44 protein-coding genes are annotated in these 57,671 nt (G+C 41.7%); 29 read left to right on the forward strand and 15 right to left on the reverse strand.

Going from position 1 to position 57,671, the window contains the following annotated elements; translation table 11 throughout:
* Positions 1-668: 668 nt before the first annotated feature.
* Entirely contained in the window at positions 669-1,208 is a 540-nt protein-coding gene (locus tag V7K60_RS12800) for a DUF3172 domain-containing protein (RefSeq protein ID WP_334926011.1), read from the forward strand.
* Between the two features lie 94 nt (positions 1,209-1,302).
* Here the strand turns inward: V7K60_RS12800 and V7K60_RS12805 are convergent, their stop codons facing one another.
* The gene (locus tag V7K60_RS12805) at positions 1,303-2,067 is read right to left on the reverse strand and encodes a DeoR/GlpR family DNA-binding transcription regulator (RefSeq protein ID WP_334926013.1); all 765 of its coding nucleotides are present in this window, start codon (positions 2,065-2,067) and stop codon (positions 1,303-1,305) included.
* A 296-nt stretch (positions 2,068-2,363) separates the two neighbouring features.
* On the opposite strand from V7K60_RS12805, the gene V7K60_RS12810 reads away from it, so the two are divergent.
* Positions 2,364-4,283: a transketolase C-terminal domain-containing protein gene (locus tag V7K60_RS12810; protein ID WP_334926015.1), complete on the forward strand. Its 1,920-nt coding sequence runs from the start codon at positions 2,364-2,366 to the stop codon at positions 4,281-4,283.
* Positions 4,284-4,392: 109 nt separating this feature from the next.
* On the opposite strand, the gene V7K60_RS12815 is transcribed toward V7K60_RS12810, so the two are convergent.
* The 6 genes from V7K60_RS12815 to V7K60_RS12840 all read right to left on the reverse strand — a co-directional run bounded on the left by V7K60_RS12815 (position 4,393) and on the right by V7K60_RS12840 (position 11,708).
* Complete coding sequence (locus V7K60_RS12815; RefSeq protein WP_334926017.1) at positions 4,393-5,223, reverse strand: AMIN domain-containing protein; 831 nt, start codon at positions 5,221-5,223, stop codon at positions 4,393-4,395.
* 106 nt (positions 5,224-5,329) lie between these two features.
* The gene (locus V7K60_RS12820) at positions 5,330-5,812 is read right to left on the reverse strand and encodes a hypothetical protein (RefSeq protein ID WP_334926018.1); all 483 of its coding nucleotides are present in this window, start codon (positions 5,810-5,812) and stop codon (positions 5,330-5,332) included.
* Positions 5,813-5,816: 4 nt separating this feature from the next.
* Positions 5,817-8,006 carry a cation:proton antiporter gene (locus V7K60_RS12825; RefSeq protein ID WP_334926019.1) on the reverse strand — a complete coding sequence of 730 codons (2,190 nt, stop codon included), beginning with the start codon at positions 8,004-8,006 and terminating at the stop codon, positions 5,817-5,819.
* Between the two features lie 439 nt (positions 8,007-8,445).
* A complete protein-coding gene (locus V7K60_RS12830; RefSeq protein WP_334926020.1) occupies positions 8,446-9,732 on the reverse strand; it encodes a cation:proton antiporter in 1,287 nt (428 codons plus the stop codon).
* Positions 9,733-10,341: 609 nt separating this feature from the next.
* Entirely contained in the window at positions 10,342-10,776 is a 435-nt protein-coding gene (locus V7K60_RS12835; protein WP_334926021.1) for a hypothetical protein, read from the reverse strand.
* Positions 10,777-10,961: 185 nt separating this feature from the next.
* The gene (locus V7K60_RS12840) at positions 10,962-11,708 is read right to left on the reverse strand and encodes a GDSL-type esterase/lipase family protein (RefSeq protein WP_334926022.1); all 747 of its coding nucleotides are present in this window, start codon (positions 11,706-11,708) and stop codon (positions 10,962-10,964) included.
* Positions 11,709-12,309: 601 nt separating this feature from the next.
* Between V7K60_RS12840 and V7K60_RS12845 the strand changes: the two genes are divergently transcribed.
* A complete protein-coding gene (locus V7K60_RS12845; protein ID WP_334926023.1) occupies positions 12,310-13,512 on the forward strand; it encodes an AAA family ATPase in 1,203 nt (400 codons plus the stop codon).
* Between the two features lie 9 nt (positions 13,513-13,521).
* On the opposite strand, the gene V7K60_RS12850 is transcribed toward V7K60_RS12845, so the two are convergent.
* Positions 13,522-14,394 (reverse strand): response regulator transcription factor, encoded by an 873-nt coding sequence (locus V7K60_RS12850; protein ID WP_334926025.1) that lies wholly within the window; start codon positions 14,392-14,394, stop codon positions 13,522-13,524.
* Positions 14,395-14,532: 138 nt separating this feature from the next.
* A complete protein-coding gene (locus V7K60_RS12855) occupies positions 14,533-16,512 on the reverse strand; it encodes a scytonemin biosynthesis sensor histidine kinase (protein ID WP_334926026.1) in 1,980 nt (659 codons plus the stop codon).
* A 1,663-nt stretch (positions 16,513-18,175) separates the two neighbouring features.
* On the opposite strand from V7K60_RS12855, the gene scyA reads away from it, so the two are divergent.
* From scyA to trpC, 12 genes are all read left to right on the forward strand, one after another.
* The gene (gene scyA, locus V7K60_RS12860; RefSeq protein WP_334926028.1) at positions 18,176-20,056 is read left to right on the forward strand and encodes a scytonemin biosynthesis protein ScyA; all 1,881 of its coding nucleotides are present in this window, start codon (positions 18,176-18,178) and stop codon (positions 20,054-20,056) included.
* A gap of 303 nt (positions 20,057-20,359) precedes the next feature.
* Entirely contained in the window at positions 20,360-21,421 is a 1,062-nt protein-coding gene (scyB, locus tag V7K60_RS12865) for a tryptophan dehydrogenase ScyB (RefSeq protein ID WP_334926030.1), read from the forward strand.
* 25 nt (positions 21,422-21,446) lie between these two features.
* A complete protein-coding gene (gene scyC / locus V7K60_RS12870) occupies positions 21,447-22,418 on the forward strand; it encodes a scytonemin biosynthesis cyclase/decarboxylase ScyC (RefSeq protein WP_334926032.1) in 972 nt (323 codons plus the stop codon).
* A 92-nt stretch (positions 22,419-22,510) separates the two neighbouring features.
* Positions 22,511-23,791, forward strand: coding sequence for a ScyD/ScyE family protein (locus V7K60_RS12875; RefSeq protein ID WP_334926034.1), 1,281 nt, complete (start codon positions 22,511-22,513; stop codon positions 23,789-23,791).
* A 340-nt stretch (positions 23,792-24,131) separates the two neighbouring features.
* Entirely contained in the window at positions 24,132-25,508 is a 1,377-nt protein-coding gene (locus V7K60_RS12880; RefSeq protein ID WP_334926036.1) for a ScyD/ScyE family protein, read from the forward strand.
* Positions 25,509-25,682: 174 nt separating this feature from the next.
* Entirely contained in the window at positions 25,683-26,879 is a 1,197-nt protein-coding gene (gene scyF, locus V7K60_RS12885; protein ID WP_334926037.1) for a scytonemin biosynthesis PEP-CTERM protein ScyF, read from the forward strand.
* Positions 26,880-27,490: 611 nt separating this feature from the next.
* Positions 27,491-28,780 carry a glycosyltransferase family 4 protein gene (locus V7K60_RS12890; RefSeq protein ID WP_334926039.1) on the forward strand — a complete coding sequence of 430 codons (1,290 nt, stop codon included), beginning with the start codon at positions 27,491-27,493 and terminating at the stop codon, positions 28,778-28,780.
* Positions 28,781-28,794: 14 nt separating this feature from the next.
* A complete protein-coding gene (gene tyrA, locus V7K60_RS12895; protein WP_334926041.1) occupies positions 28,795-29,886 on the forward strand; it encodes a bifunctional chorismate mutase/prephenate dehydrogenase in 1,092 nt (363 codons plus the stop codon).
* An 8-nt stretch (positions 29,887-29,894) separates the two neighbouring features.
* On the forward strand, positions 29,895-30,539 hold the full coding sequence (locus V7K60_RS12900; RefSeq protein ID WP_334926043.1) for a DsbA family oxidoreductase: 645 nt from the start codon (positions 29,895-29,897) through the stop codon (positions 30,537-30,539).
* Complete coding sequence (locus V7K60_RS12905; protein ID WP_334926044.1) at positions 30,536-31,732, forward strand: 3-dehydroquinate synthase; 1,197 nt, start codon at positions 30,536-30,538, stop codon at positions 31,730-31,732. The genes V7K60_RS12900 and V7K60_RS12905 overlap by 4 nt, the downstream gene beginning before the upstream one ends.
* Positions 31,733-32,111: 379 nt before the next feature.
* On the forward strand, positions 32,112-34,316 hold the full coding sequence (locus V7K60_RS12910; protein ID WP_334926046.1) for an anthranilate synthase: 2,205 nt from the start codon (positions 32,112-32,114) through the stop codon (positions 34,314-34,316).
* Positions 34,317-34,517: 201 nt separating this feature from the next.
* Complete coding sequence (gene trpC / locus V7K60_RS12915; RefSeq protein WP_334926048.1) at positions 34,518-35,345, forward strand: indole-3-glycerol phosphate synthase TrpC; 828 nt, start codon at positions 34,518-34,520, stop codon at positions 35,343-35,345.
* A 46-nt stretch (positions 35,346-35,391) separates the two neighbouring features.
* On the opposite strand, the gene V7K60_RS12920 is transcribed toward trpC, so the two are convergent.
* Positions 35,392-35,595, reverse strand: coding sequence for a hypothetical protein (locus tag V7K60_RS12920; RefSeq protein WP_334926050.1), 204 nt, complete (start codon positions 35,593-35,595; stop codon positions 35,392-35,394).
* A 102-nt stretch (positions 35,596-35,697) separates the two neighbouring features.
* On the opposite strand from V7K60_RS12920, the gene trpA reads away from it, so the two are divergent.
* The 6 genes from trpA to aroF all read left to right on the forward strand — a co-directional run bounded on the left by trpA (position 35,698) and on the right by aroF (position 41,741).
* Positions 35,698-36,531, forward strand: coding sequence for a tryptophan synthase subunit alpha (gene trpA / locus V7K60_RS12925; RefSeq protein ID WP_334926052.1), 834 nt, complete (start codon positions 35,698-35,700; stop codon positions 36,529-36,531).
* 129 nt (positions 36,532-36,660) lie between these two features.
* Entirely contained in the window at positions 36,661-37,887 is a 1,227-nt protein-coding gene (locus V7K60_RS12930; protein ID WP_334926054.1) for a tyrosinase family protein, read from the forward strand.
* Between the two features lie 73 nt (positions 37,888-37,960).
* The gene (trpB, locus tag V7K60_RS12935) at positions 37,961-39,190 is read left to right on the forward strand and encodes a tryptophan synthase subunit beta (protein ID WP_334926055.1); all 1,230 of its coding nucleotides are present in this window, start codon (positions 37,961-37,963) and stop codon (positions 39,188-39,190) included.
* 30 nt (positions 39,191-39,220) lie between these two features.
* Entirely contained in the window at positions 39,221-39,397 is a 177-nt protein-coding gene (locus tag V7K60_RS12940) for a hypothetical protein (protein WP_334926057.1), read from the forward strand.
* Positions 39,394-40,491 carry an anthranilate phosphoribosyltransferase gene (gene trpD, locus V7K60_RS12945; RefSeq protein ID WP_334926059.1) on the forward strand — a complete coding sequence of 366 codons (1,098 nt, stop codon included), beginning with the start codon at positions 39,394-39,396 and terminating at the stop codon, positions 40,489-40,491. Before V7K60_RS12940 ends, trpD begins: the two co-directional genes overlap by 4 nt.
* Before the next feature lie 149 nt (positions 40,492-40,640).
* Entirely contained in the window at positions 40,641-41,741 is a 1,101-nt protein-coding gene (gene aroF / locus V7K60_RS12950; RefSeq protein ID WP_334926060.1) for a 3-deoxy-7-phosphoheptulonate synthase, read from the forward strand.
* Between the two features lie 223 nt (positions 41,742-41,964).
* Here aroF and V7K60_RS12955 read toward each other — a convergent pair whose 3' ends face one another.
* Positions 41,965-42,777, reverse strand: a complete 813-nt coding sequence (locus tag V7K60_RS12955; protein WP_334926062.1) for an SDR family NAD(P)-dependent oxidoreductase — start codon at positions 42,775-42,777, stop codon at positions 41,965-41,967.
* Between the two features lie 208 nt (positions 42,778-42,985).
* On the opposite strand from V7K60_RS12955, the gene V7K60_RS12960 reads away from it, so the two are divergent.
* Positions 42,986-43,954, forward strand: coding sequence for a threo-3-hydroxy-L-aspartate ammonia-lyase (locus V7K60_RS12960; RefSeq protein ID WP_334926063.1), 969 nt, complete (start codon positions 42,986-42,988; stop codon positions 43,952-43,954).
* An 87-nt stretch (positions 43,955-44,041) separates the two neighbouring features.
* Here V7K60_RS12960 and V7K60_RS12965 read toward each other — a convergent pair whose 3' ends face one another.
* Complete coding sequence (locus tag V7K60_RS12965; RefSeq protein WP_334926065.1) at positions 44,042-44,731, reverse strand: hypothetical protein; 690 nt, start codon at positions 44,729-44,731, stop codon at positions 44,042-44,044.
* 528 nt (positions 44,732-45,259) lie between these two features.
* On the opposite strand from V7K60_RS12965, the gene V7K60_RS12970 reads away from it, so the two are divergent.
* The 5 genes from V7K60_RS12970 (at position 45,260) to V7K60_RS12990 (ending at position 50,841) form a co-directional block, all read left to right on the forward strand.
* Entirely contained in the window at positions 45,260-45,382 is a 123-nt protein-coding gene (locus V7K60_RS12970; RefSeq protein ID WP_334926067.1) for a hypothetical protein, read from the forward strand.
* A 93-nt stretch (positions 45,383-45,475) separates the two neighbouring features.
* A complete protein-coding gene (locus tag V7K60_RS12975) occupies positions 45,476-46,792 on the forward strand; it encodes an amino acid permease (RefSeq protein WP_334926068.1) in 1,317 nt (438 codons plus the stop codon).
* Between the two features lie 68 nt (positions 46,793-46,860).
* Positions 46,861-47,406, forward strand: a complete 546-nt coding sequence (locus V7K60_RS12980) for an RNA 2'-phosphotransferase (protein WP_334926069.1) — start codon at positions 46,861-46,863, stop codon at positions 47,404-47,406.
* Positions 47,407-47,723: 317 nt separating this feature from the next.
* A complete protein-coding gene (locus tag V7K60_RS12985) occupies positions 47,724-48,941 on the forward strand; it encodes a lipid-A-disaccharide synthase-related protein (RefSeq protein WP_334926070.1) in 1,218 nt (405 codons plus the stop codon).
* A 163-nt stretch (positions 48,942-49,104) separates the two neighbouring features.
* On the forward strand, positions 49,105-50,841 hold the full coding sequence (locus V7K60_RS12990) for an ABC transporter ATP-binding protein (protein ID WP_334926071.1): 1,737 nt from the start codon (positions 49,105-49,107) through the stop codon (positions 50,839-50,841).
* A 59-nt stretch (positions 50,842-50,900) separates the two neighbouring features.
* Here the strand turns inward: V7K60_RS12990 and V7K60_RS12995 are convergent, their stop codons facing one another.
* Positions 50,901-52,109, reverse strand: a complete 1,209-nt coding sequence (locus V7K60_RS12995) for a NupC/NupG family nucleoside CNT transporter (protein WP_334926072.1) — start codon at positions 52,107-52,109, stop codon at positions 50,901-50,903.
* Positions 52,110-52,344: 235 nt separating this feature from the next.
* On the opposite strand from V7K60_RS12995, the gene V7K60_RS13000 reads away from it, so the two are divergent.
* A complete protein-coding gene (locus tag V7K60_RS13000; protein WP_334926074.1) occupies positions 52,345-52,986 on the forward strand; it encodes a hypothetical protein in 642 nt (213 codons plus the stop codon).
* Between the two features lie 196 nt (positions 52,987-53,182).
* Here V7K60_RS13000 and V7K60_RS13005 read toward each other — a convergent pair whose 3' ends face one another.
* The gene (locus tag V7K60_RS13005; RefSeq protein ID WP_334926076.1) at positions 53,183-54,514 is read right to left on the reverse strand and encodes a serpin family protein; all 1,332 of its coding nucleotides are present in this window, start codon (positions 54,512-54,514) and stop codon (positions 53,183-53,185) included.
* Positions 54,515-54,913: 399 nt separating this feature from the next.
* Positions 54,914-56,509 (reverse strand): S8 family serine peptidase, encoded by a 1,596-nt coding sequence (locus V7K60_RS13010; protein ID WP_334926077.1) that lies wholly within the window; start codon positions 56,507-56,509, stop codon positions 54,914-54,916.
* 208 nt (positions 56,510-56,717) lie between these two features.
* Between V7K60_RS13010 and rpe the strand changes: the two genes are divergently transcribed.
* Positions 56,718-57,425, forward strand: coding sequence for a ribulose-phosphate 3-epimerase (gene rpe, locus V7K60_RS13015; RefSeq protein WP_334926079.1), 708 nt, complete (start codon positions 56,718-56,720; stop codon positions 57,423-57,425).
* Positions 57,426-57,671: the final 246 nt, after the last annotated feature.

The following is a 57,671-nucleotide window of genomic DNA, read 5'->3' on the forward strand; positions in this document are numbered from 1 at the left end:
ATTGATTTTTTTGTACAAGCACTACTGGCTGACTCTAATAATAATTATCTGTCTCGCCCATCACTGCTTCCTAAATATTAGACCTGAATCCTTACATGAAACCAACTATTTTACTGATATTTCAGTACTTAAATGTTCGTCTCTTCGTCACACTTACTTACAATTTTCTTGCTAACCATCTTGACAAATCCTGTTTTAAATGAAATGAATCAGCCCTGCTTTTTAAGGGGGGCTAGGGGGGATCAGTTAGTGCCTAAAATCACAGCCAACCACTTTTAAAACAACCTCTAAGCTCGACTTTATCCAAAATTAAGAACTCGCTTTCTTTATCCGGCAAAAACCCTAGCTTTTTGGCAAATACTTTTTCCACGTCACAGATTATAGATAAAGTTAATAAAGTAAAACTACTGTCCTACAAAGGTTTTAGCTTAAGCGATCGCGTTGTGAAAAAAATGGATAAAGTCGAGCTAAGGTAGGCAAACTTTTGCCAGAGTGTACTATATTAAAATTTTGTCCCGATATCTAGGTAAGCTCCTATTTTTCTCATTTAACAAGAAGATCGCAGAGAAAGTCATAGGCAATTACAGTCAAGAGTAGGCATACTGAAAGAGGGAGAAAAAACTTTAGACCACTCCCTCCCAAATCGGCGTGAAGGTGATTAAGCAACAATGAGACGTAAATCTACTGGTAGATCGGCTACTACTTCTAAACCCTCTATTTTCCAATCCCCTCTATTTAACTTCACCACCATCGCAATTATGGGAGGGGTGTTGATTTTGGGAATTGGGATTGGCATCGCTTTTAGTTCTACAACCACATTGGCTCCATCAAATGTAGCTTCCCGTGAATTTATAGACACTAAAGCACCGAACCCGGAAATTTGTGTGCAGTACGGAGCCAGCGCGATGGTGATGGACGCTAGACTGTTCGTTACTCTCAACCCCTTCAATGTCTATGTTGCCCAGCCTAGTATGCGTCCCGGATGCGTAATCCGACAAAATAACTGGGCGCTTTTAGAGAACCGCAAGTTGGTGACATCCGATCAGGTTAGAGATTGCAAAAATCGCCTGAACACCTTTGGTTTCACAGGTAACTTGGACAGTGACAAACCTGATATTAGATGTATATATCAGAATGAAGCTGCTCAAAACTTCTTCACTGCTCAACCGGGAGCAGTTGGAACACCTCAAGAAACGGATAGATTTTAAATTTGGGCATGAGGTATTGGGCAGAGGGGAAAACTCTTCTCCCTGCTCCCTTGCTTCTTCCCAGTCCCCAGCGATCGCATTTGCCTTCATCAGATCATTCGTACTCATCACGTATAATGGTCAAACCTAAAGCTTTGTAGGCACTCAATATATTATTAGATACTGTCGGTGCAGTTACTAAGTAAGTCAGGGCACGAATGGACTCCACTAGATAAGGAGCAGCCGTGTCTAATTTTTCTGCTGTCGCTAATCCTACTACTTCAGCCGATCCAGCAATCATAGCTCGTTTGACATGGGCTTCATCTAAGTTAGGTACACTAATCCCAACCTCTGGATGCAAACTGCAAACTCCCAACATGCACAAATCTGCACGAATCATCCGTAATGTCTCAATCGTGACAGTACCCACGTTCACTAAGGCTTTTTTGTAGAGTTGTCCACCTAACATCACAACCTCTATATGGGGATGTTCTGCTAAAGCAATGGCGATTGGCGGACTATTTGTGATCACTGTTGCGTGCAAATCTAGGGGCAAATGACGGGTTACTTGGAGAGTTGTTGTACCTCCGTCTAAAATCACCACCTGTCCTGTACAAACTAATTTTGCTGCTGTCCGAGCGATCGCTTCCTTTTCTTTCGGCGCTTGCTTTTGGCGATCGGCATAACTGGCGGTGGCTGGAGATTTAAGGAGCGCTCCCCCATGAACACGTTGCAATAGTCCGGTTTCTGCCAGTTCTCGCAAATCCCGCCGAATCGTATCCTCAGAAACTTTGAGAACAGCACTAAGTTCTGTCGAAAGTACCTTTTTATCACGACGCAGAATTTCTAAGATAAATTGTCGTCGTTCAGCAGTTAGCATAATTAATTTTCCTGAAAATGCGTTTTTGAACTTGAAATTGCACGTTTGTGAGTTTATACTTATTGATAAGCAAGTCTTTGTACGGTAATCCGTAACTTCAATTGAATTCAAGTACATTCATGCACAATTGAATGTATTGATTTTGGCATTTAATCAAATCACATGGTTCCACAAGGGTTCTGAGTGGTTGACTTGAGCTTGGATAATTGTTGCCCAATGAGGGTTTCAACAATTTTTTTTGTAGTGCGATCGCGCGTTCCGTCTGTGCAAATTGTTTTTTATTCAATCAAGAAACCATGACTATTATGAACACCCAATTTCCAATTGATCTCGGTGCTTACAAACCTTTAGCGCTCAATCCCGCAAATTCCAGCCTCACCGCTGAACAACGAGATACTCTCAAAGCGAATATTCAACTTTGCCGAGATGCGATCGTCTTTTTTACAGCGACTGGCTCTGCTAGCGGAGTCGGCGGTCATACTGGCGGGCCATACGATACAGTCCCAGAGGTGATGATCCTTGATGCCTTTTTCCGGGGAGCATCGGAGCAATTTGTACCGATTTTCTTTGATGAGGCAGGACATCGAGTTGCCACTCAATATCTGATGGCAACATTGCATGGTGATTTACCTGCCGAGCAACTTTTACGTTATCGCCAAGCACATTCCAATTTACCGGGACACCCGGAACTAAAACTAACTCCTGGTGTAAAATTTAGTTCTGGGCGCTTGGGTCATATTTGGCCTTACATCAATGGTGTGGCAATGGCGAATCCAGGCAAGGCTGTTTTCTGTCTCGGTTCTGATGGTTCGCAGCAAGAAGGCAATGATGCCGAAGCTGCTCGCTTGGCTGTTGCTCAACATCTCAACGTCAAGCTGCTCATTGATGACAATGATGTAACGATCGCCGGACATCCTTCTAAATATTTACCTGGTTTTAGTGTCGCCAAAACCTTAGAAGGGCACGGGTTGAAAGTACTTCAGGGAGACGGGGAAGACTTAGACGATTTATACCGTCGCCTGAGCGAAGCTGTGAATACTCCTGGAGCGATCGCTCTGATTAATAAACGCCCGATGTGTCCTGGTATTGAAGGTTTAGAAGGTTCCATTCATGGCCATGATGTAATTCCTGTAGATTTAGCAGTTAAGTATCTAGAATCTCGCGGACAAACTGCGGCTGTCGAATACCTTAAAAGTATTGAGAAACCCAAACAAACATATAAGTTTTTGGGTTCTGGTGACAAATGGGGCGCTAACCGTAGTGTGTTTGGTGAAGCCGTGGTGGGTGTCCTTAGTCGCATGAGTGAAGTGGAGCGTAAAGAAAAAGTCAAGGTTATTGATAGCGACCTAGAAGGCTCCTGCGGTTTGAAGATAATTCATGAAACATACCCAGAAATATTTATTTCCTCCGGCATTATGGAACGGAGCAACTTCTCTGCTATGGCCGGATTCGGGATGGACGAGGGCAAGCAAGGTATTTTTGCGACCTTCAGCGCCTTCTTAGAAATGTGTATCTCAGAAATCACGATGGCACGGCTGAACTATTCCAATGTTCTGTGTCATTTTTCCCATGCGGGTATAGATGACATGGCAGATAACAGCTGCCACTTTGGTATAAATAATATGTTTGCCGACAATGGCTTGGATGATGGCTACCCAACACAGTTGTACTTCCCGGCAGATAATAATCAAATGACAGCTTGTGTAGAAGCTGTGTTCTTTGAGCCGGGACTGCGGTTTATTTTCTCCACCCGTTCCAAAGTGCCCAATATTCAGGACAGCAATGGCAATGACTTCTTTGGAAGTGGCTACAAATTTGTTCCTGGTAAAGATGAGGTTATACGAGAAGGGACGCAAGGCTACATTATCAGTTTTGGCGATGCTCTCTACCGTGCCGTTGATGCTGTAGAGCGTCTTAAGCAAGAAGGGTTAGACGTTGGTTTGATTAGCAAAACAACTTTAAACACTATTGATGAAGAAATAATTACCAAAGTTGGTAACGCTCCTTTTGTACTTGTAGTAGAACCTTTCAACCGTCGGACAGGCTTAGGTAGTCGTTTCGGCTCTTGGCTACTAGAGCGGGGGTTGACTCCCAAATATGCCCATCTTGGAACTTATAAAGAAGGTTGCGGCGGTTTGTGGGAACAGTACCCATATCAAGGTATCGATCCAGTCGGCATCATCAACAAGGTAAAGGAGTTAGTTGGAAAAAAATAATTCATTGTATTAGGGCATAGCGCATAGCAAATGGGGCATTGGTTCGATTTCCCATGCCCCATACTTCGACACTGCTCAGTACAAGTGCCCCATGCCCAATTCCCTATTTTTATTTAGTTTTGGGTAAAGGTTGACCAAACTCAATGATTTGGGGTTCGGGAGCATTGGGGATTGTTGGAACTGGAAATTCTGATATTCCCAAAGGAGGAATGTTATTTAAATTATCGGGTTGATTTGGGAAAGAAGGAGGGGGAAGAACTAAAGCAGGTTGTTGAGAGGATGTATTTTGATTTAAAGGAGGTACGGTGACAAAAGGCTGCTCTGAGTTAGTAGTAGTTGAGGGCAGTTGATTGGATGGAGGCGGAGCTGTGAGTAAGGGCGATTGTGGATTAGTAGTTACAGGTGGGTTACTAGGCGGCTTTTGGAGTGTTTGAGGTTGTTTCTTGGCTGAAGGTGCGGACTTTCCTGGTTTTACGGCAGTAGTTTTTTTACCAGAAATAACCGGACGTAATACCCAGCGAGTGGAGTTTTTTCGGGAAACGGGTTGCAGTTGTACCTTTTTGGGATTAAAAACAGTCCCTGCTGCTAAATCTAAGACAATACGTGTATCGTTTGCGTTTAGCTGAGAAATGCGAATGCTTTTGATTGCTCCAGAATAATTTTGTAGTGTGGTAACTTTGCCCAACTTAGTATTCGGTAAATCTACAACTAGACGAGAAGGTTGTGCCAGGTAGAAATAACGAGGGGTTGTGCCTGCTGAGAGGGTGATTTCGAGTTGCTGTGTCTTAGGGGAAAAACGCCAATTATTTAGCTTTGCCCCTGGTGTTGCAGCAGTAGTACAAGTTTCGAGGGCGATCGCTGCCCAAAAGCCTAATATACTGATACTAAATAGCTGCTTGCCCCATTGATAAAATGGCTTAGTCTTTAGTCCTTGATCCATTCTGTTTATTTGCTCCATAAAACCCATACAATGCGCTCACATTGCTGTTTACTTCGCGCTGACAATCCCGTAGATGCGATTAATCGCGTCTCTACCCACTCCCCATTCAATTAGCTTTTTGGGGCACAGCCGTAAATTTCAGAGTTTGTGGAATACCATTTACGGTTAATTGACCTGTCATATTACCTTTATCCACAAATTGCATTTGAATTGTGACTGAGTTCAGAGGATCATTTTGGGGGCGAGGAATATTACAAAGGATTGATCTACCAACTTTCCCAGATAAATTTAACTGTTGATTTCTGAAGATGCCTGCCAGAGAGTGCTTTTCGTCAGTGTCGGCGTTAGCGTTTGCCGGTAATACAGAGGCATTTAAGTAAATACCTGACTGCTCAATATTTAACGTCAGGGTATCCGATTTTTCACAGTTCGGCAAATTCTCAGCTAGGGTTAGACGATAGCGACCGTTAACTGGACGAGGAGCCTTGAGTTTGTTTTCTCCGTAAACACTGACAGTTTTAAACAACAGTAGCACTGAAATTATTGCTACTCCGTAAAAAGCTAAAGATTTAAAGTTGAAATGATTCATGTTTTCAACTCCTCAATGTTGGTTCTTGACTACTAACATCAGGAAGCATGGAAGCCAGATGAGCGCTGACTTGACTGTAACGGCGGGTGATCAGCAGGGAGGAGGAACATTGAATGGCTAGTTGATCTGTATATCTTCCCAAAGTTTGACGCTCAATACCCCAAGTGCGGCTAGTGCCTGCAATTGTCAGGTCTACATTTTTTGAGGCTTCGACTACAGCTTGGATTGGATTTGGAGCTTGGACAATTTTGATTTCGATGCGATCGCGTACACTACTCGGTAATTGCTCCATCATCGTATTTAACTCGTAACTTAATTCATCCTTGAGTTGATTTTCAGGTACAACCTGCAAAACCTGTAACAGACAAGTTTCACGGTTAATTAGCAGTCTCAGAGCTAGTGTTAGCGCTAAATCATCATGAATATTTGCTGAATAAGGCACCAACAGGCTTTCTAATTGCTCGCCTCCTCTGTCCACAAACACGGCAACATCGACTGGCGCAGTAGTGAGCATTTGACCAACTCTTCCACCTAAGCGGTTGCTACTAAAAGCTGGGCGATGCCATCCCACAAGAATTAAATCAGCTTGTTTGAGGGCGGCAATCTGTGCGGTTTCCCGTGCCACATTACTAGATATGCGAACGATCGGACGCACGTGAGCGCGTATTTCTACTGGTTCGAGAGTATTAATCAATTCTTCTAGCTGCTGCCGACGCTGGGCAATTAATCGGTCTGCTTCAACTGGCGTACTTTCAAAGGCATAATCTTCTTCAAATTCAATCAAGCTCAGAGGGTTAACAACAGCGGGATGTCGGGAGTTGAGAGCGATGCTTGCTGCCAACTGTAACAAGCCTTTTTGGGTACTCGGATTCGCTACTGGCACTAAAATTCGGTAGGGACGAATGTAAGTTTCGGCATCAGTAGCGCTGGTAGCTGTTTCTGCTTCTAACTCCGGTTCCACCACATCTAACCTGATCAGCTTTTTCGGATATGTCCATTCCAGTAGTGGTGAGGTCATGAAGGTAGTTACCAATGCCATAATTACCAGCATGGTAAATATTAAGGGGGAAATTACCTTTAACTCTAGACCAATGTTTAGTACTATCAGTTCGGTTAAACCGCGAGTATTCATTAACCAACCGAGTGCCGAGGCTTCCCGTTTACTAATGCCACTAACACGGGCCGCTACATAAGTACCAACATATTTGCCTGCGATCGCCACTGCTAAAACCAACGCACACAAAAGCCACAATTCAGGACGGTTGAGCAAGCCTATCTGCGTTTTTAAGCCACTGTAAGCAAAAAATATTGGCAGCAAGAAAATTAGGACAAAATCTTCCGTTTTCACTGCCAATTCCCGTACTAAATCTTCATTTTTGGGCATGGCTGCTCCCAGCAAAAATGCTCCAAAAATTAAGTGAATCCCAATTAGTTCGGTGATTAGTGCCGACGCAACCACGGCCATATAAATCCCAGCTAGCAGTAATTGGCTGAGTCGTCCCGCCCGCAGGTAATGTTTGGCAAGGCGTTGCAGGAACCAACGACCTGCTGTCAATATCAAGCCGATGTAGACGATACTGGCGATAATTGTGGGTATGGCACCAGCAAAGTCGCCAGTCCGAGCAACTGCGATCGCTACTGCCAAGAGACACCAAGCTGTGACATCATCCACTGCTGCACAAGTTAACGCCAAAGTTCCTAAACGCGTTCCTTGTAAATTGTTTTCAGTAATGATTCGCGCCAACACTGGAAAGGCAGTAATCGACATCGCCGCCCCCAAAAATAAGGCGAAGGCGGTAAAGGATACACTTGCATCGGAAACTAGGGGATAAAGTAGCACTGCTAGCAATGTTCCTAGAGAAAATGGCACCAAAATGCTGACATGAGAAGTTAAAACTGCTACTTCTAATTGGCCGCCGAGATATTTGGGATTTAGTTCTAGCCCAATCAGAAACATGAAAAATATTAGTCCCACCTGAGACAAAACATTCAGAAAAGGAAAAGTTTCTGGTGGAAACAAGGTAACTGCTAGATGGGGAGCAACTAAACCAAATAAAGATGGGCCAAGCATAATTCCGGCGACAATCTCACCAATTACCAGTGGTTGCTTAATGGAACGGAATGCTAGCCCTACTAGCCGTGAAAGCCCAATAACAATCAGCACCTCAACCAGAACGAGAATAACTATGTGCATGGTTTCCTCAAAATTAACTATCTGGTTTCCCTAAGATAATTCTTTAAAAGAGTGGGAAATGTCAAGCTTGTTAAATATAACTAAGAGTAATTTCTGCTTCGTTGTTATATGAATTATTGTTAAGATGCAGTTACAGCCGTGAAACATCAATTCTGATGATTTTAGGAGCTACATCTCGAATAACTTCCGAATTAACAATAGCAAGAAAACTAATTAATCGGTAGTTAGTTTGTAGTAATGCTTAAACACTACTACAAACAAATTGGCGGTTATATGGCAATTCTATTTGATTTGCTTTCCACTAAGTGGCTTAGAATCCCGACTTTTTCAAGAAGTCAGGGATATTTTTATTCATAAATTATTTAGGATTACTATAACCAGAGTTAAAGCAGAGAATTTTATCCAATTACTAAGTAATTAGTTTTATATTTAAATTTACTTAATTAGAATATTTATCATAGCTTGTACCGTGCAATAAAAAGGCGATTAGTGGTGATGCCATTAGGGTAGTAATGACTGCCATAATAACCATGATAGTGAATAAAGTTGGGGTAATTATACCTTGTTCCAGACCAATATTGAGGATGATTAACTCCATCAAACCACGAGCATTCATCAAAGCGCCGATAGTTGCAGATTCGCGCCAATTTTCCCCGGCTAATTTTGCAGCTAACATACAAGCAACACCTTTACCAAGAATTGCGATCGCAATAATTAACAGCGTCACTCCCCACAAAGTAGGTGTGTTTACCAAGCCAATTTGAGTGTTTAGTCCAGAAAAGACAAAAAATATTGGTAACAAAAAAGAAGTAGTTAAAAATTCTGTATATTGGCGAATTTGTTGGGCGAATTCTCCCCGTGGTGTCACTGCTCCCAACACAAAAGCACCGAATATTGCATAGATGCCTGTAACATCGGTAAACCATGCACAAAACATCAAAATTATCAACATTAAAGTCAGGGTTTGTCTGTTCACACCTTCGCGTTTTGTCATGTGTGTGAACGCCTTCAGTAGAGGTTGACTGAGAAAAATCGCAAATAACACATAGCAAATGCCACCACCAATTGCTAATATGGCAATGCTTAGAGAATTTTTCACACTAGCAAGCACAATCGCCAACAAACACCAAGCAACTCCGTCATCTACTGATGCTGCACCTAAAGCCAAAGTACCGAAGCGAGTTTGTGCAAGACCGCGTTCGTAAAGAATCCGAGCTAACATCGGGAAAGCCGTAATTGTCATCGACGCACCCAAATACAAAGCAGCTGACCAAGGCATAACTTTTGGTTGAAAGAAATCACCATTGTGATAAAACCAAAAAGATGCGATCGCTCCTAAAATAAAGGGAGTGATAATCCCAGCCGCAGATAGCAAACTTGCACTTTTAATATGATGTTTTAAGAGTTTGGTATTAAACTCTAAACCAATCAAAAACATATAAATTGCCAACCCAATCTGGCTGATAGCATATAAAATCGACATTGATGGATTGGGTATCTTGAGTCCGACAGCAGTGATGATAGGAAGCTTAGGAAATAGCCATTGCTGAAAATCTGGTGCAATCAATCCTAAAAGTGATGGCCCTAGCATTACACCTGCGATCATTTCGCAAACAACATCGGTTTGACCAAGATAGCGGCGTCCTATAATCGTGACAATGCGACAAGTGGTTAAAATAACTGTAAGTTGTAGAAATAGCCGAATAACCAGATCAAAATTTGACATTGCACTTCCTTAATTTGCGTCTCTGCATTGAAGAATTTTCCTAGACTTTAGAGTTTTTCCTGTTTTACTCATATACAGTGTATTTAGGTAAATGAAGTACACAGGTAGGGGCACAACATGTTCTACAACAGGCAATGTGTTGCTTTGGTTTCCAAAGTTGTAGCAGTTGCCATGTTATTCTTAGGAACGCATACAACTGTACGTCAATACAAGATATTGCATCCAAACTAAAACTGCCATATATGATTTTTTATGATTTGTTAATTTGCAATTTATAACCTTTTTCATCTATTTGAAGTACAAATCGGCTGTAGTGACGCACAAATATGCATCCATAAATGTCAACTTAATCTAAAAGTTAGGTTTAGCAAGAGTTCTAGGGTTGCCCTCATCCCCTAACCCCTTCTCCCAACATGGGAGAAGGGGAACTGGAGAATTTGCTCCCCTCTCCCAATTGGGAGAGGGGCTGGGGGTGAGGGCAAAACTCATGCAATCAGGAAGGATATTTCAGCTTAAGTTGACACGTATCATATGCGTCCCTACCCTACGGTTTAATTACCTGAAAATTAATATAATTTTTAATTAAATTAGTTTCGATAATTTGAGATTTTACAACCACTCAGCGCCTCGAAAACGCCAACGAAGGAAGAGAATTCGCATCAGGCTTTGGGAACTAATAAAAACTGCTATCCACACGATACTATAGTGCAATAAAAAAGTTCCTGCTGACAGTTCTTCCTTAGGCAAAGGTATTGGTAAAAAGCCAAATAGTTTGACTCCACAAAATATAAATATTAATTCCCATATACCAGCTAAGAGTTGATAAGCTGCGGGCCAATCTCTATCCCAACGAGATTTTTGTAGATAGTCATAAAGCACATCCCAACCTAAACCAAAGATGGCGACATAACCAAGTATCCAAAAATAAACCGAGTTAGCACCAGGGCCAATCCAACCCATTGCAAATGGCAAAGATACGAGTACACCAACAGTTGCCAGTAATAATAATCGAGTTTGCCAGCGACCAAATAAAGTTGGTGTCATAGGAGTGCTGAGTGCTGAGTTAGGAGTTAGGAGTTAGGAGTAATGAATAATATAGAGAAATTAGAGTTTTTATAAATAGATTTTGACTCGCTTCATTAAAAATTTAGGAAGATTGTGGTGCTTTTTGCAAGGGTCGCAAATACGAGAATATCGGCTAGCTCCAAAGCACCAACACATCTATATTATTAGGATGGTTTCAGGTGATAATCAAATTTAGAATGGTAAGCTGCATTGGCAAAGTCCATTGAAGGTATGGCATCCCAATTGATTACATCTTCTAACAAAGCTTGATAACCTAACGTATTGGGATGAAGTCCATCTTCACTCAAGCGTTTGAACCGCCAACTTTCACTGCGTTCCATCCATTGCTCAAAAATATCCAAATAGGGAATCTGCCTTTTGGTGCAAGCAATTCGAGTTGCTTCTTTGTAGCGGTACTGGTCGGCATGATTATAGTAAAAACAATCTAAAAATGGCATTTTAGCTTCATCCACTGGCACCATACCCACAAATAACACAGGACAAAGTTGCTGTGCTAAATCTAGCAGAGAGGCAATTTCCTTTTCAAATAAGGTAAAATCTGTGTAACTTCGACCATCGGGACGTGCTAACCGGGCTGAATCATTCACCCCTACTGATAAAATAATCAAATCGGGAACACGATTTCGCAGTTCACCTCGGTGGCGAAATTCAACTTCTAGTCTTTGGGCTACTTGTTGGGTGCGATCGCCTCTTACCCCTAAATTATAAAGAATATGACCGGCACTATCCGGCAACATCCACCATCGCCGTAGTTGCTCAATCCAGCCTCCTTTTTCCGGGTCGCCGAATCCATAAATTAAGCTATCCCCCAGTGCGACAATCTTCATAGGCTGAAAGTGATTTGGTGGTACAGACAGCTGCATTGAGGAAGAAGCGAGAAATGTGTGCATTTAACAACTATATTTTATATCTTTACAAGATTCTATACATTTCTATACCATAGATGGCTATCTTTAGTATTCAAGCATCTATGGATTTTTTACTTGTTGATATGGTTGCAAGGTTAATATTCCCGCAGTTGAGCTTCTGTACGATGGGCTACGCCTACGTGCTTTAACAATTAGCATCAGAATCGAACTGCAGAGGCGCTGAGGACGCTGAGAAAGAGGGAGATCCCCGCAAAATTTTCGCCCTTTTGTCATAAATTCAAATGGGCGAAAATTTTATTTTTGGGATGTAGGGAATTCTGCTGGGCAATTCCACGGACGTAACATAAGTCCTCATCTACAGACGGATAAGTAGTGCAGGTACGTCAATCGCTAAAAGTAAATACTCACTTACCAATTGATTTGTCAAAAAAGTTGACACAAGTAGTTTTTCTGTAATATTCTATATTACAAAAGTAATGAGTTAGATTAAAAAGACTTCCTCGCCAGTACAGTGGAAATAAAATTGCCATTTGTACACAATTAGTTGATATTACGAGAAAAATTTTTCAAAACTTTCTACTTAACACAAAATAACTTAATTAACGCTGCATAACCGATAAATATGGATTTTGACTATTTTAGAAGCAATGAAGGCACTCCTACAAATAATACTCGGCAAAGCTTACTTGCTTGCGGTTGGCGACCGTTTAATCGAGAGTTAGACTGGGGATTTTTGTGGCAACTATTGTACAGTGACTCCCGCGAATTAAGTCAAAAAAGTTTGAATTTGGCAAGTAATGTTGCTGATGTTTTAGGACGAAATAATTATACTTGGTGGGCTAATTTATTAAGTGTTGTATCTGATAATACCCGCTACGAAGTTGAAAAGTTTTGGAATTACATCACACCAGATCCTCAATCACCAGATCATCGCTACAAAGATGTTTTGAGTACGGAAACGCCCATCGTCCAATTTGTCAGTCGTAGTAGCATTCCCATTGATTATGTTCTTAATCGACTGCAAGAAATTACTGTACTGCGAGTTTTAGGTGTGTTGGGTAATCCCGATATTATTACCCAGTATTACTCCGAAAGAGATTTTTATTTTCCTATAGATAGATTTGTTAGCTGGGAGCGCTTAGACGTTATTAATACTGTTTACGCTTACTGGTCTAAGTATGACATTTGGTTGCAAATTGATGCCTATGATCGCGGGCGACGACAATATACTTTAATGGCGAAAAATCTCGCGCCACTAATTAACAAAGCAACTTACGACTTAGCAGTGATGCTGAGTGGATATCAAAGTCGTGTAGGCAAAGTTCATAGTCAATTTAACATTCGGACATTTCCCGCAGATATACAAAACTTTACTGATTCTGTACAGCAAGCGATTTTAAATCAAAACCAGCTAGCGGTTGTTGTACATGGACAACCAGGTACTGGTAAAACAGTCTGGACACAGGCAGTAGCAAAAGAAATTCTTGTACCTTTAGGGTACGTAATTTTTATTTTAGATCATGATGCGATCGCTAATTTTGTCCCACCGACTTACATCGAGCGTATTTGTATCGTTATTAACGAAGCTGATAATCTAGCGCAAAATCGTGCTTCGGAGGTAGCCCAATACAATAACAAAACCGAACACATTCTCAGTTTGCTAGATGGCACTTTATATCAGAGTGTAATTGATGACTCTGGTATTCAGACGCAGCAACGGTTAGTTATTTTGATGACTTGTAATACTACTGAAAGATTAGATCCAGCCATGTTACGTAAAGGTAGGGTGGATTTAATATATGAGTTTACCCAACTATTTGTTTGAAATCCACTTTTACCAAAGTGTAACCTGTTTTTGCGATACAAGCTGATGCTCTTTGCGCCAAGCCTGGGGAGGTAAACCGTGATGTTGGCGAAACTGGCGGGAGAAATGAGACACATCCTGATAGCCCAATGCTTTCGCTATCTTCTCGACTGTCTCATTATTATTTTGGAGTAAAAAACAAGCTTCCGCCATCCGGCGTTTGACAATCCAGCAGTTTACAGTCTCTCCACTTGTCTCCTTTACTCGGTTAGTTAAGTAAGCAGGTGAGTAACCAACAGCAACAGCCACATCACATAAAGTAATTCCTTGATGATAATGAGCTTCGATAAAGTCGAAAACTTCTTTTAATTGCGGAATGTAGGGAAAGATTGACTTAGAAGAAATGTTGACTTCTCTATTAGAGACGACGGCAACACCAGAAGCGATGGCTGTCGTATCATCTGCAAATACTGATTTTGCAGCTTTCTCGAATTGAATATTGCACCAGTATTGGAGAGTAGCTTGCTTTTCCAAGCGACTAGCGATCGCTCTGAGCAATTCATCTAGTGTCGAGGGTTTGCTAAGATAGTCGTCTGCTCCCAATTCCATAGCTTTGCGAACATCTGCTCTAGTACTACTGCCAGTCAGAAAAATGAAAGGAATAATTGCTGTCAGACGATCTTGGCGTAGCGTACTTAAAACGTTATAACCATCCATATCGGGCATCGTGATATCGCAAATCACTAAGTCGGGTATACGCTTTTGTGCTTGGTGGATGCCAACACGACCGTTGTCAGCACCTATTGTATCAAAACCTTTAGCCTCAAGACCCTTTAAATAAAGATTACGGGTAACGTTATCATCTTCAATGACGAGAATTTTCTTTGGCGATTCGTACATCATTTTCTATTGCAATAAATTTTTGCAGAAGCTAATTGCTAGACTCTTTGGAGAGTATCTAAATAGGAATGAAATTAATTAACTCGTTCCGAGAGTTATGATTGTTAAATTTTTAATTAACAACTATCTTCATTTCAACACTCATAACTCGGAACAGGTCAACTCTGATTTGATTAATGGCAACATTACAGTAAATGTAGTGCCGACACCAACTTCACTTTCTACAGAAACTTGACCATGATGTAAATCTACAAGAGTTTTAAGAATCGATAGTCCTAGTCCAGTTCCAGGTATATGATCGATATTACTACCACGATAAAATGGCTCAAATATTCGTTGTTGATCTACTACTGAAATACCGATCCCTCTATCTTTAACTTGGAAAATTAATTTTTCATTTTGGCAAGATAGTTCTAAATGAATTCCTAGATTCGAGGGAGTATACTTAATCGCGTTATCAAGCAAATTCTTCAAAATCGGCTCTAACAGTTTTTTATCTATATAAGCTGTTAGAGAGTTATCTTTACTTCCAAAATTGATTGATTTTTGGCTAACAATCATCTGCATTTGTGCAACTAAATTCTGACAAAACTGAACTAACTCAAGCGGCTTTGGTTGAAAGTTTAATTTTGCTGATTCTGCTTTAGAGAAGAACAAAATATCATCCAACATCAGGCTCAGTTGTTCGGTAGCTTTTTGAATGTGATCGAGTAATGGTTGGATTTTCTTCTGTGTACGTTTGTCTACTTCTTCTTTAAGTAAACTATTAGAAAATGAAACAATATTCAACGGAGTTCGGAATTGATGGCAAACCATAGAAAGAAAACGCGCTCTAAGTTCGCTAAGTTGTTTGGCTTGTTCTAAAGCTTGGTTAAGACCTAATTCTGCATATTTGTAATCGGTAATATCGATACCTGCAATCAATTCGACTTGGTTTCCCCCAAAATCCAGCACTCCATCAAGCTTGGCAACTGCACAGGCTAGCCAGCGCTCCGTGCCATTTTTTGTTAAAATATTCATCTCTTGGTATTCAAAGTTAGCGGCTTCATCCGGGTTACGTACTTGCCTGCGTTTTTTGCTCTTAATCAGTCGGCGAAGATCGAAACCTGTTAGCAGTTCCTCTTTTGTATAGCCAGTGAGTTGCTCTACTGCTGGATTTATGTAGCAAAGCCGCGTACCTTGAATCAGAAAAGTGCCGGCATCTGTCGTTTCTGCTAAAGTCCGAAATCTAGTTGCGTTCAGACGTAATGCTTCTTCAGTCTGTTTCGATTCAGTAATGTCCCAAATACTCCACACTCTTCCAATAATTTTGCCTTCAAGCAACTGAGGTTTAGAGTAGTGTGCAAAAACTCTTCCATCTTTTAACTCTAGAATGTCGTAACTCTCGAAATCAGATTGGCTAGACACTTCCCAAATCAGCCGACTAAAGGCTTGTGGATCTTTAAGTTGGTTTTCAAAAAAGGTTTTGCAGCGAGGACATTTCTTAGATAGTATTAGGGACTCTGGAATCTGCCACATATCCACAAATTTCTGATTCAAGCTCAGAATATCTCCCTCAAAGTTAACTGCAACAATACCAATGGCAGTAGACTCAAGAGTAGAACGAAGTAAAGAAAGAGATGTTTCTAGTTCTACTTCTTTTGCCTTGACTTGAGAAAATTCCTGTTGCAAATTGTCTTTGGCATCCTTTAATCCATCAGTCCACTTTTGTACGTTCAATTCTACTATTTCATCAGTTTTCTCACGAGCAAAGGCACAGCCAAATTCCATATCTTGGTGTTTTACATAGTTCATGGATATTTCTACCAGAAATATCCGACCTCCTTTTGTCCGATAACGAGATTTAAAGCTAAGGGAACCCTGTGAGCTAATATCTGACCAATTGTGCAGAGAAAAATCTACATCTATATCATGCAGCCTCATAGAAAGTAATTCCTCACGGGAATACTCAGTCATCAAACAAGTGGCATCGTTGACGTAAAGAAACTGCGTGTTTACTCCTAAACAGAAGGCAGCATCTACAGTTTGATTTATTAGAAAGTGAGCAAACTTCATCTCTATTTCTGGTTGTAGCGCCCATTGATTGTTTGATTTAGCTAGTGTATATTCGCCAGAATTCATATTCCTACTTCCTCCTGGTAATCAATCAGCACTATAGCCATTAATGAGTTAATAGTCATAACTTACTAAGATTTTTGGTGTACTGTTCGGCTGTTAAAAAACAAAACTAGTTAGTTACTAGAAAATATTACTAATTGTCTTAACAAAACTTATCATACCAGTAAAGTGTGAATTATTAAACCAAATTTTCCTAAAAAAACGAAATATTTCAAAAAAAATATTATTGACTTAAACAGCTTTTTATAGCAACACAAAATTTAGACAAATCAAATCTAGATTAGTCAATTAACCTTATTAGATAAGAGTTCAAAACTCTTAATCTATAAGTAGAAAAGATATTTTAAATCTAAACTAGCCCTGCATCAGAACTAACTAATAGACATCTCCAGAAATTAATTATGCGTTATCAATAACCCTTGTAGAGATGTAGGAGTGCTACCCCTCTACAAGAGTTCGCCAACCTAAAATTCCTGGGTTTCCACTGGAGAAAGGTTAAAAAATCAAAATTTTTATCCTTTAACCTTTTCCCTAGCAAGGACTTTGGCGAACTACTTGTGTAAAGTAGTTTGATTTTCAACATAAATCAATTTGCAATTCTGGGTCTGACTGAAATGAATAAACTTCCACTCATCAACTTATTTTCTTAATTTATCTTAACTTACTCTTTCAGCGATTTAACTATAGAAGAATATTCTTAGTCATCTGTCGTAAGAAGTACATTTATATCAAAAAAAATACGTATATTTTTAGGTATAGTGTTGCGTTTGTTTTATCATAAAGAAACACTGCATTCGTATACTAAGTATATATTCATACTTTATGCAGGATAAAACACACTTTTTTAAGTTATTTACATATTGGATACTTTATCATTCATCAAATGAATGATAAAAGGTTAAAAAATAATGTCTTTATCGTTACAAATAATTGACTCAAAGAGTTTTTGCTGGCAATATAAAGACCGCTAAATCGCCTCATGCTTAAATTCGGATAAAAAGTTGTGTAAGTTATAAAGCAAAAGAATTGACAACCAGATCAAAAGATTTTCTATTGTAAATTTGGTAATGCACTGATTCTGCGATCACAAAATATCAATCTTTCAGGTAACTAAGTTGCAAATGTCACAATCATGAAAAAAGCGAAATAATTGACATATACATCAAAAGATTTTTCATTGCAAATTAGATTTTTATTGTAGTGGCCAAAAATCTCACCAGGCGTTTATTAATTAGATCGGTGCTATTAAAGCTAGCTATATGAAGCTTTGTAAAGATTCTGAGATACGCTTAACTTCGGGTTAATTGCAAGTTTATACAGTTTTGCACCATTTAGTTTTTCGCCGCTAATCTACTTAAATACTGTGGTCATCATCATAAAAACGAAAAAATTGACATCTCCATCAAAAGATTTTTGATTGCACGACAGTCTTCATCTCCTTTATTCTAGTGATAAGAAGCACAGCCTCAACTGTTGTATGCTTTCAGTAAAAATTTTTTGGTACTGCGCTCACAAGCATTAATCAGCAGCGATTAGCCATTTCTACTCTCAACCAAGCTAGGTGATTGCTGCAAGAAACAACAGAGTTGTTTGTATTAAATATTTCTAGCGCTGTGATTGTAAACTAAAAAGCCTTTGTGTAACTTTCTGTAATTACGTGAAACTAATGAGTCAAAATTATACTGGTTCAAACTCTCCTCTCATCACCACTGAGCCATACAAGGAACTTGCAGCAAACAGCTATGTAGAATCTGTGTCTGACTCCCGTCAGCTTGATGAATCGGAGAAGAATGCCGGAATTCAGTCATTTTTAAACGATGAAATAGCTCCAACACTCTCAGTTGCCGATGCGATCGCTCAGATGTTGGTAAATTTGGGAGTAAGCAACGCCTTTGGTGTTGCAGGTGGAGCGATGGCAAGCCTTTGGGGAGCGTTGTCAAATAGCACCATCGACGTATTGAACTTCCGCCATGAATCCGGAGCAGCCTTTGCAGCGACCGAGGCATACTTTGCCAATAATCGCCCTGCGGTAGTTTTTACCACAGCAGGACCGGGGATCACTAATGCCCTCACCGGGTTATTTGCAGCTCGTGGGGAAGGTGCAAAGGTAATTTTACTGTCGGCTTGTACCTCAGCACCGCAGCGTGGACGTTGGGCAATTCAAGAAACCAGCACTTACACATTGCCCAGTGGGGGAATTTTTACCTCAGGAGCGTTATTCAACTATGCAATCACGATTGAATCTGCGGCTCAACTACCGCAGATTTTCCGCAAACTGGCTTTAGCTATGGCGCAACCAGGCGGATTTGTCGCCCATTTGAGCATTCCCACGGGTGTGCAGACAAGTTTAGTTGAGAATATAGCCTTACCCCAACTAGATGTTTCTTCGTTTGGGATGACTCCTTCAAAAGAAGCGATCGCTAAATCTGTAGAGTTATTATCATCTGGCCCCTTTGCCATTTGGGTTGGTTTCGGTGCGCGTGATGCAGCAGACGAAATTCGCCAACTCGCTGAAAAAACCGGAGCAGCTGTTATCTGCTCACCCCGTGGTAAAGGTATCTTCCCCGAAGATCATCCCCAATTTGTGGGTGTCACAGGTTTAGGCGGTCATGCTTCCGTCTTAACTTATATGGAACAGCAACCTCCACTACGTACACTCGTATTAGGAACCCGTCTTGGTGAACCGACTTCTTTTTGGAGTTCAGCGCTAGTTCCAAAAGGAGGCTTTGTCCATGTTGATATTGACCCTGAAGTGCCAGGAGTGGCGTATTCACACGTTGAAACTTTCGGGGTTCGCTCTGACATCAAAGCCTTTGTCAAAGAGTTGTTGCAGCAATTACCAGATGCTCCTCATTCCACAATCTCCCTACCTCGTCCAGAACACAAAGCAATTGAACCTGCTACAGATGTAGACTATCCAGTGCGACCAGAAGTATTGATGGCAGCAATTCAAAAGATCATTGTTGAGGGTAGCAATGCCATAGTCATGGCGGAGTGTGGTAACTCCTTTACTTGGTCAACACATCTACTGCAATTTGCCGAAGCCAATCGTTACCGAGTCAGCACCGGAGTCGGCGCAATGGGTCACGCTGTCACAGGAGTGTTGGGTGCAGCGTTGGCAAACAATAGCAAGGCTGTAGGGATTGTCGGTGATGGAGCAATGCTGATGAATAACGAAATCAGCACAGCCGTGAAGTACGAAATTCCCGCAATCTGGATTGTACTCAACGATGCGCGTTACAACATGTGTCATCAAGGCATGAAAATCTTGGGATTAAAGGGTGCAGATGCAACAATTCCACCAACAAACTTTGCGATGATTGCTCGTGGGATGGGAGCAGAAGCGATTGTAGTCGTCAGAGAGTCGGATATTGAAGCCGCATTAGAACAAGCGATCGCATCAACTGTGCCCTTTCTCATCGATGTAGTGATTGACGCCGATCGCCCAGCACCTTCGGGTGGACGTAATAAGAGTTTGGCAGCACAAGGAATTAAATCAACTCCCGCGAAAAATGCAGTCAAGCAAGTTTCATTTCCAATGATTTGATTTAAAAAGCTTGCAATCTCATTCAATTCTTATAGACACTAAAACACTCCAGAAAGGCGGAATTTACAGCGCAGTATGGATGAGTCCATTCAGCAAAACATAAAGGATGAATTTAGAAGCGGCAAAAACTTTATTCCAGGCAACAACTACGCCTACAAAACTGGAATGCTTTATTTTTGAAGATTACTCTTTTCTAACTTCATCTTATCTTAATATTCAAGAGTGTTTTTGTGTCTATATCTTTACATTTTGTAATGTTCATTACTTTCTCTAAACAATTCCAACCAATATCGAGAGGTCAAGATGCTGCTATTTGAAACTGTTAGAGAAATGGGTCACGAACAAGTTTTGTTTTGTCATGGTAAAAATCCCGAAATTAAGGCAATTATTGCCATCCATGACACCAGTTTGGGACCAGCGATGGGAGCTACAAGACTCATGCCTTATATTAACGAAGAAGCTGCTTTAAAAGATGCACTTCGTCTGAGTCGGGGAATGACATATAAAGCTGCCTGTGCTAACATTCCGGCTGGTGGAGGAAAAGCAGTAATTATTGCTAATCCTGAAAATAAGACAGATGATCTGTTGAGAGCTTATGGACGTTTTGTTGATAGTTTGAATGGGCGTTTTATTACCGGACAAGATGTCAATATTACTCCTGATGATGTGCGGACAATTAGTCAAGAAACGAAATATGTTGTTGGGGTATCAGAAAAATCTGGTGGACCTGCTCCCATAACATCACTAGGAGTTTTTCTAGGAATTAAAGCTGCTGTAGAATCTCGTTGGCAGAGCAAAAGACTTGATGGCATGAAAGTTGCAGTTCAAGGCTTAGGAAATGTTGGTAAAAATCTCTGTCGGCACTTACATGAGCATGATGTCCAGCTTTTTGTGAGCGATGTAGATCCAGTAAGAGCGGAAGAAGTGAAACGGCTTTTTGGTGCAACTGTTGTAGAACCAACTGAAATTTACTCACTTGATGTAGATATATTTGCTCCTTGTGCTTTGGGAGGAATTCTTAATAGTCATACAATTCCTTTCCTGCAAGCTTCGATTATTGCTGGTGCAGCTAACAATCAATTAGAAAATGAGCAACTACATAGTCAAATGCTTGCTAAAAAAGGAATTCTTTACAGCCCTGATTATGTAATTAATGCTGGAGGACTAATTAATGTTTACAACGAAATGATTGGTTATGACGAAGAAAAAGCTTTCAAGCAAGTGCATAACATTTATGACACGCTATTAGCAATTTTTGATATTGCTAAAGAGCAAGGAGTTACTACTAACGATGCTGCTAGACGATTAGCAGAAGACCGGATCAACAATAGTAAGCGAACCAAGACTACAGCGATCGCAGCCTAATTGTTATTATCTTAAGGAGTGAAAAATGGAAAAAAATACCTTTGCTACATCAGCATATATTGCGACTTCACCAGAGAGCGCCTTTGACTACCTTTGTAGTTTAAAGAATTTAGATGAATGGACGCTTTACAGCCGGATGAAAGAGCAAATTGACGAAGATACCTGGCTTGGAACTGCATCCGGTTATCACAAAAATCTCTATTATCACGTTAAAAAACTAGAAAATCCACTTTTCTACGGCATTGAGTGGCACTGTGGATTAGAGTATCAGAAATATTTTCAGGTTTACCCTGTCTTGCTATTTCCTACAGACTACATCGAGCCAGGAACAGATGAAAAAGGTGTGTATTTTCACTGGTTGAGCTTTGTCGATCCCAAACGGCAGACTCAGATGATTATGCAGGGAATTCACACAGTACACACTTCTGAGTGTCGTTCTCTCAAAGGTAATTTAGAACGTAAAGCTGGTCTGACCGCAGCAGCTAAAGGAAGCCACTTTATCGATACAGACACCATTTATGTTGATGCCCCAATTGATATTGGCATTGAATACTTGAAAGACTTAAAAAACGTAGATGAATGGGCACATTTACTACGACCAAATGGTGAGATTACTTCTGATTCAGGTGAATTCAAAGATGAATATGACCAAAAAGTAAAAGTGTCTGTGCGAGTTCATAGTCTGAGTAAATACTACTTACTTGAACAAGAACACTTTTATCCAGACTACAAGTATTATCAGCGTTCTGTAGCGTTACTTATCCCAACTGCATACTCTTTCGCCGATCCCGAAGCTTCAGGTTTCATCCTGCATCGAATTACATTCTGGAAAACAGATGGAACTGTTAGCCACGGCAAACTTCAAATTGAAGACTTTGGTGCTGAGAGCATGAACATCAAACGTTTACTCGAAGCCAAAGCAGGCAACCTAAAATCATTTGACCGAGGAATGAGCTATCTACCAAAAGCTCCAGAATCACTAGTTACCAACTACTAAAATCTCGGCGTTACTCTGCGCTTCCCTCAGCGTTCTCTGCGTTTAAAATTCACCCCTCAATTCCCCACGATTGATTACTTGTATTGCAACACATGAAACTCAAGCCACTTACTATTACTATCCTCACTTTTTGTGTTGCCGCTTTTTCGGGAATGAAAGCTGCCTCAGCTGCATCCTTTTCAGTAATCGCCGACGGTCTATATAATGCCGGAGGTCTGAGTTTTAGCCCTGATGGTAATCTCTATGTTACAGAGGCAGGAATCGGGGGAAGTGGAGCTTGTGTTCCACCAGCAAGTGGTCAAGGTGATGCTTTATGCTATGGCACAAGTGGGGCAGTTACCAAAATTGAGAATGGTAAAACCGAGCGGATACTTACAGGACTTCCTTCTATAGCATTACCAGATGGTACTGGAGTCGGTGGTCCTCGTGATATCCAATTTGATCTGAAGGGTAAACCTTATGTTCTGATTGGGTATGGGGCGAATCCAACCTTTCGCGATCGCAATTTAGGTAACACTGACCTCGGTAAAATCATTGCTCCCAACTTGAATACCAATTCCTGGACGAGTGTTGCAGATTTAGCTAACTATGAACTCGCCAATAATCCTGATGGTGGTGATGTCGGTAGCAATCCCTTGGGTTTTGTCATAGATGGGAATAATTTAGTTGCAGTTGATGCAGGTGCAAATGACTTACTCCGTGTCAATACTAGTGGTAGTAACTTGCAAGCTATTACTACCTTTCCCCAAGACATATTAACTAATCCCATCTTTCCACCTTCTGATACTCCATCCAATGAACCTGCACAGGTTCCATCTCAAGCTGAAGCGGTGCGATCGCAGTTTGCAGCTCAACCAGTACCTTCAAGTGTGGCAAAAGGGCCTGATGGTGCTTATTACATCAGCCAATTTACTGGTTTTCCTTTTCCAGAAGGTGGCGCAAAAATCTATCGAGTCGGTGCTGATGGCAAGCCAACAGTCTTCGCCGATGGTTTTACCCAACTCACAGACTTGCAATTTGATTCTGCGGGCAATTTGTATGCCTTGCAGTACGCCAATCAGTCAGCCTGGAAGGGTGATTTTGATGGTTCTGTAATCAAAATAGCTCCCGATGGCACACGCACAACTCTTCTGAATGGCAATGGATTAGAGTCGCCTAGCGCCCTGACTATTGGTGCTGATGGTGCAGTATACGTCACCAACCGAGGCGATCGCCCAGGAGAAGGACAAATTCTCAGAATTGAGAATACCAAGTCCATCCCTGAACCTGATTCTGTTTTAGGTGTGTTAGCGATCGGTGCTTTGGGCGTTGCTTGGTTGCACAAGAAGAGAGCTAACCAACCACTCATAGATAGAGTTGTGGCACTCAAGTAAAGAGTTTCAAACTAATATCAGTAAACCAAAAAGTTTTTTAGAAGCTTTGCCATATGGACATTTAAGTTAAATGCAGGGATACCACAAAACAATTGATTAATAAGCATTTCAGCTGATGCTACTAGCAACAGACAGATGATAGCTGTTAAACAAATGCTTTTTACCTGCTTCTTAAAAAGGCCTGAAACTCTTATTTTTACGTTGTTTTTAAAAATTCGTGGTTTACTGAATATCAGTGCTTCTCAAAAAGGGCATTTCCCCTGCATTCCTTAAAGACTGAGATTAGTTGTCTTTAAAACCATAAAAGTTTCCACTTATTTAATTCTCAATTTCCAAAGGTATGAAACTCAAGTCATTTGCTCTTACATCTGTTACATTTTGTTTTGCTGCTATTTGTGGGACACCATCTGTACAAGCTGCAACGCTAACGACAGTTGTTGATGGAATCAGTAATGCACGGGGTGCTAGCTTTGGCCCTGACGGTAGTCTCTACGTAGCAGAGCCAGGCATCGGCGGAAACGGAAATTGTCAACCATCTCCGAGTACGTTGTTTCAGCCTATCTGTGCTGGTAATAGCGGTTCACTGGTCAAAGTTTCACCAAACGGTACCAAACAGCGTCTACTTAATAACTTTCAGTCTCTAGCAGAGCAACCCACTGGCAACCAAGGCGCTGGTATTCAAGACATACAATTCGACTCTAAAGGGAATGCTTATCTGCTAACTGGCTTTGCTGGTTATCCAGGAAACCGTGATCTAGCAACACTTAACCTTGGTTCGCAATCCACACTCCCACCACAGCAACTTGCGACTTTCCCGCCATCAACACCCGATAAAGTTTTGAATACACCGCTTCTAGCACAACTGTCCAAAGTTGACTTGAACACGGGAGCTCTCACCAGTATTTTTGACTTTGCCAAGAATGAAATCACCAAAAATCCAGACAAAGGGGATGTAGTTACCAATCCCTATGACCTGACTGTTAATGGTGATAGTGCTTATGTCGTTGACGGGGGCGGGAACACTGCTTACAAAATTAAACTTGATGGAAGCAAGTCACAGGCGATCCCAATTCCAAAAAATATCATTAGTAAGTCAGATTTGCCACCAGGATTACAATTACCTCCTGGGCTATTAAATGAGCTTCCAGGAGGAAAAATAGAAATTCAAGCAGTACCCACAGGTGGCGCAATTGGCCCCGATGGAGCTTTATACGTTGGTGAATATACGGGTTTTCCTTATCCAGAAGGTAAATCACGGATTTTCCGCATTGGCGACGATCTCAAACCAGAAGTTTTTCTGGATGGCTTTACGCACATCACCGACCTAACCTTTGATGACAAAGGCGATTTGCTGGTTTTACAGTTCAGCGACACCTCCCAGTTAGGCGGTGACATCACAAATCTACCTGGTTCTCTTATCCAAGTTGCTCCTAACGGCACTCGCACAACACTCGTTGCCGCAGGTCAAGGGCTAGATTCGGCTGATGGAATTGATATTGGTCCTGATGGCAAGATTTATATTACCAATCGTGGTGTCGGCCCAGGACTAGGAGAGGTTGTTCGGGTGGATGGTATCGTTGCCGAAAAAATCCCCGAATCTAGTTCAGTACTCGGCTTATTAGCACTTGCTAGTGTAAGCGCAACTGCTGCGATCGCCAAGCGCAAACGTCCAGCAAAGTTGGGTGAAGAGTTGCTAGCCAAAGCAGAAACTGTCTGATTCCTCTTTAACTGGCTCTGTCGGCGAATGCTTACAGAATAGGCTGCTGCCTCACACCGAAAGTTGCATTTCCAACAAGAGGCAGCAGCCCAAATTTCAGAGTTCCCAAACTGGGACTGGGAACAAAATTAGTCTAGGAACGAGTATACCTCATACAACCAGGACTTAAAACTCATGGGATTAGTCAAAAATTTATCAATCGGCATTCTCGGTACTGGATTCATGGTGTTAACAGCAGCAGCCCAAGCCAAAGCTGTAACATTAACTTACGACAGAAGTATTGGCAGTCCTGGCTTCGGTCCTGGGCAACTGTTTGTTCCCCAAGGCATAGCGGTGGATAGCCAAGGGAATACCCTTATATCTAACGGACGCGGTGTTAACCCGGATGGTACTCCTAACTACAACTTCGGTGACAAAATTGAAAAATTTAGTCCAAGCGGTCAGTATATTGGAGCAATTGGTTCTGGCGGCACAGGACCCGGACAGTTTGACGAGCCAACAACTGTAGACTTTAATCCCGTAACAGGGGATTTGTATGCAGGTGATGTTTACAACAACCGCATCAATCAATTCGATTCTCAGGGTAACTTTATTAGATCCTTTGCAAATGGAAAATTTACCGGTCTCATACCAGGTAGGATTTTCTTTGGGCCATCTGGAGTGACATTTGACAAAGCTGGCAACGTTTACGCAGGTGATTTTAACGGCGAAAGGATCTTTAAATTCACACCTGACGGAAAGCAAATTGGTGTCATTGGTGGCACTGTGGGCACTGGACTTGGAGAAACTCAAGGTGTAGCAGGTATAAGAATTTCCCCAGTCAGTGGAAATATCTTTCTAGCTGACCAGTATAACAACCGCGTTAAAGTACTCGATCCAAATGGAAAACCTCTGTACACATTTGGTTCAGCAGGTAGCGGACCTGGACAGCTTCTTCAGCCAATTGGCATCGAAGTGGACGACCAAGAGAATGTTTATGTAGCTGATTCTATCAACAGCCGCGTTCAGGTATTTGATAAAAGCGGTAAATTCTTGACTTCCTACGGTAAACCAGCCCTAGATGCATCAGGTAAACTAGTTCCACCTCCAGGATTAACTGACCCCCCATTTGGCAATCCCCTCGACCTCACACCAGGCAGATTTAACTGGACGGGTGGCACAGCCCTAAAAGATGGCAAGCTTTATGTGGGCGATTTCTTCCAAGGTCGCGTCCAAGTGTTAAACGTAAAAGGCACAAGGAAAGTACCGGAACCTAGTTCAGCATTGGGTTTAGCATTGCTTGGACTTGGGGCTGCTACTGTCACATTGCGGAAACGTGGGCAACAAAAGCCAGTCTTCAGTTTAGAGAAAGAACTGCAAAAACAGTGCTGAGTTCTGATGCTTGAGTAGCACTAAGCTAACGCGCCTACATATTGCACTATTTTCCGTGTAGACCGTCATTAGTCATTAGTCATTTGTGTTTACTAAGGACAACCTCACCAGTTGATGTGCAACTTAAATGCGTAACAGCTTAATATGACCGAATCCGAGTTCAGAGGTCGAAGTTCCGAGTTCAAAGGCTGAAGTTCCGAGTTCAGAGGCTGAAGTTCCGAGTTCAGAGGTCGAAGTTCCGAGTTCAAAGGCTAAAGTTCCGAGTTCAGAGGCTGAAGTTCCGAGTTCAGAGGCTAAAGTTCCGAGTTCAGAGGTCGAAGTTCCGAGTTCAAAGGCTAAAGTTCCGAGTTCAGAGGCTGAAGTTCCGAGTTCAAAGGCTGAAGTTCCGAGTTCAGAGGCTGAAGTGGATTAAACAAAATCTAAAACTTCTGTTTCGTCGGGTGCGTTAGCCAAGGGCATAACGCACCATCTCAATAAATTTGGTGCTGTACTCTTGCTAGTAACACACCCTACGAAAATTTCTGGTCATTAAATCTGGAATAACGGAGATAAAAACTGGATAACACAATAAAGCCAACATTATCAAGCTGCTTCCAGGACATTAACAGCTCATGCACATTCTGATTTATTCATACAACTATCATCCAGAACCAATTGGTATTGCACCTTTGATGACTGAACTAGCAGAAGGGCTGGTGAAGCGAGGGCACCAAGTGCGGGTAATCACAGGTATGCCTAACTATCCTCAGCGTCAGATTTACGATCGCTATCGGGGTAAGTTATACGTTACTGAAGAGAAAAATGGTGTCAAAATTCAGCGTAGTTACCTGCGGATTAAGTCTAAACCTAACCTTGTAGATCGGCTACTGCTAGAGTTGAGCTTTGTCTTTACAAGTTTGCCACAAGCTCTCAAGGGTAAGCGACCTGATTTAATTCTCTTAACAGTGCCACCGTTACTCGTTTGCTTACCTGCAACCTTAATAAGTTGGCTATACAACTGTCCAGTAGTCCTGAATGTGCAAGATATCCTCCCAGAAGCTGCTGTGCGTGTTGGGCTAATTAAAAATAAGTTGATGATTCTCGCTCTAGAAGCTTTAGAAAAATTTGCCTACCGAAATGCACATACCATTAGTGTGATTGCTGATGGCTTTGTGGATAATTTAATAAATAAAGGTGTACCTGTTAATAAAATTGCCTGCATTCCAAATTGGGTAAATCTAAATTTTATCCGCCCTTTACCAAAGGAGAATAACTATTGGAGAGCTACCCATCAACTCGATGGTAAATTTGTAGTGCTTTATTCAGGTAATATTGCTCTCACGCAAGGTTTGGAGACAGTAATAGAAGCAGCAGCTTGCTTGCGCCATATTAATGATATTGTCTTTGTCGTAGCCGGCGAATCCCAAGCTCTCGAAAGGTTGCAAAAACATTGTCTTGCTTGTGGTGCAGATAACGTATTGCTTTTACCATTGCAAGCGCGAGAAAAACTACCGCAAATGTTAGCAGCTGCTGATGTCGGGTTGATTGTGCAAAAGAGCAATGTGATTTCTTTCAATATGCCTTCTAAAATACCATTGTTGTTAGCCAGTGGTCGCCCAATTGTGGGTTCAGTTCCCGCCACTGGTACTGCTGCCAAAGCTATTCGAGAAAGTGGCGGCGGTATTATCGTTAAGCCAGAGTCAGCAGATGCTTTAGCCACTGCGGTATTGGATTTATATAATCAGCCGGAACTAGCAGCAAAATTAGGGCGTGAAGGAAGAAAGTTTGCGGTAGAAAACTATTCCTTTGAGCAAACGCTAGATCGGTATGAAGAGTTATTTTCTAATATGATTGCCAAAAAAGCAACAACTTTGGATATGTTGCCCAAATTGAATTCTCAGGAATCACTTGTTGATATTTGAAAATTGGAAGAAAAATGCCTTTGAAATCCTCTTATTTAGATCGGCTTAAAAAAACTGACGAAAGGTTGATTGCCTTATTGAGCGATCGCATATCATTATTAGCAGCATCAGAACAACCTTCTTTAGATAAGCAACTGGCTGATGTCGCTCCCCTACTCGCCCAAGCTGGTATTCCTGAGTCTGTTTGGGCAGGTGTGCTAAATAGTTGTCATGCTACTCTGATTCCTAAATATGCAACAAATCATCTCACTCCCCGACAAATCACCATCATCGGTGGATGCGGCAGGATGGGAAGATTATTTAAAGAGCAGCTTTCACTAGTAGGTAACAATGTTAGTGTTCTCGAATCTGATGATTGGGAATACGCAGATCAACTGTTAAGTCAGGCAGAATTAGTTTTAGTCAGTGTTCCTATTGAACATACAGTTGATGTTATCAAGCGTGCAGCTAAATACCTCGCCCCAACTACCGCTTTGTGTGACATTACGAGTATTAAAACACAGCCAAATCAAGCAATGCTCGAACACCATTCTGGTCCAGTCATGGGTTTACACCCAATGTTTGGTCCAAATGTAAAATCGTTTTTTGGACAAAAAGTAGTAGTGTGTCCGGGTCGAAATGATGATTCATTTCAATGGTTTTTAGACTATATTAAAAGTCAAGGTGGAGAGTTAATTGTTTGTACGCCTGAAGAACACGATCAAATGATGGTGATTGTTCAAGCAACACAACATTTCTGTAGATTTAGTCTTGGCGTTTTTTTAGCGGAAGCAAAAATTGATATACAGCAGACCTTAACAATGTCAACTCTTAACTACCGTCAAGAAATTGATATTGTTAAACGTTTGTTTTCCCAAAACCCTCACTTATGTGTGGATATTATGCTAGCTACAGAACAAAGGTGTGATGCAATTAGCTTTTTAGCTGATACTTACAGTCGTTTGGCAAAACTAGTAGCGATGAAAGACAGAGACGGATTAATTCAAGAATTTGAAAAGGCTCAAAACTTTTTTGAAGAAAAAATCAACACTTTTATGCAGCCTTTAAACCCAATGGCTATCCAACGAGATTTTCAACCGCAGATGCATACAAATATTAGCATTTAAATAAAAATATGCTGATAGACATCTTTCATGATACTGTTTGTCCTTGGTGTAGAATTGGGAAAAAATATCTGTTTGATGCACTGGCACAACAGCAAGAACAAGAAGTACATATCCGCTGGCATCCTTTTCTTTTGGACAATACTGTTCCTGCCGAGGGATACGAATTTCGCAGCTTTATACAAAATAGAAAAGGTATGAAAGCAGAAGAAATACAACAGATATTTGATAGTACGCAACGCGCAGGTGAGGTGGCTGGAGTTAAACTAGATTTTGACAAAATCCGTTTAGCTGTCAATACTAAGCTTTCTCATCAACTGATTGCACTTGCACCCACAAACGTAAAAAACGATGTCGTCGAAGCTATTTATAAAGCTTATTTTGAAGACGGTTTGAACATTGGAAATATTGACGTTATTATTGCCATTGGTACAGCGTATCAGATGAATACTAGCGAATTAAAGTTGCAATTAAATGATCGTGTGGTGAGTGATGCAGTTATTGCAGAATCAACATTTGCTCGGTTAAATGGCATCAAGAGCGTGCCGTTCTTCGTAATCAATGACAAAGTTAAGGTAAATGGTTCTCACTCGGTAGAGGTATTCCTAGAAACTTTGAATCGTGCTGCACTTTTAGATATACCTGCGAAAATATGATAGTTGACATCAAGCAAAAAAGTAGATTAATTAATCAACGCGTTTCGGTTACTTTTAACTACGAGGTTTACTTCACCCAAAATTTATTTGAGTTGAAAAATCCCACCTTAGCCCAAGTGATTGGTGCGGATGAGGAGACAAAGCCAAAGAAAATAGTTGCAGTCATAGATGCAGGAATATTAAAGTATCAACCTGAATTGGTGAAGCAATTAGTCGCGTATACCAAGTTTTATGCAGAGGTACTAGCGATCGCAGCCCAACCCATGATAATTTCGGGAGGAGAAGCTGCCAAAAACGATCACACTTTAGTAGAGCAAATCCAGCAACAGATTGAAGCCGCCGGATTATGTCGCCACTCTTACATATTAGCGATCGGGGGTGGGGCGGTATTGGATTTGGTGGGATATGCAGCTGCAACTGCTCACCGGGGAATTCGTCTAATTCGGGTGCCGACGACGGTGTTAGCGCAAAATGATTCTGGGGTTGGCGTCAAAAACGGCATCAATGCCTTTGGTAAAAAGAACTTCCTCGGCACATTTGCGCCACCTTATGCAGTTATAAATGACTCTGCATTCTTGACAACTCTAGACGATCGCGATTGGCGTTCTGGGATTGCAGAAGCAGTCAAAGTGGCGCTGATTAAGGATGCTAGCTTTTTTAATTTTATCCACTCTCACACCGCAGCTCTGAGGCGGCGAGATATGGATACTATGCAACAGGTTATCTATCGTTGCGCCCAGTTGCATTTAGAACATATTGCCAATGGCGGCGATCCTTTTGAAATGGGTTCGTCTCGTCCCCTGGATTTTGGACATTGGGCGGCTCACAAACTGGAGCATTTGACAAATTATCGCTTGCGTCATGGTGAAGCAGTTGCGATCGGTATTGCTTTGGATAGCACTTATTCTTATTTGATAGGATTGCTGGATTGTTCGGAGTGGCAACGGATATTAAATACTTTATCGGCGTTGGGTTTTACGTTGTATGTGCCTGAACTGGCCCAGAATTCATCACAATTGGAAGATATTAATTGTTTGTTTCGGGGTTTGACTGAATTCCGCGAACATTTGGGGGGAGAGTTGACTTTAACGCTATTAAAAGGGATTGGAGAAAGAGTTGAGGTTCATGAGGTGAATTTGTTGTTGTATAGGCAAGCAATATTGCTATTGCAGGAGGTGAGGAGGGAATTTTAAATGTATAGGCGCTTTGCCTTCCCATAGGCTAGGTACGCTGAGGGAAGCGCAAAGTAAAGAGGTTTTATGATATTATTTACTACTTTTGGGGGAGGTGGGAATTTTTAAATGGAGTTGTTGGTAAATGTACTAGAAAAACAGTATAAAAAGCGAATAAATTGACACCTAATCTAAAAATTGTTCAATGTATTATTTGCTTGATATCTAGTATTCTTAAATAAGAAGCTAAAGGTTTTTGATTACATCTTTTAAAAAGAATATGTTGACTTAGATTGATAGAAGATTATCTAAGTCTGTTCTAGGTTTTAAAATAACTACTAATAATGACTAATGGTTGTTGCTTAATGATTGATTAACAAATATTCTAGAGAAATTACTCATGATTTTTGATTCACGTTCTTACAATACTCTTGGCGGTGTAAGTGTTTCTCGCTCCATCACCGAAGTTAAGATGGACACTGCCCTAGAAGATATTTTGTTCCATTTAAATTCTCAGCGTGGAGGCTTGCTAAGGAGTAGCTACGAATATCCAGGCAGATACAAAAGATGGGCAATCGGATTTGTCAATCCACCGTTAGAGTTGACTACACAGGAAAATGCTTTCACTTTAATAGCATTGAATGAACGCGGTCAAGTGCTTTTGCCATTTCTTTTAGAGCGCCTATCCCAGTCAGGACAACTTGAGAACGTTACCCAAGAAAATAACAATATCGTCGGCTTTATTAAAGCTACAAAAGAATTATTTACTGAAGAAGAACGTAGTAAACAGCCTTCATCATTTACAGTTGTCCGCGAAATTCTATATACTTTCTCCAGTCAAGAAGATGAGCATTTAGGCTTGTATGGTGCGTTTGGTTATGACTTAGTTTTTCAGTTTGAACCAATTGCCCAACATTTGGAGCGTCCTACAGATCAACGTGATTTGGTGCTTTATTTGCCAGATGAATTGATTATTGTTGACTACTATCAGCAACGTGCATTTCGTCTACAATATGATTTTCAAACAGCGCACGGCAGCACAAAGAATCTTCCTAGAACAGGTGAGTCTGTAGATTATCGCGGCAAACATCTTCTACCAAATCAAACTGCTGACCATAAAGTAGGCGAATATGCGAAAAAAGTTGAGCTTGCACTCGATTATTTCCGCAGAGGCGATTTATTTGAAGTTGTTCCTAGTCAAAACTTTTTTGAAGGCTATGAAGACGAACCCAGCAAACTATTTAACACTTTAAAGGAAATAAATCCTAGTCCTTATGGGTTTATTTTTAATTTAGGTGGCGAATATCTGATTGGTGCATCTCCAGAAATGTTTGTGCGGGTTGAAGGTAGGCGGGTAGAAACTTGTCCTATTAGTGGCACTATTAGCCGGGGACAAGATGCTCTTGACGATGCGGTGCAAATTCGTCAGTTACTCAACTCTCACAAAGATGAAGCTGAGTTGACCATGTGTACTGATGTCGATCGCAATGACAAATCCCGAATCTGCGAACCTGGTTCAGTACGAGTCATTGGTCGTCGCCAAATTGAATTATACAGCCACCTGATACATACAGTAGATCATGTTGAGGGTACTCTGCGATCGCAATTTGATGCTTTAGATGCCTTTCTGTCGCATACATGGGCAGTTACAGTCACCGGCGCACCCAAAAGGGCAGCAATAGATTTTATTGAACAGCACGAAAAGAGCGCCCGACGTTGGTATGGTGGAGCAGTCGGCTATTTAAATTTCAATGGCAATTTAAATACTGGCTTAATTCTGCGGACAATTCGATTAAAAGATTGCATCGCCGAAGTGCGAGTCGGGGCTACTGTCCTTTATGACTCCATACCCCAAGCAGAAGAACAAGAAACAATTACCAAAGGCGCTGCGTTATTTGAAACGATTCGGCGTGTGAAGCAAACGAGTCAGAAAATTAATCAATCCGGTTCTCTAAAATTAAGTAAACACGTTCCAGGTGTAAAATCTGGCAAACGCGTCTTATTAATAGACTACGAAGACTCATTTGTTCATACCCTAGCCAATTACATTCGCCAAACTGGTGCAAGCGTTACCACACTCCGTCATGGTTTCTCGGAATCGCTATTCGATACAGAACGCCCTGACTTAGTTGTTTTATCTCCTGGGCCTGGTAGACCAAGTGATTTTGGGGTTCCCGAAACTGTCGGCGCCCTTCTGCATCGCAAAATTCCCATTTTTGGAGTTTGTCTGGGATTGCAAGGCATCATTGAAGCTTTTGATGGCGAATTGGGAGTTCTCAACTATCCTCAACATGGTAAATCTTCACGGATTTTCGTTACCGATTCCGATTCTGTCACTTTCAAAAACTTACCCGAATCCTTTGCAGTCGGTAGATATCACTCATTGTTTGCCCTACCGCAACGTTTGCCAAAAGAACTGAAAGTAACAGCGATGTCTGATGACGACGTAATTATGGGCATTGAACATCAGACACTTCCCATCGCCGCCGTTCAGTTTCATCCAGAATCAATCATGACTTTAGGTGGAGAAGTCGGTTTGGAAATCATTAAAAATGTGGTGCGTGCATATACGCGAGTTGAAGAGTCATTAGTTATTGGTCATTAGTCATTTGCCTCGTTCCCATGCTCTGCGTGGGAATGCCATCCTTGAGGCTCCGCCTCCCTCATACCGAGATTTAAAAGTGTTTTTAGTCTTATCGGCCAGCAGAGCCTGCACAGAATGCATTCCCAGATGGAATCTAGGAACGAGAATAACAAGAATGTGAGAATAATTAGTTATTTCCCATTCCACTACCCTTAGCTGTTTATGACTAACCAAGTTGCTCCTTCCCGCCATATTCTCGAAGATATTGTGTCGCATAAAAGGCAAGAAGTTGCACAAATGCAGCAAGAACTGCCTTTAGCCTCCTTGCGACAACAGTTAAATACAGCCCCGAATGTGCGAAATTTCTTGGCTGCTTTACAAGAAAACCCTAACCAACCGAGCTTAATTGCAGAGGTAAAAAAAGCATCACCTAGCCGTGGGATTATCCGCACAGATTTTGACCCGGTAGCTGTTGCTCAAGCTTATGAACGAGGCGGTGCAGCTTGTTTATCAGTCCTGACTGACGAAAAGTTCTTTCAGGGCGGTTTTGATAATCTGCGGAATGTGCGTCAACAAGTAGCATTACCCTTACTGTGCAAGGAGTTCATCATTGACTGCTATCAAATTTATTTAGCACGGATAGCAGGCGCAGATGCAGTATTGTTGATTGCGGCTATTCTATCAGATCGAGAACTCCAAGACTTTTTGGGAGTAATTCACGATTTGGGCATGATTGCACTGGTAGAAGTCCATACCTTGTTTGAACTGGATCGAGTGCTAAAGCTTGATAACCTAAGTTTAGTAGGAATCAACAATCGCAATTTAGAAGATTTTACTCTTGATTTAGGAACAACACAGCAACTCTTAGCACAGCGTCAGCAACAATTACAAAGTTTGGATATCACCGTTGTCAGCGAGTCTGGACTGTATACACCTGCTGATTTATCTTTTGTCGCTGAGGCTGGTGCGCGTGCGGTTCTGATTGGAGAGTCTTTAGTTAAACAAAGCAATGTAGAACAAGCTGTGCGTGAGATTTTGAGCCTTTCTTAAATCTGTTACCTAATTACTAAAATCTGCAATCTCAAAAAATGAAGCTCTAATACTCGTTAACGGAGCTAAAAGACTCATTCACGAGTATCAAAGACTCGTTAACGGAGCTAAAAGACTCATTCACGAGTATCAAAGACTCGTTAACGGAGATAAAAGCCTCATTCACGAGTATCAAAGACTCGTTAACGGAGATAAAAGCCTCATTCACGAGTATCAAAGACTCGTTAACGGAGATAAAAGCCTCATTCACGAGTATCAAAGACTCTTTAAGAAAAAATTTAGCATCGGCATCGCTAATTGCTAAGTGTTAATTATTCCAAAACTATTAACCAATCATTAACTATTTTTCAGCATGACCTCTATCTCCGATTCCTTTCAAACTTTACGCGATCGCCAACAGTGTGCTTTAATCCCTTTTATCACAGCAGGCGATCCTGACTTAGAAACCACCGCCGAAGCTTTACGTATCTTAGATCGCAACGGTGCTGACTTCATCGAGTTGGGCATTCCCTACTCCGATCCTCTCGCAGATGGGCCTGTGATTCAAGCAGCAGCAACCCGCGCTTTGCAAAAAGGCACGAAATTAGAGCAAGTGCTAGAGATGTTACACATAGTGATTCCTAGCCTAAAAGCACCGATAATTCTATTTACTTATTACAATCCCATTTTGCACCGGGGTATTAAGTCGTTTTTGGCGCAAATTGCCGTTGCTGGGGTGCAGGGATTGGTAGTACCAGACTTACCCTTAGAAGAAGCAGAAGAATTAATCAAAACTGCTGCATCTTTCGGAATTGAGGTAATTTTACTCGTAGCTCCTACCAGTTCTCAAGATAGAATTGAGGCGATCGCTCGTCAATCTCAGGGTTTTATCTATCTAGTTAGTGTTACAGGCGTTACAGGTATCCGCACTCAAATCCAAAACCGCGTAGAGCATTTAATTACAGATTTGCGAAGCGTCACCAATAAACCCATTGGCGTTGGTTTTGGCATCTCCGCACCAGAACAAGCACATCAAGTCATGGAATGGGGAGCAGACGCAGTGATTGTTGGTAGCGCCTTTGTAAAACGTTTAGCTGAAGGTAGCCCAACAGAAGGATTGCAAGCTGTAGAAGAATTTTGTCGAGAACTTAAAACAGCCATCACAGAAAGTCAGCGCAAAAGTCCATCTCTTCAAAAGGTGGGATAAATTCACCCGCAGATTTAGGGAGTAGGGAATGAAGAATAGGGAATAAAGAATTAGTATCAATTATTTCTCTTTCTGCCCCTCTGCTCCTCTGCCCCTCTGCCTCCCTGCTCCTCTGCTTCGATTAAGATAATGAAACTACTGCTGAAATCCTTCAAAATATTAATATATAGCGTACTTCTAGTTAGCACCTGTGCGCTTACAGTCTTTGCCCACGATCGCATTGACCACGGACAATACAAATACCATTGGAATTACAATTTACCAGGACAACAGGGTTATCTAACTGTAAGAAAAAACGTAACTGACCTGACATCAGCAGAGAAAACAGCCTTAGTCAAGGCGATCAAAACCTTAAAAACTGTAATTCCCGTAGGTAGCAAGCTCAGTATTTACGACCAATTTGTTGCCATACATCTAGGGGCAACACGCTTGATTCATAACCATAAAGGGCATTCTGATGGTTCCGTCCAGGAACTTGCTCATGAAAATGCTGCATTTTTCCCTTGGCATCGAGAATATATCCGCAGATTTGAACAAGCTCTACAAGCAGTAGATCCAACTGTTAGTCTGCCATACTGGGATTGGACAGACGCTAAATCACTTGATGTAATTTTTAACGATGACTTTCTTGGTTCCAACGGTCAAGGAGTAACCATCAAAATTCCGAATCAGGGAAACTTTACAGGCGGCGCTGTGCCAGGGGCTTTTTCGGCTGCAAATGGCTGGGTGATGAATCCAGCATTAAATATTGACCCAGATACCGGAAAATCCTTAGGTACATCACTTGTCCGCTTTCTAAGACTACCTCCTGCCATTGATTATCCTGTGCCCAAAAAAGATGTTCAGCGTGCCCTTCGTCTTAATGACTATTCTCTATTTCGCGCTGCTTTGGAAGGATTTATCTCTGTAGATGAGCAGGGTAAAGTCACCCCCGGAGGATTCATCCACAATTACATTCATGGCTTAGTTGGTGGGGTACAAATAGATTCGAGTACGACACCTATAAAGTTTAAGGGTTTGGGGACTATGGGCAATATACCAAGTTCGCCTTATGACCCAGTATTTTGGTTGCATCATGCCAACGTAGACCGCCTCTGGGCTGAATGGCAAGAAAACGGTCATCAAGGTAGCAATTTTTATCCTGCTGATGGTGGTCAGCCTTATGGACACAATCTTAAAGACCTAATGTGGCCTTGGGACGGCGGTATGTCTACCCCCAAAGCTACGGCGTTAGGAGATTTACTATCCCTATTACCAAATTTTGACTCTAGCGATTTGGTGCGCCCCATAGACGTTTTGAATCACCGGAAACTGGGCTATACCTACCAAACCGGGGAAAAGAAAACGCAAAGATGATTCAGCTGTGGCATAAGTTCTAAAAAGTTAGAACGAAAGTAAAAAATACTTGAACGTAAAAGGATTTTAAACAGTGGTAAGCATACAAGACATCAAGACTGCAACAAAACAACCAGATTCATTGGGCAGGTTTGGCAAGTTCGGCGGTAAATACGTCCCAGAAACCTTAATGCCTGCATTAAGTGAATTAGAAGCAGCATTTCACCAATATCGTGACGAGCCGAGTTTCCAAGCAGAACTGCAAAACTTACTGCGTGATTATGTCGGACGACCCAGCCCATTATATTTTGCTGAACGCCTGACAACAAACTACGCTAGACCAGATGGCACAGGGCCACAAATTTATTTAAAGCGCGAAGATTTAAATCATACAGGCGCTCACAAAATTAATAATGCTTTGGCTCAGGTGTTACTCGCTAAACGCATGGGTAAGCAACGGATTATCGCAGAGACAGGTGCAGGACAACACGGGGTTGCGACTGCAACTGTATGTGCGCGGTTTGGTTTGAAATGTGTGATTTACATGGGTGTCCAAGATATGGAACGCCAAGCCCTGAATGTGTTCCGCATGAAGTTGATGGGAGCAGAAGTACGTCCAGTAGAGGCAGGTACGGGAACTCTCAAGGATGCAACTTCTGAAGCAATTCGGGATTGGGTGACAAACGTGGAAACAACCCATTACATCCTGGGTTCTGTTGCAGGGCCCCATCCCTACCCGATGATTGTCCGTGATTTCCACGTGATAATCGGTGTAGAAACTCGCGCTCAGTCTCTAGAAAAATGGGGAGGATTACCAGATATTCTACTGGCTTGCGTGGGTGGAGGTTCCAATGCGATTGGCTTATTCAATGAGTTTGTGCATGAACCTTCGGTGCGTCTAATCGGAGTCGAAGCTGCGGGTGAAGGTGTAAACACAGAAAAACACGCTGCTACCTTGACAAAAGGGAAAATAGGTGTGTTGCACGGTGCAATGAGCTATTTACTGCAAGATGATGATGGTCAAGTAATTGAAGCTCATTCAATTAGCGCCGGATTAGACTATCCCGGCGTTGGTCCTGAGCATAGTTATTTAATGGATCTTGGTCGCGCCGAATATTACAGCGTTACCGATAAACAGGCCTTAGATGCATTTCAAAAGCTTTCGCAATTAGAAGGAATTATTCCAGCCTTAGAAACTGCTCATGCGATCGCATATCTCGAAACCCTTTGTCCTCAATTAAAAGGCAGTCCCCGCATCGTCATCAATTGTTCCGGCAGAGGTGACAAAGACGTGCAAACCGTCGCCAAAGTCCTAATTCCTTAATTTTCTCTTCAGGGCATAAGGGAGACAACCATGCCCAATACTTCGGCTTACCTCGGCTTACTTCGACTACGCTCAGTACAAGTTGCTCGGCACAAGTCGCAGTTCGACTGCGCTCACCGTAAACTCAGTACAAGTGCCCAATGCCCAATACCCAATACTTCGGCTTCTCTCCGAGACGCTACGCTCAGTACAAGTGCCCAAATATGACCGCTGTAACTCAAACTACACCTGAGAACATCTCCCTCCCTTCTGAGTTTTACAACTGGCCAGCTTTATTACAACAGTTGCTAAATCGGCAATCCTTGACGGTTCCCCAAGCTGCGGATTTGATGCAAGGTTGGCTCATAGATGCCATTCCCCATGTTCTATCAGGAGCGATTTTAGCCGCAATTCAAGCCAAAGGTGTCTCCGCCGAAGAATTAGTCGGCATGGCCACTGTTTTACAATCCCAAAGTTCTCAGACGCGATTAATCGCGTCTCTACATACTCCCTTAATTGACACCTGTGGAACTGGTGGAGATGGGGCTTCAACCTTTAATATTTCCACAGCTGTTGCCTTTGTGGCCGCAGCTGCTGGGGTAAAGGTTGCCAAACATGGCAATCGTTCGGCATCCAGCAAGACTGGTTGTGCTGATGTGTTGGAAGCTTTGGGTATAAATCTCAACGCCACTCCTGAAAAAGTACAAGCCGCAGTTGGCGAAGTTGGAATCACCTTTTTGTTTGCTCCCGGCTGGCATCCTGCACTAAAAGCGATCGCTACTTTGCGAAAAACTTTGAAAGTGCGGACTGTTTTTAACTTGCTCGGCCCGCTAGTAAATCCCATGCGACCGACAGGGCAAATTATTGGTGTGAATGACCCGCTTTTACTAGAAGAAATTGCTCAAGCTTTATCCCAACTAGGATGTCAGCAAGCGATCGCACTTCACGGACGGGAGCGTTTAGATGAAGCTGGTTTAGCAGATGTCACTGACTTGGCTGTACTCCAAGATAAAAAAGTCCACTCTTTGACACTGAATCCTCAAGAACTGGGTTTGAGTTTTGCACCCACTGCGGCATTGCATGGTGGAGATGTCCAAGAAAATACTGAAATCTTGAAGGCAGTTTTGCAAGGTAAAGGCACTCAAGCGCAGCAGGATGTTGTCGCTTTAAATACAGCCCTAGCCCTGCAAGTTGGTGAAGCCATTCATGGGGAAACTGATGTTTTAGCAGGTTGTGTTAAAGGTATTGCCCTTGCTAAGGAAATTCTGCAAAGCGGCGCAGCTTGGACAAAACTAGAACAACTCGCAGAATTTTTGCGCTAGACAAACCTCTCCTACGAGGAGCTACGGTGTACACGCAAGTCTTCTAATGCCTTACACCTTAACCCGCAATACCAATGCATCGACCTGCAATCTTAATGCATCGACCTGTAAAGATTAGCCCACCCAAACTTATACACAAGGAAAAATAGATGATTATCATACTTAAGAGCGGTACACCTGTTGAAGAAATTACTCGCATCAGCCAAGAACTGAGTGAAACTTGGGGAGTGACAGTAGAAAAAAGCGTTGGCACTCATAAAGTTGTGCTGGGGCTAATTGGTGATACCACTAGCATCGATAAATTACAGGTTCAAGAGTTCAGCCCTTGGATTGAGCAAGTATTACGAGTGCAACAACCTTTCAAGCGGGTAAGTCGAGAATTTCGACATGGAGAAGCCAGCGAGGTTGTTGTACCGACACCTAACGGTGATGTCTATTTTGGCGAACATCATCCGATTGTGGTGGTAGCTGGGCCTTGTTCGGTTGAAAATGAAGCGATGATTGTCGAAACGGCAAAGCGCGTGAAGGCAGCAGGAGCGCAGTTTCTGCGTGGTGGAGCCTACAAACCTCGCACTTCACCTTATGCCTTTCAAGGTTATGGTGAAAGCGCTTTAGATTTGTTAGCAGCAGCGCGGGAAGCCACTGGTTTGGGTATTGTCACAGAACTGATGGATGCTGCCGATTTATCAGCAGTGGCGAGAATCGCTGACATCATCCAAATCGGAGCGCGAAATATGCACAACTTTTCGTTGCTGAAAAAGGTAGGCGCTCAAGATAAACCTGTGCTACTGAAGCGGGGTATGTCTGCCACAATTGACGAGTGGCTGATGGCGGCAGAATATATTTTGGCATCTGGAAATCCCAATGTGATTCTTTGTGAGCGAGGAATTAGAACCTTTGATGGTAAATATGCCCGCAATACTTTAGATTTATCAGTCCTTCCGGTGTTGCGATCGCTTACCCATTTACCAATTATGATTGATCCCAGTCATGGTACTGGTAGGTCTGAATATGTTCCATCGATGGCAATGGCTGCGATCGCCGCTGGTACAGATGCCTTAATGATTGAAGTTCACCCCAATCCGGCTAAGGCTTTATCTGACGGGCCCCAATCTCTCACGCCTGATAAATTTGACCGCTTAATTCAAGAAATGTCAATTCTGGGCAAAGTAGTCGATCGTTGGCCTACACCTGCATTTGATCGCATTGGTGAAAGCCAAATTCTCCTCACACCAGAACTTTCAAAGTAGATAGACTATAAACCAATACAGTTCAGAATGAGCAACAAAACTCTGATTGTAGAGACGCGATTTCTCGCTTCTTAAAAGACCAATTATCTACGCCAATAACCCTTAACCCAAGCGTATTGGACTATAAACCGATTTTTTGCAAATGGTTAAACCCGATCAACAGATTCTTTCATCTGAAAAATCTGTTGGTCGGGTTTTCTTGAAAAGAGTATAGGATATCGAACTACCTATTTCTTTTAAGTTCGTGCATACTTCTAACAACCTTTGTGACTAAATTTCTGGGCGTAAATCTGACGCTTTCAGTCAATATCTTATTTCTCATCCCAGGAACAACAACAGTTTTGTTTTTCATTAAGCTCCGATAACCAATCCTAGCGACGGTTTCCGTATCCATCATTCTGTTAACGCTAGCAATCTTGGAATTTTCCATTGCAGCATTTTGTTGGAATTCCGATGCTGTTGGCCCTGGACAAAGAACAGTCACACTGACACCTGTACCCTCTAATTCATTAGCGATCGCTTCTGAAAATGATAATACATAGGCTTTAGTAGCAAAATAAACTGCCATTAAAGGTCCTGGTTGAAAAGCCGCCGCTGAGGCCACATTTAATATTTTTCCATAGTTTTGCTCGACCATATCTTTGAGGAACAACTTAGTTAAATGAGTCAGGCTGACCATATTTACCTGTAGCATTTTCAGTTCAATGCTGAGGTCTGTTTCACTAAATGCTCCATAAGTACCAAAGCCAGCATTGTTAACTAGTACATCAATCTTGATAGATGCTTGCTGTAGTTCTGTGAAAATTTCTTCTGGAGATGTCGGGATAGATAAATCCTTAACAAAAATTTTGACGGAAATGCCAAATTTTTGGGGAAATTCATCTATAATTTCACTAAGTTTTTGTTCCTTCTTATCTATTAACACAAGATTATAACTATGACGAGCAAAAATCTGGGTTAATTGATAGCCTATGCCACTAGCTGCTCCTGTAATTAAAGCAGTTTTTTTTTGCCGACTTTCAGATGTTTTATTCATGCTAAAAAAATGGCGAACGTGAATTAATTAATTTAAGTTTTATAAATTTAGCTACAGCAATATATAATATTTGCTGTAGCTATTTCTATGCAGACAAAAAATGATGCTATCCACCTGAAACAAATATGCTTCAATCAAGCATATTAAACGCAAATATAAAAAACTGTATCTATATAAACAAGAGCAAGAATATTTAATAACCTCATCAATGGCACAGTATCATTCCGTTAATATAACTGACGTGCAAGCAGCACAAGAGCGAATTTTGGGGATTGCCTACTGCACACCCGTGCTGACTTCTAGAATCGTTAACGATCGCACCAATAGCCAAGTGTTTTTTAAGTGCGAAAACTTTCAACGCACAGGGGCATTTAAATTTAGAGGGGCGTACAATGCCCTAGCCCAACTATCGGTAGCAGAAAAACAAACAGGTGTTATCACTTATTCATCGGGAAATCATGCCCAAGCGATCGCTTTAGCTGGACAACTACTAAATATTCCTACCACTATTGTCATGCCTGATGATGCACCTGTTGTCAAACAAACTGCTACTCGTGGTTATGGCGCAGAGATAATTTTGTACAATCGCCAAGAAACAAACCGGGAAGAATTAGCTCAAAATTTAGCAGATAATCGCTCTTTGACACTCATTCCCCCTTACGATCATCCCCATGTAATCGCTGGACAGGGGACAACTGCTTTAGAACTGATCCAAGAAGTTGGTGAATTGGACTTACTGTTAGTTTGTTGTGGCGGTGGCGGATTACTTTCAGGGTGTGCGATCGCAGCCAAAGCACTTCTACCCAATTGTAAAGTAATCGGGGTAGAGCCAGCCCTTGCCGACGATGCTACCCGCTCCTTTTACACCAAAACTCTGCAAACAGTCAAAAATCCTAATACCATCGCCGATGGTGCGCGGACTCCTAGCCTTGGTCAAATTACTTTCCCCTTAGTGCTGCATTACGTTGATGATATGGTGACGGTATCTGAAGAAGCGATTCTTCGCACCATGTTTTTCTTGTGGGAACGTCTGAAAATTGTAGTTGAACCCACTGGGGTATTAGCTGCTACTGCTTTACTCGAAGGTGTAGTGAAAGCACCAGAGGCGAGAATTGGTATCATCATCAGTGGTGGAAATGTAGATTTGGCGCAAGTTTGTAAATTATTTTCTCTGTAGGATTGTAATTAAAAACATCGTTTGCAGGTTCAGTATGTATGGTTCTGCCGTGAATTTGATAGGCGGGGCTTCTAAATAGTCCCATATTTAATTGATTATCCTGGATAAAGAACTTTTTTTATAGCGTCGGCTAATTACTAAACTTGCTCCAATTAAACCGACACCAATTAAACTTGTAGTCGCCGTTGGTTCTGGAACCTCTTGAGGAGTTTGCAAGGTGAAATTCAGTTTAGCTAAACCTTGAGAAGGGGTTCCAGAGAGATTAAGTTGGTCTTGTTCAGTAAAAGTGATTGTGCCTGTAGCATTTTGGAATAAACCTGTTCCCCCAAAGATGGTAATAGTACCACCACCTTTGATAAAGCCTTCGGCAAAATTAATTTCAGCGCTGTCACTTGCTTTGCCAAATAATTCATTAGCACCACCATAATACCTGTCAGAAAATGCAGGTTCACCCTCTAAACCAAACACGCTTGGGTTTGAGTTAAAGGTATATTTATTAATCGATGGATTTTCAATAGGTTCAAGTTTGCCATAGTCATCACTAAGAAAAAAATCCAACCCATAAGGAGCAGGTTTGGTACTTTCACCTTTGATAGTTGCTCTAATAATTCCTAAGTCTGGTCTGAAGGTTGGGTCAAAAGTGACAAATGTCTTGTAGTCAACACTAAACGTATAATTATTATAATTATCTTGTGCTTTTGCACTTTGCATATTTGAGCCTAAACTGACTATAGTTAAGGTCGCAGAAATCAGCCAGCCTATACGTGAACCAAACATAGTTGTCCTTTTTTGATTAAAATAACAAAGTTACCTAATGTAAAAATTCGGTTTAACTTTTAAAAAAATATAAGTATCTTATGGTGGGTAATACCCTGAAAACCTTGAGATGGTGGGTATTGCCACCCTACAAGCAAGTTAGAAAGTATAGATTTATTTGATAAAGAGTTTCTAATATTGATTAAAGAAATTTTATACAATATTAGTTAATACACTTTTTTAATAACTCCTAAAAATTAGTATAAATTTATTTATTTACGACTTCAATGATTTATTTTTTGATATTGAATGAATTATTTTTCTATCTAGTTGCATAAAATATTAGAGAAATGGTGATAAGAGGGTGTTTGAAAAGTTTTGAGGAGTCAACTTTTATGCCAGTCGCCTCACTGTAAGACGGATCGTGGCAAGGTAGATAAAGGTTTCTGATGTTTCGGGGATGTTTCGGGCAATAACTTATAGTCTCTGACGAATCGACGACACCCCATCAGCTTTCTCCTAAGTGCGCTCGACTACAAGGGAGTTTTTTTGAGCAACACAAATACCTTGGTTTGCTCTGGTCGCAGAACCACTGTACAATCCAACGGCACTCACTACCCACTGCATGAATGGCTCACAGTCATTGCCGCCATCAACGAGCGAGGGTTTTAAAACGAGATACCGATCAGGGTTTTCGTAAAGAATATTTACATATTATTTACATGTGTTAATATTAACTTTTTGGTTTAAGTGCGGATATTCAGCATGGTTCCCATAAAGACCGTTCTAAAAAATTCAGAGCAAGTCACTCGGTTATTTTCTCATCTCGAATTTGATGGAAACAAACTCAATCATCAACCGGGTAGTGTATTAGGGAGTACTGCATTGATTGCAGGAACCACCGTTGGGGCTGGGATTCTCGCTCTACCAGCCGTTACCCTGCCATCTGGTATTGTGCCATCCACATCTGGACTAATTGCTGTTTGGCTCTACGCTTTAGTTTCGGGGTTATTGGTTGCAGAAGTTACCTTAAACACGATGCGAACAGAAGGGCATCCGAATATAGGTTTTTTGGGAGTTGTTGAGAAAATCCTTGGTAAGCTGGGAGCGCGAATTGCTGGCGGTGCATATTTATTCATGCACTATGCTCTGTTGGTGGCATACATCACTGAAGGCGGCGAGATTTTAGGAACGGCGGCGGCAAAAGTCTGGGGTATGCAGATATTGCCTACGTGGGTGGGCACAATGGCTTTCACACTCTTATTTGGCGGCATTATGTATCTTGGGCGAGAAAAATTTATTGAGAAATTAAACAGCGCCTTTGTCGGAATTGTCATTGTTTCCTTCTTAGGACTATTATTTCTGGGAGGAAGGCATATTCAGAGTGCCCAACTATTATTTCAAAACTGGAGTGCCCTCGGCAGTGCCATTTCAGTGATGTCTGTGGCACTGTTTTTCCAAAACGTTGTGCCGCTAATTGTGACGCAACTCGAAGGGGATGCCCACAAAATTCGTCAGTCCATCTTTATTGGTTCTGTGATTCCTCTAATTATGTTCTTGGCATGGAATGCCGTAATTTTAGGAAGTGTCAGTCCCGATATGCTACATAGCACTTCTGATGGTACAAGTGTTTTTGATCCACTACAAATTCTCCGAGGAGGTAGTGCGGGGCAATGGTTAGGAGTGCTAGTATCCATTTTTTCAGAGTTTGCGATCGTCACTTCATTCATTGGATTTGTGTACGGGTTGCTGGATTTGTTTAAAGATATTTTCCTACCTGCACAGTGGCAACTTTCTAGCCGCTTACCCCTCTATTCGCTGGTTCTTTTCCCTCCGATGACTCTCGGAACGCTTAACCCCAGCATCTTTTTTACTGCCCTAGATTACACTGGAACATTTAGTGTTTCAGTTCTAGGTGGAATTATTCCGGCATTAATGAGTTGGAAACAACGTCAAGAACAAGAAAACTCAAATAGCACAAATCAATCACTCGTTCCTGGCGGGAAGTTGACACTTATTGTGATAATTGGAGTGGCATTAGCCATGATAGGAAGACAAATTCTGTCAATTTACACAAAATAAAACCATCAATAAAAGTATTGTGCTACATACAACTATAATTGTAGTATAGATATGCTAACCACAATCCAATGAGTGATTCTCGACTCGTCAAAATCAGCAAATATCTCAGCAAATATCTACGTCATACACCAGATGCCATTGGAATTAAACTTTCTCCTGGTGGTTGGGTTGCTGTTGATAACTTACTTACCGCTTGTGCTCAAAACAAGTTTCCGATTACCCGCCAGGAATTACAGGTGGTAGTTGAATTCAACGAGAAACAACGCTTTTCTTTTGATTCTACAGGTAATCTGATTCGTGCGAACCAAGGACATAGTGTAAAAGTCGATTTACATTTAGAAGCTGTTGTTCCTCCAGATCAGCTTTATCACGGCACGGGACGCAAATCTGTAGAGTTAATTCTGCAAACAGGACTTTGCAAAATGTCGCGACATCATGTCCATTTATCAAAGGATATAGAAACAGCACAAACTGTTGGTGCCAGGCATGGAAAACCAGTGGTTTTTGCTGTCAATACTGCGGCAATGCATCAGGCAGGTTACATCTTCTATTGTTCTGCTAATGGTGTTTGGTTAGTCGAATGTGTACCACCTGAGTATCTACAAAAAATTTGAATTTTAAAAAAACAGAATATTGAAATGATATTTGCAAAGAAGTTGCAACAATTACTGCATATTGGAATTGAACTCAGATCAATGTACTCATAGCACTTGTACTCCTAATACTGTATTCTCTGATAGATTAGCGTTTGCAAAAACAGGGATTAGCAGTAATTCCATTCCGGTTTGCACCTGAAAAAGTAACTTTGTAGATTTGTCTATAAAATTACAAACTCTCAAGAGTAAAAATACTATCAATCTCTTAGCCTACTCACCCAATGTAGGTTAAAAATCTCACTAAACAAGCATTTTAGACCTATCCAAACCCCAAGATGCCTTCTAAGCAAATCTTGTTTATCAGTAACGGCCATGGAGAGGACAACCATACCTCTCATGTTATTCAGACCCTGCGCCAATTGTGTCCTTCTATTGAGATGGCGGCAATGCCGATTGTGGGGGAAGGAAAAGCTTACCGCAGCTTGGATATTCCCATTATTGGGCCCACACAAACAATGCCCTCTGGGGGATTCTTTTACATGAAGCGCCTCTACTTGCTCAAAGATTTTCAATCGGGATTGATTGGATTAACGTGGCGACAGTTACAAGCGGTGTTACAGTATGCTCCCAACTGCGATTTAATTATGTCTACTGGGGATTTTGTTTCCCAGACATTTGCTTACTTAACAAAGCGCCCCTTCGTCTCCTTTATCTCTTGTCTTTCTGCCCTCTACGAAGGGCGGTTACGACTCAATCCGCTTCTGTGGCACGACCTTAATTCTTCCAGATGTCTGGCAGTTTTCACCAAGGATTCCCATACGGCTTATGACCTCCAACGGCAAGGTTTAACTAAAGCTCAGTGTGCTGGCATTCCGGCTTTAGATTGGCTCGTCCCTACTGGCAAAGACTTGCACCTGAAGCCGGACGAAAGAGCGATCGCTCTCCTACCAGGGTCACGGATGCCTGAAGCTGCGCGAAATTTTTGTTTGCAGTTGCAACTGGTAGTAGAAATCGCCAAGGTGATGCCTGAGTCAAGATTACAATTTCGTGCAGCCTTGATACCGAGTTTGATGGCGCAATTAGACGACATTGCTAAAAGTCAAGGTTGGCAACTGAATCAAGGCATACTCACCTATTCTCCTCCAGGAAATTCTGCTGAGAAATCACCGCTTGTAGAAGTGAGATGTTATTCAGATGCCTTCAGTGACATCCTATGTTACTCTACTCTCGTTATTGGTATGGCAGGTTTGGCAGTGGAGGAAGCTGTAGCGATCGGGAAACCTATCATCCAGATTCCCGGAGAGGGCCCTCAATTTACCTATCAATTTGCAGAAGCGCAAACGCGGCTGTTGGGCAGAAATGCCCAAACCATCGGCACTAAGCCAGCAACCCCTGAGATTCTCAAGCAAGCAGCTAAACGAGTAGTTGAAACTTTAGAAGATTCAGACTACCTCGCTAAGTGCAAAGAAAATGGCCCTGAGCGATTTGGCCCACCCGGCGCATCTGAGAGAATTGCCCGCTTTCTACTAAACTCTCTAGGAGAAACTGAGTAGAAATTGCGCCAGAATTCAGGAGTCAGCATGGTTGGGTAACATGGTGTGGTAGGCTAACGCCTTAATGCACCTCAATTCTGACCGGAGGCGGAACGTCTCCGGCTCCGCTCCTGAATTCTAAATTCTGACTCCTAACTCCTGACTCCTGAATTCTTACTTACCTATGAAAGTCCGCTCTAGTTACTGGCAACTGTTGCCTTATCTGTGGCCCCAATGGCCGCTGTTAATTCGGGGATTAGCTTGTATCTTAGGATTTGTGTTATTCACCCTAGCAGTGCCCTATTTAGCAGGTCAGGTCTCTTTTTATCTTGGTCAGGGAAATGTTAACCAGATTGCCTACTGGCTCGGACTAGCCACTTTAGTATTTTTGGTTCGAGGGCTTTGTCAATACGGGCAGAATGTCTTTATGATCGCTGCTGCTCTGAACATGGTTTTAAACTTGCGTAAGCGCGTTTATGCTCACCTGCACAAACTTGGATTAGATTACTTTGAAACCACACAGACGGGAGACTTGACTTATCGCCTGACTGAAGATATTGATCGCGTCGGCGAGATTGTGGACAAGTTATCGCATCAGTTTCTTTCCAATTTGTTGCAGTTAATTGCAATTCCCATTTACATGCTCTACCTGAATTGGCCACTCACCCTTGCAGGTTTGATTTTGGCTCCTTTAATGGCTTGGTTGATCGGGCAATTTGGTCAGCGATTACTCGTGCTATCTCGCCAGAGCCAAAATCAGGTTTCCAATTTGTCAGCGATGCTAACTGAAGTATTTAGCGGGATTCGCGTTATTCAGGCTTTTGCAGCCCAAGAATATGAAGTGAAGCGATTCAATCAAGAAGCAGAAATCAATCGCCAAGCTAAGTATCGCGCTCTACAACTCAAATCCATTCAGTTTCCCGTTGTCGGTTTTTTGGAAGCAGTTAGTATTATACTGCTGTTTTTATTAGGAGGATGGCAGATTTCTCAAAATCAGCTGACAGCTCAAGGGTTTATCAGTTTCTTAGCTGCTGTGGCTATACTGATTCAGCCAATCGACATGATGATTAGCAATTACAACGAGTACAAACAGACCGAAGCTTCTGTTGAACGCATCTTTGAACTGATGGCGAAGGAACCTAGTATCAGCGAAAAATCGAATGCTCAGGCAATGCCACGAGTTATGGGCAAGGTAGAGTATCGTCATGTCAATTTCGCCTACAATCCCGATCAGCCAGTTCTTAAGGATCTCTGCTTAGACGCTTCTCCTGGTGATGTCATTGCCTTGGTTGGTTCTTCTGGAGCAGGCAAATCGACGTTAATTAACCTTTTACTTCGCTTTTATGACCCTCAGAGGGGTCAAATTCTGGTCGATGATATTGATATCCGTGATGTCACACTTACCAGCTTGCGCCATCAAATTGGCATTGTTCCCCAAGATGTTACCCTTTTTTCGGGAACGATCGCTGAAAATATCGGTTACGGTCAGGAAAAATTAGATTTAGCCGCGATTCAGTCAGCAGCAAAAATTGCCAACGCTCACTCTTTTATCACCCAGTTTTCCCAGGGTTATCAGACCTGGGTGGGAGAGCGTGGAGTTAACCTATCGGGAGGACAACGCCAAAGATTAGCGATCGCCAGAGCAGTTGCCAACGATCCTCGAATTCTCATCCTAGATGAGGCCACCTCTGCCCTCGATTCTGAATCAGAAGCACTAGTTCAAGAAGCACTAGAACGAGTGATGCAAAACCGTACCGTGTTTATTATCGCCCATCGCTTGAGCAGCGTTCGTCGGGCTGACTGCATTCTCGTAATAGAACAAGGACAAGTAGTTGAAGCTGGTACTCACACCTCACTTCTGTCTCAGGAAGGACGGTATGCCCGTTTTTACGCCCAACAGTTCTACTCTACAGATGAGTAGGGGATTGCCAAACTGTCGGTTCGCTCATTTGATAAAATCTGTATTTAGAAAATTCTTCTTCATATCAACACCCCAGCAATACAAGCGGTGATAAAACCCGCTAACAATCCGCCAATCATTGACCTTACACCCATACGAGCTAAGTCATGCTGGCGATTAGGTGCTATTCCCGCAATGCCGCCAATGGTTATGCCAATTGAACCTATATTTGCAAAATTACATAATGCGTAAGTCGCAATAATTACTGCACGTTGGGAGATTTTTCCACTTTCAATTAGTGCCTTCAAATCCAAAAAAGCAATAAACTCATTCAAAATTGTTTTTGTACCCAATAAAGCCCCAACTTGCCGACAATCAGCCCAAGGTACGCCCATCAGCCAAGCTACGGGAGCCATGAGAAAAGACAAAATCCACTGTAATGAGAGTTGCTGTAAGCCCACAAATGCCCCTAACCATCCTAAAAGTGCATTCAGGGCAGCCAATAATCCTAAAAAGGCGATAATCATCACCCCAACATTAACTGCTAGCTTCACGCCGTCAATTGCTCCAGTAGTAGCAGCATCAATTACATTTACATAATTAGTTTCTACATACGCTTTTGCTTTGCCAGCCGTCTCTGATACTTCTGTTTCTGGGTAAAGTAATTTTGATACCACCAACGAAGTGGGAGCAGTCATAAAGAAAGCAGCAATTAGGTGTTCTGCTGGGATGCCAAAGGAAAGATATGCTCCTAGTACTCCAGCCGCAATTGTGGCAAAACCACCCGTCATCACAGCATGAAGTTCCGATTGCGTCATCTTTGCTATATAAGGTTTAACCATCAGCGCCGACTCTGTTGGCCCCAGAAAGATATTACCTGCACAGGATAAAGATTCAGAACCCGATGTTTTCATCGTCTTGATCATTACCCACGCCATCACGTTTACGACTCGCTGTAAAATGCCGTAGTAATACAAGACACTGATGAAGGCAGAGAAAAAGATAATTGTCGGCAGCACTTGGAAGGCAAAGAAATGATCCTTAAAATTTTCTCCAAAGACAAATTTGGCACCAACATCAGAAAATGCTAAAAATTGGCTGACAATATCTCCCAGAGATTTAAACACATTTAAACCCCAAGGAGTTTTAAGAATCACTAGTGCAAACACAAATTCCAATCCCAAACCCCACGCCACTATTCGCCAACGCACCGCACGACGATTAACAGAAAAGGCGTAGGATATACTGATAAAAACTAAAATTCCCAACGCAGAAATGGCATGTTCCATGATTACTCCCGGAAATGTATCACTAAGGCACTTAGTCAAAGAGCATACACAAAAATTCACCTTTTTTGTGGCTTTTTAGTCAATTATTAGGCCGATGAATATTTTTTATATCTGCAATCATAGTCATTTATAATTATGATTTAAAGGATACAATTGCTGTTAAGTATGTCTTGCTAAAAATATAGAACAGAAGCTAAAGTAATATTTATTCACTACCTTTGTTTGAGCTTGATTTATGAATTATCCGATCGCATTAAAAGGATTTTACAGAACCATGCCAATTAAAAAACATATTAATCTTAATCAAGGATGTTTCCTTAATCCCACAAATAAACAGATAGTTGTCAATTTAGCCAGTGAAGATATTTTAAATTTAATCACGCAAGAATTAAAAACTCGTTACTCCCCAGAAACTCAAAAAAACCTCCTTGAGGAGAGTTCAAAGCTATTACCTAATTTTGTATTTCAAGAATTATTACAACGCCAACAGCAGGTAGTAGATATTAATCCAGATAGTTTAATGGTCGTTAGCTGTCAGATAGCAGAGGCAGAAGTCGATGATTTGGGATTTGATTTAAATGTTGAAGTATATTTTGTAGTTGGAGATGCAAAAGGTCAAAACCATTTTCGGGCTAATCAAATAGTCCTTTGGTCGAATATATGGGGTGATGAAGAACAGCCTTTTGATTTAGAAGATGAACTAGGTGAACAATTCTGGACAAGTTATCAAATTCAGTTGCTTTTTGATGAAAAAGAGCAGCAAACAATTGAACTGGAACTATCACAAACAGATGATTATGCCGCGAGGTTAGAATTTTCCCCATCACTAAAAAGATTTTCACCATCCATAGTTCCCTTTACGGATAATGACTTCTAAAAAGTATTATCCGCATATAGTGAATGCAAATTAATCATTTACAGCAGAATTCAGGAATAAAACACGCTTTATACCTGGGTAACAGACTTAGCTTGTGTACCTCACTTTCCTTGAAATCTGCTGTATATTCACTGAGGATTTTATTTTTTGGAAGTTCCTGATTAAAAAGATAAAGTCTTCAATCCCTCTTACCTCCTCATTGTGGTTCGATAATTGAACCCATAAACAAAATGTTTCCCGTCTGATTATCTCTAATGGCACAGAAGAAGGGACGATCAACAATCATTCGGAATGGTTCTGGTTCTTGTCTCAAAGATGTTGCTACTATTCCCACTGAAGTAGCAGCAGCCGCTTCGGTGCCTTCTTCATTTACTTCAACAAAAGTTTTATGCTTAACTTGGCTAATGGTAAAGTTTTTACCCATGCCAGAAAAATTGGCTTTGTTGCTGAAAGCCTCCCCCATACCTAAAGTTTTTAAAGCATCATTGAGTGTAATATCGTAATCTGTTTTGAAACGGGGTAGGCGAATAAACCCTTTTTGATTGTTGAACTGAGTCATCCATTTTTCCCAGTTCTCAACATTCAAGTTTTGATAAAACGCTTTGAGGTTAGAATTCTTTTTGGGTAAGAATATATAAAAACTTATCTTACCATCTTTTCCATAAGGTAAACTAACTACCTGAAATTTTTCGCTTTCATAGTATCTATAATCACCCTTCTGTGACATCATTGCGTGTTGTTTTTGCCTGCCAGATGTGATGTAAAAAGGGTATGGAGCAGTTTGCTTTTTGTCAAACTCTTTACTCCAATTACCTTTAAAATATATGGCATTAATCAGAAATAACACCTGATCTGGTTCAATTTTTTCAACTATTTTAGTGATTTTACCGTTAGTATTTTCTTTTACCCAGTTATTGATAATACTAGATGCAGCAGCATCTTTAAAGTTTAAATTGCTGACCTTGGCTTGATAGAACTCCTGGGTTCTCTTGAGAAAGTCTGGTGCAAAGCTAATATCTTGATTTGCCCAAAGTGAGTTAGCAATCTTCAATTGCACTTTCGTATCTGAATTGTCTAAAAGCTGTTTTAATACCGCCGCGTAAGAAGAGTTGATTTCTGGTAGATTCATCCCCTGTAATTCCAGGGTTTTTGCCATTGCTTGTTGAGTCGAGCCGCTAGCGCCGTTGTAAGTCATAGCAAGAGCGATCGCAACACTCGAAGGTGAGATAAAAATATTTGTCTCACCCCGATCGTTTTTCAGAACTTCTGAAAATAGTTTGAAGCCAAACTTATTGCTAGACTCAACGATTTTTGTATCAGTGTTGACTGTTTTTTTTTGCAATGGAGTTTCTGGCTGAGGTAAACTAGATTGGGCAAGGGCACTTTTATTACTGTCTACTTGAGAACACCCTAATACACTGAATAGAACAACACTTGCAGCAGCCAGTGCATAACGTCTGCCCAGGCTAACACCGTAACGTCTTTGCAGGAATTTTTCTTTCGCATCACTCAATTTATGGCGATTCATTCTGCTACCTCACTTGCCAAAGATTCCCGATTTGTTCTCAGAGTTGACGCAGATATTGTGTCAATGACTAACTATTGCATTTACTCCAACAGAAAAATGGGACTGTTACAGTTTTCGTAACAGCAAATTAGTAGCTTAGAGGAATTAAACACAACTTGTGGAGTTGCTAATTCCTTATTGAGACGGCCATACAGACGAGTTATAAAAAATTTTTCTTTCTAAGAGTTTTTATCTTTACGTATAAACGTATTGTAAGCTACGTAATTATAAAAGAACTACTTCTGTTAGGTTTTTATAGATCGAATAACGTTTCTCAGAGGCACGAAATCTCGTTCCCATACGGAGCATAGGAACGAGAAAAACGCTGTAATTTTACACAAATATTTGTGCTACCCTATTTCAATTAATAGGTACACTCCACCAAGCTAAACTGTAAGGTTGAGTCGCTTCATTGAGCTTTTGACGAAACTGGACACGGATTTTATAATTTCCAGTAGCAGTAACGGGGCAGAAAATATGTTCTACACTATCAATTTGGCTGATTGAGGAGCAAACAGCACCAGCATCAGAATTTTGAGCATCAGCTTTTACCAAATAGAGGTCAAGATTATTCAAACCGCGATCGCGAAAATTTTCGCCTACGTCATATTGCTGGTTTTTATTTTTATCGTTGAGTTCTACTAATCGATCCCAACTCAGGGTGACAGCAACAAAACTTCCCTGCTTTAACGGTTTTGCTAATATATAGTCAACAGATGCTCCGACATCAACTGTGCGATAATCCCAACCAACAGCTGGCACCGCAGTTGATGCTTGCCATTGACCAGCACTAAACTGTTGATAAGCGCGAAATGCATTCAAATGACCCGCTCCCATTTGGGCATCTAAAGGAATCTTTGGATCTTTATAAGCATCAGAATCTAGCCAGTTTTGATTTTGCTTATCTATTAACGTTCGAGTCATTCCCAACCGTAAGCCATCACCGCTATCTTGGATTTTGTCTGCTGAATTCAGCAATACAGCTTTCATCACTTGATGACGTCGAGCATCAATGCTCCAGTGGGGTTGTTTTGTCCGCATCTGTCGGTCTGCAAGTTCCTGCAACAGAGCAACAGTAGCTGTAACTTGAGGTGCTGCAAAACTTGTACCTGTAACCTTGTTCAATTTGCCATCGGGATTGAGCAAAGGAATATTATTCCCAGGAGCAACTAAACTGATGGCGCGACGCCCATCAAGGTCAAATTCCCTTCCAGCGAGTCTTCCATTCACCCCTTGGTTAACACCCGCCAGATTAGCCACGTCTACTTTGTTAAAAACTCCCCCTCGGCGGGATGAAAAAGCCACGTTTATGCCGTTAAAATTATCTGTAGGAATAGGAATACCGCCTTTCCCCTGGTTGCCAGCGATCGCATACAAAACATCATGAGCGCGACTAGACCAGTCAACACATAAAGTTAGTAAAGCATTGCCGTCTAAAGTAGCTTCCGGTCGAGGATCGCGGCTCAGAGGTTCTCCAAAGCTAAAGTTAATCGCACGGACATCGCCACCATTTTGTAGTGCTATATGCTGTGCCGATAAGCACTCTTCTGGTTGACCCATGTTTTTAGTGGAACCCACCGCCGATGAATACAATCGCGCTCCTGGAGCAACTCCTGGCAAGGCTTTGTCTTGACTCACCATCACACCAGCGACATTGTAGGCGTGGGGGTCAACACCAGTATTAGACTTAGCTGGGCCATTGCGTAAGAAAACTGCAGCTACAGATATAGTACGATTTTTAGACACCGCCTTATCCCACCCAAACATTCCTGGTCGACCAATTTCCACTTGACCAATAGCAATCTTACGGCCGATTAAATTATAAGGAGGTTTGTGTAGCTTTAGAGCATCAATGCCGTTAGTTCCTAGTCCAGATTCTAAAGCTGAAGCAATTACCGGCCCACTCAGACAAGAAGCAGTTAATCCCCAAAATATCCAGGTTAGTTTTTTAGTCATTAGTTATTAGTCATTAGTCATTTGTCATTGGGCATTGGGCATGGTGAAGGGGATAAGGAGAATTGGGGACAAGGGAAAGACTTGTTGCAAGTTCTAAACTTTTGTCACCTGCTCCCCTGCTCCCAAAAAACCGGGATCAAAATTATGAGTCTTGCTCAATGTTTTGTTACAATGCGTACAGACGAGGACGCTTAAAAATCCACTAGCCATGACCCAAAACCTATCTCAAAAGCCCATTGTAATTGCTCCATCTATCCTATCAGCCGATTTTAGTCGTCTGGGTGACGAAATTCGCGCCATAGATGCGGCTGGAGCAGATTGGATTCATGTTGATGTAATGGATGGTCGTTTTGTACCTAATATTACGATAGGCCCTCTGATTGTGGAGGCGATTCGTCCGATTACAACCAAGCCACTAGATGTCCATCTGATGATTGTGGAGCCAGAGAAGTATGTAGAAGATTTTGCTAAGGCGGGTGCCGATCATATCACCGTACACTGCGAACATAATGCTTCTCCACACCTGCACCGCACCTTGGGGCAAATTAAAGAGCTTGGTAAGAAAGCTGGAGTTGTACTTAATCCTGGTAGCCCTCTAGAACTAATTGAATACGTTTTAGATTTGTGCGATTTAGTACTAATTATGAGTGTCAACCCTGGTTTTGGTGGTCAAAGCTTTATCCCTGGTGTGTTACCCAAAATCCGCAAGCTACGCCAAATGTGTGATGAACGTGGTCTTGACCCGTGGGTTGAAGTAGATGGGGGACTGAAGGCAAATAATACCTGGCAAGTTTTAGAAGCGGGAGCCAATGCGATCGTCGCCGGTTCAGCTGTGTTTAACGCAAAAGATTATGCTGAGGCTATTACAGCAATTCGCAATAGCAAGAGTCCTACTCCAGAATTAGCTAAGGTTTAATTCGTTTTTGAATTAACCAATCATTAAACATAGAAGTGAAAAAGAATGTAGAGACGTAGCGGTGCTACGTCTCTACAAGGGTTCTAGATTAATTTCACCCTAATCTTCACAAAATATAAGGTGGGCAAATTGCCTACCTTATTTATTTTTATATACAGATAAAAAACTGGAAGCTATTCAAGTTTTGAACTTCCAGTAGTTATATATAAATTGAAAGTTTAGAAACCAAAGATAATCCAGGTTGGG

Source organism: Nostoc sp. (assembly GCF_036917555.1).
Lineage (GTDB): Bacteria > Cyanobacteriota > Cyanobacteriia > Cyanobacteriales > Nostocaceae > Nostoc.

Excerpts from the sequence above, each read along its gene's own strand:
- V7K60_RS12855 (WP_334926026.1), bottom strand. The coding sequence starts at position 16,512 with ATGAATTCTGGCGAATATACACTAGCTAAATCAAACAATCAATGGGCG.
- V7K60_RS12850 (WP_334926025.1), bottom strand. The coding sequence starts at position 14,394 with ATGATGTACGAATCGCCAAAGAAAATTCTCGTCATTGAAGATGATAAC.
- V7K60_RS12825 (WP_334926019.1), bottom strand. The coding sequence starts at position 8,006 with ATGCACATAGTTATTCTCGTTCTGGTTGAGGTGCTGATTGTTATTGGG.
- V7K60_RS12815 (WP_334926017.1), bottom strand. The coding sequence starts at position 5,223 with ATGGATCAAGGACTAAAGACTAAGCCATTTTATCAATGGGGCAAGCAG.
- V7K60_RS12805 (WP_334926013.1), bottom strand. The coding sequence starts at position 2,067 with ATGCTAACTGCTGAACGACGACAATTTATCTTAGAAATTCTGCGTCGT.
- V7K60_RS12905 (WP_334926044.1), top strand. The coding sequence starts at position 30,536 with ATGATAGTTGACATCAAGCAAAAAAGTAGATTAATTAATCAACGCGTT.
- V7K60_RS13010 (WP_334926077.1), bottom strand. The coding sequence starts at position 56,509 with ATGACTAAAAAACTAACCTGGATATTTTGGGGATTAACTGCTTCTTGT.
- V7K60_RS12800 (WP_334926011.1), top strand. The coding sequence starts at position 669 with ATGAGACGTAAATCTACTGGTAGATCGGCTACTACTTCTAAACCCTCT.
- V7K60_RS12930 (WP_334926054.1), top strand. The coding sequence starts at position 36,661 with ATGAAACTACTGCTGAAATCCTTCAAAATATTAATATATAGCGTACTT.
- V7K60_RS12975 (WP_334926068.1), top strand. The coding sequence starts at position 45,476 with ATGGTTCCCATAAAGACCGTTCTAAAAAATTCAGAGCAAGTCACTCGG.
- trpD (WP_334926059.1), top strand. The coding sequence starts at position 39,394 with ATGACCGCTGTAACTCAAACTACACCTGAGAACATCTCCCTCCCTTCT.
- V7K60_RS13005 (WP_334926076.1), bottom strand. The coding sequence starts at position 54,514 with ATGAATCGCCATAAATTGAGTGATGCGAAAGAAAAATTCCTGCAAAGA.
- V7K60_RS12875 (WP_334926034.1), top strand. The coding sequence starts at position 22,511 with ATGAAACTCAAGCCACTTACTATTACTATCCTCACTTTTTGTGTTGCC.
- V7K60_RS12880 (WP_334926036.1), top strand. The coding sequence starts at position 24,132 with ATGAAACTCAAGTCATTTGCTCTTACATCTGTTACATTTTGTTTTGCT.
- V7K60_RS12845 (WP_334926023.1), top strand. The coding sequence starts at position 12,310 with ATGGATTTTGACTATTTTAGAAGCAATGAAGGCACTCCTACAAATAAT.
- V7K60_RS12960 (WP_334926063.1), top strand. The coding sequence starts at position 42,986 with ATGGCACAGTATCATTCCGTTAATATAACTGACGTGCAAGCAGCACAA.
- V7K60_RS12890 (WP_334926039.1), top strand. The coding sequence starts at position 27,491 with ATGCACATTCTGATTTATTCATACAACTATCATCCAGAACCAATTGGT.
- scyA (WP_334926028.1), top strand. The coding sequence starts at position 18,176 with ATGAGTCAAAATTATACTGGTTCAAACTCTCCTCTCATCACCACTGAG.
- trpC (WP_334926048.1), top strand. The coding sequence starts at position 34,518 with ATGACTAACCAAGTTGCTCCTTCCCGCCATATTCTCGAAGATATTGTG.
- rpe (WP_334926079.1), top strand. The coding sequence starts at position 56,718 with ATGACCCAAAACCTATCTCAAAAGCCCATTGTAATTGCTCCATCTATC.
- V7K60_RS12985 (WP_334926070.1), top strand. The coding sequence starts at position 47,724 with ATGCCTTCTAAGCAAATCTTGTTTATCAGTAACGGCCATGGAGAGGAC.
- scyC (WP_334926032.1), top strand. The coding sequence starts at position 21,447 with ATGGAAAAAAATACCTTTGCTACATCAGCATATATTGCGACTTCACCA.
- scyF (WP_334926037.1), top strand. The coding sequence starts at position 25,683 with ATGGGATTAGTCAAAAATTTATCAATCGGCATTCTCGGTACTGGATTC.
- V7K60_RS12810 (WP_334926015.1), top strand. The coding sequence starts at position 2,364 with ATGACTATTATGAACACCCAATTTCCAATTGATCTCGGTGCTTACAAA.
- V7K60_RS12910 (WP_334926046.1), top strand. The coding sequence starts at position 32,112 with ATGATTTTTGATTCACGTTCTTACAATACTCTTGGCGGTGTAAGTGTT.
- V7K60_RS12900 (WP_334926043.1), top strand. The coding sequence starts at position 29,895 with ATGCTGATAGACATCTTTCATGATACTGTTTGTCCTTGGTGTAGAATT.
- V7K60_RS12940 (WP_334926057.1), top strand. The coding sequence starts at position 39,221 with ATGCCCAATACTTCGGCTTACCTCGGCTTACTTCGACTACGCTCAGTA.
- V7K60_RS12840 (WP_334926022.1), bottom strand. The coding sequence starts at position 11,708 with ATGCACACATTTCTCGCTTCTTCCTCAATGCAGCTGTCTGTACCACCA.
- V7K60_RS12980 (WP_334926069.1), top strand. The coding sequence starts at position 46,861 with ATGAGTGATTCTCGACTCGTCAAAATCAGCAAATATCTCAGCAAATAT.
- V7K60_RS12990 (WP_334926071.1), top strand. The coding sequence starts at position 49,105 with ATGAAAGTCCGCTCTAGTTACTGGCAACTGTTGCCTTATCTGTGGCCC.
- V7K60_RS13000 (WP_334926074.1), top strand. The coding sequence starts at position 52,345 with ATGAATTATCCGATCGCATTAAAAGGATTTTACAGAACCATGCCAATT.
- V7K60_RS12830 (WP_334926020.1), bottom strand. The coding sequence starts at position 9,732 with ATGTCAAATTTTGATCTGGTTATTCGGCTATTTCTACAACTTACAGTT.
- scyB (WP_334926030.1), top strand. The coding sequence starts at position 20,360 with ATGCTGCTATTTGAAACTGTTAGAGAAATGGGTCACGAACAAGTTTTG.
- V7K60_RS12955 (WP_334926062.1), bottom strand. The coding sequence starts at position 42,777 with ATGAATAAAACATCTGAAAGTCGGCAAAAAAAAACTGCTTTAATTACA.
- trpA (WP_334926052.1), top strand. The coding sequence starts at position 35,698 with ATGACCTCTATCTCCGATTCCTTTCAAACTTTACGCGATCGCCAACAG.
- tyrA (WP_334926041.1), top strand. The coding sequence starts at position 28,795 with ATGCCTTTGAAATCCTCTTATTTAGATCGGCTTAAAAAAACTGACGAA.
- V7K60_RS12820 (WP_334926018.1), bottom strand. The coding sequence starts at position 5,812 with ATGAATCATTTCAACTTTAAATCTTTAGCTTTTTACGGAGTAGCAATA.
- V7K60_RS12995 (WP_334926072.1), bottom strand. The coding sequence starts at position 52,109 with ATGGAACATGCCATTTCTGCGTTGGGAATTTTAGTTTTTATCAGTATA.
- aroF (WP_334926060.1), top strand. The coding sequence starts at position 40,641 with ATGATTATCATACTTAAGAGCGGTACACCTGTTGAAGAAATTACTCGC.
- V7K60_RS12965 (WP_334926065.1), bottom strand. The coding sequence starts at position 44,731 with ATGTTTGGTTCACGTATAGGCTGGCTGATTTCTGCGACCTTAACTATA.
- V7K60_RS12835 (WP_334926021.1), bottom strand. The coding sequence starts at position 10,776 with ATGACACCAACTTTATTTGGTCGCTGGCAAACTCGATTATTATTACTG.